Origin of the sequence: Polaromonas sp. (assembly GCF_012927455.1) — a bacterium.
Lineage (GTDB): Bacteria > Pseudomonadota > Gammaproteobacteria > Burkholderiales > Burkholderiaceae_C > Polaromonas.
Window position 1 is genome coordinate 285,975 of the sequence record NZ_JABBPE010000002.1, and the last position, 57,671, is coordinate 343,645.

Annotated in this window: 56 protein-coding genes (2 of these 56 cut by a window edge); 32 read left to right on the plus strand and 24 right to left on the minus strand. The window is 57.5% G+C overall.

The features are described from left to right. The 14 genes from HHJ18_RS01905 to HHJ18_RS01970 form a co-directional block, all read right to left on the minus strand. On the minus strand, positions 1–703 hold the 5' portion of the coding sequence (locus HHJ18_RS01905; RefSeq protein ID WP_296910978.1) for a cytochrome c biogenesis protein ResB. 266 nt of this gene lie to the left of the window's left edge; only the first 703 of its 969 coding nucleotides appear in the window; its start codon is at positions 701–703; its stop codon lies off the left edge, out of view. Then, positions 703–3,300: a cytochrome c3 family protein gene (locus HHJ18_RS01910; RefSeq protein ID WP_296910980.1), complete on the minus strand. Its 2,598-nt coding sequence runs from the start codon at positions 3,298–3,300 to the stop codon at positions 703–705. The genes HHJ18_RS01905 and HHJ18_RS01910 overlap by 1 nt, the downstream gene beginning before the upstream one ends. Then, the gene (locus tag HHJ18_RS01915; RefSeq protein WP_296910982.1) at positions 3,300–4,376 is read right to left on the minus strand and encodes a 6-bladed beta-propeller; all 1,077 of its coding nucleotides are present in this window, start codon (positions 4,374–4,376) and stop codon (positions 3,300–3,302) included. Before HHJ18_RS01915 ends, HHJ18_RS01910 begins: the two co-directional genes overlap by 1 nt. After that, positions 4,369–5,373 (minus strand): hypothetical protein, encoded by a 1,005-nt coding sequence (locus HHJ18_RS01920; RefSeq protein ID WP_296910984.1) that lies wholly within the window; start codon positions 5,371–5,373, stop codon positions 4,369–4,371. Before HHJ18_RS01920 ends, HHJ18_RS01915 begins: the two co-directional genes overlap by 8 nt. A 33-nt stretch (positions 5,374–5,406) precedes the next feature. Then, complete coding sequence (locus tag HHJ18_RS01925) at positions 5,407–5,841, minus strand: c(7)-type cytochrome triheme domain-containing protein (RefSeq protein WP_296910986.1); 435 nt, start codon at positions 5,839–5,841, stop codon at positions 5,407–5,409. Continuing rightward, positions 5,838–6,266 (minus strand): c(7)-type cytochrome triheme domain-containing protein, encoded by a 429-nt coding sequence (locus HHJ18_RS01930; RefSeq protein WP_296910988.1) that lies wholly within the window; start codon positions 6,264–6,266, stop codon positions 5,838–5,840. Before HHJ18_RS01930 ends, HHJ18_RS01925 begins: the two co-directional genes overlap by 4 nt. Before the next feature lie 121 nt (positions 6,267–6,387). Further along, positions 6,388–7,320 (minus strand): hypothetical protein, encoded by a 933-nt coding sequence (locus HHJ18_RS01935; protein ID WP_296910990.1) that lies wholly within the window; start codon positions 7,318–7,320, stop codon positions 6,388–6,390. A gap of 8 nt (positions 7,321–7,328) precedes the next feature. Continuing rightward, complete coding sequence (locus HHJ18_RS01940; protein ID WP_296910992.1) at positions 7,329–8,345, minus strand: hypothetical protein; 1,017 nt, start codon at positions 8,343–8,345, stop codon at positions 7,329–7,331. Beyond that, positions 8,294–9,889 (minus strand): c-type cytochrome, encoded by a 1,596-nt coding sequence (locus tag HHJ18_RS01945; RefSeq protein ID WP_296910994.1) that lies wholly within the window; start codon positions 9,887–9,889, stop codon positions 8,294–8,296. The genes HHJ18_RS01940 and HHJ18_RS01945 overlap by 52 nt, the downstream gene beginning before the upstream one ends. 8 nt (positions 9,890–9,897) lie before the next feature. After that, positions 9,898–10,395, minus strand: a complete 498-nt coding sequence (locus HHJ18_RS01950; protein ID WP_296910996.1) for a c(7)-type cytochrome triheme domain-containing protein — start codon at positions 10,393–10,395, stop codon at positions 9,898–9,900. Further along, positions 10,392–12,422, minus strand: a complete 2,031-nt coding sequence (locus HHJ18_RS01955) for a hypothetical protein (protein ID WP_296910998.1) — start codon at positions 12,420–12,422, stop codon at positions 10,392–10,394. Before HHJ18_RS01955 ends, HHJ18_RS01950 begins: the two co-directional genes overlap by 4 nt. A gap of 75 nt (positions 12,423–12,497) precedes the next feature. Then, complete coding sequence (locus HHJ18_RS01960) at positions 12,498–13,547, minus strand: peptidylprolyl isomerase (RefSeq protein WP_296911000.1); 1,050 nt, start codon at positions 13,545–13,547, stop codon at positions 12,498–12,500. A gap of 95 nt (positions 13,548–13,642) precedes the next feature. Further along, positions 13,643–14,515 carry a cytochrome c3 family protein gene (locus tag HHJ18_RS01965; protein ID WP_296911002.1) on the minus strand — a complete coding sequence of 291 codons (873 nt, stop codon included), beginning with the start codon at positions 14,513–14,515 and terminating at the stop codon, positions 13,643–13,645. 243 nt (positions 14,516–14,758) lie between these two features. Next, entirely contained in the window at positions 14,759–15,997 is a 1,239-nt protein-coding gene (locus HHJ18_RS01970; RefSeq protein WP_296911004.1) for a 6-bladed beta-propeller, read from the minus strand. Positions 15,998–16,113: 116 nt separating this feature from the next. On the opposite strand from HHJ18_RS01970, the gene HHJ18_RS01975 reads away from it, so the two are divergent. The 15 genes from HHJ18_RS01975 (at position 16,114) to HHJ18_RS02045 (ending at position 29,986) form a co-directional block, all read left to right on the plus strand. Then, a complete protein-coding gene (locus HHJ18_RS01975) occupies positions 16,114–17,235 on the plus strand; it encodes a c-type cytochrome (RefSeq protein WP_296911006.1) in 1,122 nt (373 codons plus the stop codon). Further along, complete coding sequence (locus HHJ18_RS01980; protein ID WP_296911008.1) at positions 17,235–18,314, plus strand: c-type cytochrome; 1,080 nt, start codon at positions 17,235–17,237, stop codon at positions 18,312–18,314. Before HHJ18_RS01975 ends, HHJ18_RS01980 begins: the two co-directional genes overlap by 1 nt. Before the next feature lie 85 nt (positions 18,315–18,399). Then, complete coding sequence (locus HHJ18_RS20920) at positions 18,400–18,819, plus strand: c-type cytochrome (RefSeq protein WP_366558792.1); 420 nt, start codon at positions 18,400–18,402, stop codon at positions 18,817–18,819. Positions 18,820–19,708: 889 nt separating this feature from the next. Continuing rightward, a complete protein-coding gene (locus HHJ18_RS01990) occupies positions 19,709–20,362 on the plus strand; it encodes a Crp/Fnr family transcriptional regulator (protein WP_296911010.1) in 654 nt (217 codons plus the stop codon). 92 nt (positions 20,363–20,454) lie between these two features. Beyond that, on the plus strand, positions 20,455–21,090 hold the full coding sequence (gene ccmA, locus HHJ18_RS01995; protein WP_296911012.1) for a cytochrome c biogenesis heme-transporting ATPase CcmA: 636 nt from the start codon (positions 20,455–20,457) through the stop codon (positions 21,088–21,090). Continuing rightward, positions 21,084–21,752, plus strand: a complete 669-nt coding sequence (ccmB, locus tag HHJ18_RS02000; protein WP_296911015.1) for a heme exporter protein CcmB — start codon at positions 21,084–21,086, stop codon at positions 21,750–21,752. The genes ccmA and ccmB overlap by 7 nt, the downstream gene beginning before the upstream one ends. Before the next feature lie 267 nt (positions 21,753–22,019). Next, positions 22,020–22,772 (plus strand): heme ABC transporter permease CcmC, encoded by a 753-nt coding sequence (gene ccmC / locus HHJ18_RS02005; RefSeq protein ID WP_296911017.1) that lies wholly within the window; start codon positions 22,020–22,022, stop codon positions 22,770–22,772. Next, the gene (gene ccmD / locus HHJ18_RS02010; RefSeq protein ID WP_296911019.1) at positions 22,769–22,945 is read left to right on the plus strand and encodes a heme exporter protein CcmD; all 177 of its coding nucleotides are present in this window, start codon (positions 22,769–22,771) and stop codon (positions 22,943–22,945) included. The genes ccmC and ccmD overlap by 4 nt, the downstream gene beginning before the upstream one ends. Next, entirely contained in the window at positions 22,942–23,436 is a 495-nt protein-coding gene (ccmE, locus tag HHJ18_RS02015; protein WP_296911021.1) for a cytochrome c maturation protein CcmE, read from the plus strand. The genes ccmD and ccmE overlap by 4 nt, the downstream gene beginning before the upstream one ends. Then, positions 23,433–25,427, plus strand: coding sequence for a heme lyase CcmF/NrfE family subunit (locus HHJ18_RS02020; RefSeq protein ID WP_296911023.1), 1,995 nt, complete (start codon positions 23,433–23,435; stop codon positions 25,425–25,427). The genes ccmE and HHJ18_RS02020 overlap by 4 nt, the downstream gene beginning before the upstream one ends. Before the next feature lie 3 nt (positions 25,428–25,430). Then, the gene (locus HHJ18_RS02025) at positions 25,431–25,958 is read left to right on the plus strand and encodes a DsbE family thiol:disulfide interchange protein (protein ID WP_296911025.1); all 528 of its coding nucleotides are present in this window, start codon (positions 25,431–25,433) and stop codon (positions 25,956–25,958) included. Between the two features lie 25 nt (positions 25,959–25,983). Beyond that, complete coding sequence (locus HHJ18_RS02030) at positions 25,984–26,430, plus strand: cytochrome c-type biogenesis protein (RefSeq protein ID WP_296911886.1); 447 nt, start codon at positions 25,984–25,986, stop codon at positions 26,428–26,430. Next, a complete protein-coding gene (ccmI, locus tag HHJ18_RS02035; RefSeq protein ID WP_296911027.1) occupies positions 26,427–27,710 on the plus strand; it encodes a c-type cytochrome biogenesis protein CcmI in 1,284 nt (427 codons plus the stop codon). The genes HHJ18_RS02030 and ccmI overlap by 4 nt, the downstream gene beginning before the upstream one ends. Positions 27,711–27,884: 174 nt before the next feature. Continuing rightward, complete coding sequence (locus HHJ18_RS02040; protein WP_296911030.1) at positions 27,885–28,988, plus strand: 6-bladed beta-propeller; 1,104 nt, start codon at positions 27,885–27,887, stop codon at positions 28,986–28,988. 8 nt (positions 28,989–28,996) lie between these two features. Further along, positions 28,997–29,986, plus strand: a complete 990-nt coding sequence (locus HHJ18_RS02045) for a cytochrome c3 family protein (protein WP_296911031.1) — start codon at positions 28,997–28,999, stop codon at positions 29,984–29,986. A gap of 379 nt (positions 29,987–30,365) precedes the next feature. On the opposite strand, the gene HHJ18_RS02050 is transcribed toward HHJ18_RS02045, so the two are convergent. After that, on the minus strand, positions 30,366–30,797 hold the full coding sequence (locus tag HHJ18_RS02050; RefSeq protein ID WP_296911033.1) for an Lrp/AsnC family transcriptional regulator: 432 nt from the start codon (positions 30,795–30,797) through the stop codon (positions 30,366–30,368). Positions 30,798–30,953: 156 nt separating this feature from the next. Here HHJ18_RS02050 and HHJ18_RS02055 point away from each other — a divergent pair, with 156 nt between their 5' ends. Next, the gene (locus tag HHJ18_RS02055; RefSeq protein WP_296911035.1) at positions 30,954–32,054 is read left to right on the plus strand and encodes a saccharopine dehydrogenase family protein; all 1,101 of its coding nucleotides are present in this window, start codon (positions 30,954–30,956) and stop codon (positions 32,052–32,054) included. Positions 32,055–32,183: 129 nt separating this feature from the next. Here HHJ18_RS02055 and sbcB read toward each other — a convergent pair whose 3' ends face one another. From sbcB to icd, 4 genes are all read right to left on the minus strand, one after another. Then, entirely contained in the window at positions 32,184–33,638 is a 1,455-nt protein-coding gene (gene sbcB, locus HHJ18_RS02060; protein WP_296911037.1) for an exodeoxyribonuclease I, read from the minus strand. Between the two features lie 178 nt (positions 33,639–33,816). After that, positions 33,817–36,156 (minus strand): ATP-dependent Clp protease ATP-binding subunit ClpA, encoded by a 2,340-nt coding sequence (gene clpA / locus HHJ18_RS02065; RefSeq protein WP_296911038.1) that lies wholly within the window; start codon positions 36,154–36,156, stop codon positions 33,817–33,819. Positions 36,157–36,221: 65 nt separating this feature from the next. Beyond that, positions 36,222–36,593, minus strand: a complete 372-nt coding sequence (gene clpS / locus HHJ18_RS02070) for an ATP-dependent Clp protease adapter ClpS (protein WP_296911888.1) — start codon at positions 36,591–36,593, stop codon at positions 36,222–36,224. A 172-nt stretch (positions 36,594–36,765) separates the two neighbouring features. After that, positions 36,766–38,025 carry an NADP-dependent isocitrate dehydrogenase gene (icd, locus tag HHJ18_RS02075; RefSeq protein ID WP_296911040.1) on the minus strand — a complete coding sequence of 420 codons (1,260 nt, stop codon included), beginning with the start codon at positions 38,023–38,025 and terminating at the stop codon, positions 36,766–36,768. 201 nt (positions 38,026–38,226) lie between these two features. Between icd and HHJ18_RS02080 the strand changes: the two genes are divergently transcribed. Beyond that, complete coding sequence (locus HHJ18_RS02080; RefSeq protein WP_296911042.1) at positions 38,227–38,514, plus strand: cell envelope biogenesis protein TolA; 288 nt, start codon at positions 38,227–38,229, stop codon at positions 38,512–38,514. Between the two features lie 93 nt (positions 38,515–38,607). After that, a complete protein-coding gene (locus HHJ18_RS02085) occupies positions 38,608–39,102 on the plus strand; it encodes a DUF192 domain-containing protein (RefSeq protein ID WP_296911045.1) in 495 nt (164 codons plus the stop codon). 72 nt (positions 39,103–39,174) lie between these two features. Here HHJ18_RS02085 and HHJ18_RS02090 read toward each other — a convergent pair whose 3' ends face one another. Next, positions 39,175–39,756: a Fe-Mn family superoxide dismutase gene (locus HHJ18_RS02090; protein ID WP_296911047.1), complete on the minus strand. Its 582-nt coding sequence runs from the start codon at positions 39,754–39,756 to the stop codon at positions 39,175–39,177. A gap of 59 nt (positions 39,757–39,815) precedes the next feature. Continuing rightward, the gene (xseA, locus tag HHJ18_RS02095) at positions 39,816–41,135 is read right to left on the minus strand and encodes an exodeoxyribonuclease VII large subunit (protein WP_296911049.1); all 1,320 of its coding nucleotides are present in this window, start codon (positions 41,133–41,135) and stop codon (positions 39,816–39,818) included. Positions 41,136–41,472: 337 nt separating this feature from the next. Here xseA and HHJ18_RS02100 point away from each other — a divergent pair, with 337 nt between their 5' ends. From HHJ18_RS02100 to adk, 6 genes are all read left to right on the plus strand, one after another. Next, complete coding sequence (locus HHJ18_RS02100; RefSeq protein ID WP_296911051.1) at positions 41,473–42,111, plus strand: MotA/TolQ/ExbB proton channel family protein; 639 nt, start codon at positions 41,473–41,475, stop codon at positions 42,109–42,111. A 139-nt stretch (positions 42,112–42,250) separates the two neighbouring features. Continuing rightward, positions 42,251–42,679 carry a biopolymer transporter ExbD gene (locus HHJ18_RS02105; protein WP_296911053.1) on the plus strand — a complete coding sequence of 143 codons (429 nt, stop codon included), beginning with the start codon at positions 42,251–42,253 and terminating at the stop codon, positions 42,677–42,679. A 47-nt stretch (positions 42,680–42,726) separates the two neighbouring features. Next, positions 42,727–43,770 carry a tetraacyldisaccharide 4'-kinase gene (lpxK, locus tag HHJ18_RS02110; RefSeq protein WP_296911055.1) on the plus strand — a complete coding sequence of 348 codons (1,044 nt, stop codon included), beginning with the start codon at positions 42,727–42,729 and terminating at the stop codon, positions 43,768–43,770. Beyond that, the gene (locus tag HHJ18_RS02115; RefSeq protein ID WP_296911057.1) at positions 43,751–43,933 is read left to right on the plus strand and encodes a Trm112 family protein; all 183 of its coding nucleotides are present in this window, start codon (positions 43,751–43,753) and stop codon (positions 43,931–43,933) included. Before lpxK ends, HHJ18_RS02115 begins: the two co-directional genes overlap by 20 nt. Positions 43,934–43,955: 22 nt before the next feature. After that, complete coding sequence (gene kdsB / locus HHJ18_RS02120) at positions 43,956–44,714, plus strand: 3-deoxy-manno-octulosonate cytidylyltransferase (RefSeq protein ID WP_296911890.1); 759 nt, start codon at positions 43,956–43,958, stop codon at positions 44,712–44,714. Positions 44,715–44,899: 185 nt separating this feature from the next. Beyond that, the gene (adk, locus tag HHJ18_RS02125; RefSeq protein WP_296911059.1) at positions 44,900–45,556 is read left to right on the plus strand and encodes an adenylate kinase; all 657 of its coding nucleotides are present in this window, start codon (positions 44,900–44,902) and stop codon (positions 45,554–45,556) included. Positions 45,557–45,651: 95 nt separating this feature from the next. Here the strand turns inward: adk and HHJ18_RS02130 are convergent, their stop codons facing one another. Next, a complete protein-coding gene (locus tag HHJ18_RS02130; protein WP_296911061.1) occupies positions 45,652–46,614 on the minus strand; it encodes an asparaginase in 963 nt (320 codons plus the stop codon). Between the two features lie 154 nt (positions 46,615–46,768). Here HHJ18_RS02130 and lexA point away from each other — a divergent pair, with 154 nt between their 5' ends. From lexA to HHJ18_RS02145, 3 genes are all read left to right on the plus strand, one after another. Beyond that, positions 46,769–47,473 carry a transcriptional repressor LexA gene (lexA, locus tag HHJ18_RS02135; protein ID WP_296911893.1) on the plus strand — a complete coding sequence of 235 codons (705 nt, stop codon included), beginning with the start codon at positions 46,769–46,771 and terminating at the stop codon, positions 47,471–47,473. 132 nt (positions 47,474–47,605) lie between these two features. After that, on the plus strand, positions 47,606–48,010 hold the full coding sequence (locus HHJ18_RS02140; protein ID WP_296911062.1) for a hypothetical protein: 405 nt from the start codon (positions 47,606–47,608) through the stop codon (positions 48,008–48,010). Between the two features lie 117 nt (positions 48,011–48,127). After that, on the plus strand, positions 48,128–49,135 hold the full coding sequence (locus tag HHJ18_RS02145; RefSeq protein WP_296911064.1) for a D-2-hydroxyacid dehydrogenase family protein: 1,008 nt from the start codon (positions 48,128–48,130) through the stop codon (positions 49,133–49,135). A gap of 261 nt (positions 49,136–49,396) precedes the next feature. On the opposite strand, the gene HHJ18_RS02150 is transcribed toward HHJ18_RS02145, so the two are convergent. Further along, complete coding sequence (locus tag HHJ18_RS02150) at positions 49,397–51,475, minus strand: hypothetical protein (protein WP_296911066.1); 2,079 nt, start codon at positions 51,473–51,475, stop codon at positions 49,397–49,399. 59 nt (positions 51,476–51,534) lie between these two features. On the opposite strand from HHJ18_RS02150, the gene HHJ18_RS02155 reads away from it, so the two are divergent. The 5 genes from HHJ18_RS02155 to HHJ18_RS02175 all read left to right on the plus strand — a co-directional run bounded on the left by HHJ18_RS02155 (position 51,535) and on the right by HHJ18_RS02175 (position 57,092). After that, on the plus strand, positions 51,535–53,055 hold the full coding sequence (locus HHJ18_RS02155) for a 3-hydroxyacyl-CoA dehydrogenase (RefSeq protein WP_296911068.1): 1,521 nt from the start codon (positions 51,535–51,537) through the stop codon (positions 53,053–53,055). A gap of 1 nt (position 53,056) precedes the next feature. Beyond that, positions 53,057–53,836, plus strand: a complete 780-nt coding sequence (locus HHJ18_RS02160; RefSeq protein ID WP_296911070.1) for an oxepin-CoA hydrolase, alternative type — start codon at positions 53,057–53,059, stop codon at positions 53,834–53,836. Between the two features lie 139 nt (positions 53,837–53,975). Next, complete coding sequence (locus HHJ18_RS02165; protein WP_296911072.1) at positions 53,976–54,701, plus strand: Crp/Fnr family transcriptional regulator; 726 nt, start codon at positions 53,976–53,978, stop codon at positions 54,699–54,701. A gap of 13 nt (positions 54,702–54,714) precedes the next feature. Further along, positions 54,715–55,806 (plus strand): phosphotransferase family protein, encoded by a 1,092-nt coding sequence (locus tag HHJ18_RS02170; protein ID WP_296911074.1) that lies wholly within the window; start codon positions 54,715–54,717, stop codon positions 55,804–55,806. A gap of 50 nt (positions 55,807–55,856) precedes the next feature. After that, positions 55,857–57,092: an acyl-CoA dehydrogenase family protein gene (locus tag HHJ18_RS02175; protein WP_296911076.1), complete on the plus strand. Its 1,236-nt coding sequence runs from the start codon at positions 55,857–55,859 to the stop codon at positions 57,090–57,092. A 112-nt stretch (positions 57,093–57,204) separates the two neighbouring features. Here the strand turns inward: HHJ18_RS02175 and HHJ18_RS02180 are convergent, their stop codons facing one another. After that, positions 57,205–57,671: the 3' portion of a hypothetical protein gene (locus HHJ18_RS02180; protein ID WP_296911077.1), read on the minus strand. 220 nt of this gene lie beyond the right edge of the window; 467 of the gene's 687 nt are visible here — the last part of the coding sequence; its start codon lies off the right edge, out of view — the gene reads right to left on this strand; its stop codon occupies positions 57,205–57,207.

The following is a 57,671-nucleotide window of genomic DNA, read 5'->3' on the forward strand; positions in this document are numbered from 1 at the left end:
GGTCCGACGGAATCAGGTTCTCTTCGACGTTGAGCATTACCCAGATATCTTCTTTGCTGCCGGCCGGTCGCCAACTCTGCGCCTGTCCGGTGGCATTGGCCGGGTAGCTCGGCAAGTGGACCGCCGCCAGCAACGCCTCGCCGTTCACCGGACGCCACAAAAACAAAGGAGCAAAGCCCTTGTTGGAAGTGGGATAGATGCGGTATCCGAGCAGCACCAGCGGTTTATTGATCTCTATCTCGCCAAAACGTTCCTCGCCATTGCTATCGTGCCAGCGCAGCCGGTTGATCAGCCGATCCAATATCGGGCCGGCCATGTAGGCGATCTCAAAGCCGTCGTTAACAAAATCAACTTCATCAATCCGCCCCATATGCAAAGGCCCTGCGTCCCGCGACTTCAAACCGGTAAAAGCCGCACCATCGGTGACCTCGGCGGTCCCTTTCAAGTACATCAATTGGCCAGCAGCCGCCAGCAGCACCAGCGCGATCAGCGCCAGATGAAAAACCAACAGTGGCATTTGCCTGCGAAACACACCATTGGTAACGACCGCAGCGATCAGATTAATGGCCAGTAACAGCAGCGGCGCAGCCAGCCAGGGCGCGGCAGCCTGATCGAGCTTATAAACAGCGACAGAGGCGATACCAAGCAGCAGCAGTCCAACCGGTGTGAATTTGAGTGATGCCAGCGCCAGAATCAGTCGCATCAGGGCGGCGAGTCGCAGGTGTTTCTCATGCCGTCTCTACCACCGTTGCAATTGTTCTCCGTCCAGTTGCTACCGCTTGGGAAGGAAGTGACCTTAATGAAGGCCTTACGGTAATACGGCCCGTTGGTGTAGCCGACGTTCTGGGCGGGAGTCACCGAGGTGCCCGCCGCAAGCCCGGCTTCAGGTCCAACGTCGTTGAGGTTGGCCAGCAAACCGCGGTTCTTCCAGCCATGGGGGACCGCCACATGGCAATAATTGCACTTGATGCCGCCACCGATTTTGTCCGAATGTATCCCATGGCCGTCGCCCTTGTCGGTGCTGAATCCGGTTCCACCGCCGTCCCTTGTCGCGTAATTAGTGGCATTGTGGCACTTGAAGCACAGAGCATCCGCTTGGCCTGTGCCGGTGGCGGCGTCATATTTTCCTTTAAGCAAAAAGTTGTTTTCCGAACCGTGCGGCCCCCAGGGTTTGCCGTTCTCGCTGGTGTTGGTGTTGCCCGCAGGCATAACAGTCCCCTGGCCCGTGGCCGAACCATGGCAGTCGGAGCAATACATGGTCTGAGTGCCGAGCGCCCCTGAATTGTTCCACGGCGGAAGCCACCTGCCTAAGCGGTTAACACCACGGCCGGTGGGCGCCATAACCGGGTGCCACGACCGGTGGTTGTTGTTGTTGGTCGTCGTAGCCACTGCAGAGGCGCCCGCGCCGCCATCGAAGCCGTTGCTGACCGTGCCGACTGGAACAGCATGCGTTAAAGGCGCCTGGAACTCCTTGGCCTGATTGGTGTAACGCGTGAAGTTGTTATGACCGTTTGAATTTGGTGGCGTCAACCCCAAACCGCCGAGCAGCGGGCGCGTTGCACCGTTCGGATAGATGTTGTCATCCGCGTATGCGTAGTTGGAATGGCACTTCAGGCAGATCTGGTATTCGCGCGTGACGTACTTTTCGCCCACCAGGTTGCTGGCACTTGCGCCAGGGTCCCCACGTTTGGCGTTAAAGCTCAGCGGCATTGACTGGAACGAATTTCCCCCGTAGACCGGCTCGACCCCAAACGATCCGCGCAGCACGCCGGAGATGACGTTGGTGTGCACATAGCCAGCGGCATCTTCATGGCGGTGAGTACCCGCCTTTTCGTTCGTATTGCCAGCGGAAAGAGGGCCCGGCAGCCCGTTTTGCGTCTTGATCACACGATGCGGATTGTGGCAATCGGAGCATTCAGCATGGCGGTTATTGGGATTATCCAGGCCGAGGCCGCTACGTGACTCCAGCAAGTCCTTGCCGCATTTGCCGGTAAGCTTGCTGCAATTGGTGTCGGGTCCATCGTTGAAAACACCACCGACGTTGTGCGTTTCGGTTCCTGCGGCCTGCTCGCTTGACTTGATAGGCATGTGTCGGCCGAGCGCGAAATCCGACTTGATATCCGGAATTGCGTTCGAGGATTGCGTGATGTAGCTCACCGCTGAATCGGCGCTGGTGGTGTGGCATTGGTAGCAGGTTTCTTCGAGCGCGGCGGCGCCACCGATCTTTGGTTTAGCGGCACTGTCGGTGCCTTCGCGCAGCAAACGGCGTGCGCCCTGCACAGTGTGCGTGTCGTGGCAATTCAGACAGCCGACCTGCCAGACTGGCGGATTGGCATTGGCAGGAATTCCAATTGACGAAGGAAATTCACGCTGCTTTGCCGCCTCAGGCGTATAGGTCTGCGTTGCAACCAGACTGTTGGCGTGCGCCGAAAAGGCCCAGGCACTGCCGCCCTTGTCATGGCAAGCCAGGCAGATGATGTCATTGGTCGCACTGAAGGCGCCGCCGACAGGCTGGGTTACCTGAAAGCGATTCATGCGCAAAAATTTGGCGTTGCCGTTGGTGGTGGTCTTGTCGCGTAAATGCGGATCATGGCAAGTCGAGCACTGCATCTGGTTGTTTTCCAGCGGCAGTTGAGGTTTCGCGGCCCCGGTGACGCGATTCCCGACGAGTGAACCATCGGGACTACGCAACTCGCCGTCCAGATTGGCAAGTGCAGCGTTATACGTGAATGAAATCGGATGATCGGCACTCAGATCAGTCCCCAGATTGCGGGTAAAGCCAGTCGCCGCGTTGCCCGGCACCTTGACGGGTGTGGGTGTGTTCATTGCAATCGTGGCGTTCTTCGCGCCATTGAGCGCATTGACTTTGTCGATGGCCATAGTGCCGTCATGGCAGGACAGGCAGAGCTTGGAACTGCCACCGGGCTGCGTAGCCAGTTCCGCCGCGTCGGCTTCCATTGAGGTGGAGGAGTAAAGCGTATAGGTCTGGCCGGACAATTTTCGGTTCCAGAGCGGCGCTCCTAGCGCAGTCGAGCCACCGCCAAAACTGATGGTTTCGGCTTCATGCGGTGTGTGGCAGAACACACAAACCTGCGTTTCCGAAGTCGCCTTTACGCTACGCGCCGGCACTGTGCCCCCAGATGGCGTAGCCGATCCGTCCGGCACGGCAGAGAAATTGTGTTTGGTTCCCCGCACGTCCGGAATTTTGTTAGTAGGAGCGATTTGGGCGTGCGTAAAGTTACCCACCAGCAGAAGAGCCAACATAAGCAAGGCCGCTGCAGGATATTTGGGTAACTGCATCAGGTACCTCCTAAAAGCTGAAAAATAGCAATCCGTCCATTGAACATATCGGCCACATAAATTCGTCCACGCGGGTCACTCCAGACGCCGGCCGGCAAGTAGAACTGGCCCACTTCTTTTCCGGTTCCACCGAGAGGCATCAAAAAGCTTCCTTCGCTGTTGAACACCAGTAAATTGTCGTAAAAAGATTCCACCACGTAAATGTTGCCTGAAGCATCCACCGTCACGCCCTTGGGCCGGGTGAAATTGCCAATAAACAGCCCGCGCTGCCCAAGCGTTCCTGTCACCTGACCCCGTGTGTCGTAGATTTGAACGCGAGCATTCATGCCGTCGGTCACGTACAGCTTGTCGGCGGCAAAAGCCAGATGGGTCGGAAAGTTCAGTTCACCTTCGCCCTCCCCGCGATGGCCTATGGTTTCCAGCAAAATACCGTTGTCATCAAAGACCTTGACGTCATGCGCGTGGGTATCAGACACGTAGATCCGGCCGCGTTGCGCATCGCGCGCCAAACCAGTGGGCCGCGTCAATACACCCTGGCCAAAACTTCCGATCGGCTTGCCTTCCCGGTCCAGGCGAAACACACCACCCAATTCGGCATCGGCGACCAGAATCTGCCCGCCCGCACCCATGGCGATCCCTATGGGCGTGACGAATCGTTTGTTTGGCATAGCCCGGTTCCACACCAGCAACTTGCCAGCCGCCTGGTCAAACACAAACACCGCATGGTTGCTGACGTCGGTGACGTAGATGCGGCCGTCGGCATCAACCGTCCCGCTTTGTGGCCGCTTTAATGCGGTACGGTCCTCGTCACCATCGAACAGCCCGACCAGCCAGGCCAGCACTTTCATGCCCTTGCTGCGTGTATCACCTGTTTCGGGGACGAAATTCTGTTCACCGACCAATTCGCCAACATAACCGTAGCGAGGCGTTTCCGGAGCTGCCGGCCAGGTTGCCGTCGTACCGCCAGCCCGCTGCTCCGGGTCGAAGCGCATGACGTATTTGGTCTCGGCACAGCCGGACAGCGCCAGCCACGACGCGAGCAATAGCAAAAATGGACCGAAAATCAGCCTATTCACTTGAGGAAGCCTTCTTTTGGGGAGGTGCGATGCGAAATATTTGGATGCGCGCATGCACACTGTCCGCAACATGAAGCATGTTTTGTTCCACCCACAAGCCAGTGATGCGGTTGAAACTGGGCGGTACCGCACCACCGCCGACAAAGCTTGTCAGCAATTCCCCATTTTCAAAGACTTTGATCGTATTGTCGAAACTGTCACTTACAAAAACGCGGTTAAAGCGGTCAACTGCAATAACGCCAGGCATTTTCAATAAACCGGAACCAAGCGTATATCGATCCCGCCCGTCTCGACCGATGACCACAATTTTGCGGCCAACACGGTCGACAAGGTACAGGCCATCAGGTCCGCTCGCCAGCGCTTCGATACTTCGGCTCTCATCAGAGCGAAGGACCGACAAGACGCGGCCCAGGCTATTAAAAACGACGACATGATTGCGCAAACTATCGGCGACCAGCACCTCCCCATTGGACGCGTCCACCAGAACCCCAACGGGACGAGCGATCTCAAGCGCATTGTCAAAGCTGCGCAGCAGTCTGCCATCTACAGAGTAGTGCAACACCTTTTGCGACCCAATGTCGGCCACATAAAGTGACAGGTCCGACGCGACCGCGATGTTGCCCATTGCCCCGCCAGCATAGTCAGCAAACGAGGTCATGCTCTGCTGGGCGGTGTCATAGCGATAGATCTTTCGGCGACCGGCATCGGCCACAAAGACGTAATTGCCACGCGCTGCCACCGCAGCAAGAGATATCCACTGAAGATTTCCGGAAAAGTCGGGCTTGCGTGCAAAGGGGCTCAGCGGATCGGGAAGCGCACTGACGCGCGCACCTGTCAACGTTGACCAATGCGTCAACAACGATTGCTTACCCGCTTCGCCACTGGAACGCGGCGCTGATGGCGATGCGGCGCAGCCCAGCGTCAACGCACCGGCCCCAAACAGCATACCGAGGCACCATGCGCGGCGAGGGTGAAGAAGCTCGGATTTTTTCATCATGAACGCTCAGTTTCTTTCTAATGGCAATTTACGCTACCACTTCCCCGGGCCCGTTGTGGAGTCGCCGCCATAGATGCCACTGGGCAGGCCAGGTTTTCCTGAATGGCACAAGTCGCAATTCGCCGCCCCCCATGCGACCTGGTCGTTATGGCACATGCCGCAAAACTTGCCATTGATGATGTCGGACATCAACACATCGTTGCTCCCAGCGCGCATCTTGAAGCCAAGTTCGGAATGACAGACTTTGCAGCGAAAGCGGATGCGATGAAACCAATGCGGAAAAACCACCGGTCGAACACCCTCTTTTTCTGCGCGCTTGTTTAGCACCACATCTCCATATTCGGCATGCACCGGAATAGAGACGGCAGCCAGCCAGAGCGCAAGCGCACTGCCCAGCGCGCACTTGACCAAGTGTGTGCACCTTGTCGCGCCCCTGCTGTATTTGCGCCAGAGACAGACGGCTTTCATTTCCGCTCCACGCTATGGCAACGCTTGCACTCGGTCAGCGGAAAAGAAACCGCTCCGTGACACACGCCGCAATATTCGCCTTGCAGTATCTGAAACATGTTCATCTGCTTGGTGCCACCGGCCTTGGACTTGAACAGCTGCTCATGGCAATTGCTACAGTCCAGCCATTCGGTATGCTGCTTGTGGGGGAAGCGCACCATAGGCATTTCGCCGGTGCGCGGCATGATCACATCCTGATCCAACACCTTGATCTTGGTATCCGGCAAGATATTGGTTCGCGGAGCGATCAGGCCCTGCTCAAGCGCCTGAACCCAACGGACGCGATTGCCCACCGCATCGGGAGGCAGTTTTGCCAGCGCCTCTGCAGGTTCCTGCAGTAGCTTGATAGCAGGATTGGCGGGATCATGCACGCCGTCTTTGGCCAAGGGAAGGCGGTCAGCAGCCAAGGCGGCGCCTGCAAACAAACACGCGGTCACGACCCAAAGCCGGATTGATATGCTGCGAAGGATGTGCCCTGAAAGCATCGACATGACCGCCTCTATTTTTCTATCCTGGAATATAGACACCAGCACTGCGGATGGCGCGCACCAACTCTTTGGTCGAGTCCTCCAACAGCTTGACCCCCGACTCGTAATCTTTCTTGGCCGCCATCCCTTCGGCATTTCCGCGTAAAACCGCCGCCTGTTCAAGGGACTTCTGCACCATCCCATCGAGTCCCGCATTACTGGCACGCTTCTCATCAAGCAAGACCTTGACCAGCATCTTGTGCGTATCGTTGCGATCAACCTCGTAGCGATACTCTTCTTCCTTGCTCGCAAAATTAAGCGAACGCACAAGGGTATCGCCTTCGCGCAAACCTTCTATTGCCTTTCTGGCCGTTACATAAACTTTATCAAGCAAGACGCGGCCCTGGTCGATTTTTCCGGCGGCGGCAAGCGCGGCGGCTTCGCGTGCCTGCGCTTCCATCGCGCTTGTGTTTTCCGCGCCCTTTGAGCCCTGATTCTTTTCCGTATTTATGCGCTTCAATGCTGCCAGCAAGGCCTTTACACTCTCCATACGCCCGTCAAAGTCGCTTTTATCTTTCGCCCCGGTGACCTGTCCCGGAGAAGCCAGATGAACACCCTCAAACATCAGTTTTGCTGCCTGATCCAGCATGCGGGACGCTTCAACAGCGTTGCCCGCCTTGTACGCATCTTCTGCCTGCTTACGCAATTCACGCGCTTTAACGCGCAAAGCAAGAGCCTCAGGGACCGCACTACTTTCAATCTGCTTCGCAGCCGACGATTTTTCAATCAATGTTGAAACCGATGCCAAACGGCGCTCTAACTGCTCCTTGTCCTCCGGCGTGCGGGCAGGACGTGCTGCGGGTACGGCAGGCGGATTGACAACCTGCGCCGGTTCGGCGGCGCCCGCTGATGCCATGGGTAGACTGGCACTCCACAGCATCAGCATCATGCTTTTTTTGAGATTTTTTTTCATAATAGACTTCACGGAGGGACCTCGGATGAATGCGGTACGACCACTCCAGCAATGCGCAATGAGCGCTGCAAATGGCTGGTCGCGCCTTCTATCGTTTTCACGGCAGCGATGTAGTCTTGACCGCTTGCCTGCTTCTGCGCAATAACGCGAAGGTCGCGGCTCTGCTGCGCGTAGTGCTCGGCAACTACAGCCGTTTCACGCACCGTATTGAGCTGTGCGATGGCGATCGGAATCAATTCTTCGTAACTGCGGTTGCGAGCCAATTCGTGTCTAAACTCCTCAGCCGGCAAATCGAACTTCAGCCCGTACACAATTGTTTCTGCCGCAAGTATCTTATTCAATGTCGCGACGACGCTCTGGTAGGCGCTATTCAATACCACGTTAGCTTCGTCCTGATTGCCACCCAGAATCAGCGCGTCGGCCTTGTCCACCATGCCGTCAATTCGGTCGACATCGGCAACGACCGTGGAGGCCTGCAGTTTTTTGGGGGACATGCGGCTTGAAAGGCCCTTTTGCTGCATTTGAAACGTACGTATCGCTTCGCGCAATTGCGTATTGCGGCTGCGTTTTTGCGCAAGCTGTTGCACAGGATCAGGTACCAGAGATGATGCTGCAGCGATTTGCCGCAACGACTCATCGAGTAGCAGCATCGCAGCTTCCCCGCGACTGGCATTGAACTCGGTTTCCGCCTTTGCATACCGAGCCTGTGCCTCAGCCAGTTTCCTTTTCGCTTGAGCGTTGTTGCTCTGGGGTATGCGCAGGACTGCCGGTGATAGCGACAGCAATTGCTTGACCAATCGCAGTTTGCGCTCCAGCGTCGCACGGAAAGAATTGGCGCGGACCTCGACGCCGCCTGTCGCATCGGGTTTGGCAAGTACAACAGAAACCGGTTCGGCAGCCGCGGCCGCATCCGCAGCCGCACCAGCCAGCATCAGACCGAACCATGCAAAAGACGCGGTTATCCGAAAATTTCTCATGGCTTGGCTGCCGCCTTCACAACTGGCGTTTTGGTCTTCGAATGGCAACGACGGCAGTCCGATACTGGAAAAGCAACTTTGCCGTGGCAAACGCCACATTTCTGACCGAGCAGAATGGCCGCCATGCTGATCTGGTTAGCGCCCTTTTGCGGGATAAAAATTGCAGGATGACAGTTCGAGCAATCCAGCCACTGCGTGTGCTCTTTGTGGGGATAGACCACATCTGGCATCGAGCCTTTGACTTCACGCACGATGTTCATGTCCATCACCATCGGCTTGGCATTCGGGTCGATGCGGTCAAAGCGCGGATTGATCTTGTTTTCATTGAGAGACTTGACCCAGTCCACCCGATTCCCATCATTGCTCTTGGTCAGCGCCCCGAACGCGGCCAGCGGCGGCTGCAGCGACAGCGTGCCGTCGTTCGCGGGGTCGTGAATGCCATCTTCAGCCGGTGGCAGGTTTCGCTTTGCTGCCGGCTGCATGAGTCGATTAAAGGTATTCACACCGCCTGCGGCTGCAACCGTTGGTGGACCTGCAGGGGCTGCGGCCGCGGGTGGTGCTTCAGCTGGGGCCGCAACCGGCGCTGCAGCTGCGATTTTGGTCGAAGCATCTGCCGGTGGCGCGGCGGCCTCGACGCTCTTCGCGCCAGAACCCGATTGACTGACGATGTATTTGACCGCAGACTGCATTTCGGCATCGGTCAGCTTGGCGTTTCCGCCTTTTGCTGGCATCGCGCCCTTGCCCTTGGTTGCATTGGCGACCATAGCAGCCTGACCGGCTTTGATGCGTGGCGCCCATGCAGCAGCGTCGCCAAGTTTGGGCGCACCCGCCGCGCCAGTTGCATGACAAGCTCCGCAGGTGCTGTCGTAAACAGCCTTGCCGTTAGCATCTCCACCGGCCGCAGCCACCACCGCTGGCGCCGCAGGGGCTGACGGAGCAGCCGCCTCGGCATTCTTCGTACCAGAACCCGATTGACTGACGATGTATTTGACCGCAGACTGCATTTCGGCATCGGTCAGCTTGGCGTTTCCGCCTTTTGCTGGCATCGCGCCCTTGCCCTTGGTTGCATTGGCGACCATAGCAGCCTGACCGGCTTTGATGCGCGGCGCCCATGCGGCAGCGTCGCCGAGTTTGGGCGCACCCGCCGCGCCGGTCGCATGACAAGCACCGCAGGTACTGTCGTAGACAGTCTTGCCGTTGGCATCGCCACCGACCGCAGCTACAACCGCGGGCGCACCAGCTGCTGCTGGGGCGGCCGCCTCGGCACTCTTCGCGCCCGAACCCGATTGACTGACGATGTAATTTACCGCAGCCTGCACCTCGGCATTGGACAAGCTGGCGTTTCCGCCTTTTGCCGGCATCACGCCCTTGCCTTTGATGGCGCTGGCAACCAGAGCTTTTGAACCGGCCTTGATACGCGGCGCCCACGCAGCAGCATCACCCAGCTTGGGCGCGCCCGTAGCGCCCGTGCCATGACAGGCGACACAGGTGCGGTCGTAAATGGCTTTTCCGTCTGGCGGGCTCGCTGCATTGACCTGCACACAGAGCAGCGACAACAAAACTGCCCCAAGCCGCACAATTAATTTATTCATGATGCGTCCTATTTCTTCTGCTGGGTTTGCGGCTTCGCAGGCGCAGCTGCGGCAGCCGGCGCCACCAGCGAATTGATGGTGCTTTGGTGCACCTGGGTCGGCGTGCGGGGTTTGCCGGAGTGGCACAGGTCGCAATTTTCTACCGACCACGCTATGCTGCCGTTGTGACAAGCGCCACAATACTGGCCATCAATAATCTTGACCATGTCAATTTCATTGCCGCCCGCTTTGAACTTGAAGCCCAGGTCGGCGTGACATACTTTGCAGCGAAATCGGATACGGTGAAACCAATGAGGAAATACGGCAGGTCGCATGCCAGCAGCATCGGAATAGTTGTTGATGACAATGTCACCATACTCGGCGTTAGCCGTCTGCATGGTGAACAGGCCGCCCACCAAGATCATAAGTATTAGCAGCCCCCTTTTGATGGCTGAGCCGTATATCTTCAACGTTATCATTCCAATAATCCTCTCATAGATACCAAAAGCAAAAATCAAAAGACTCAAAACGTGCGAGTCACGGAAAATAATATGGACCGGTTCAGGGTCGTGGCGCGCTGCACGGCTGCTGTAGTGGCCCTGGGGACGGAGTTTCTCGCTATCAGCATGTTCAACCTCAACTGGGTGCGCCCAATTGAGTAGTCAAAACGGTTTTCCCATGCCGCGGTTTCCTGGTCTTGCGGGCCGCCCAGCAGCGGCAGCAATGCCTGACTGTTCAGCCGCAGGTCCGATACGAAGCGCAGACGCCGGACGCCGAATACGCGTTGGTGTTGATAGGTCAATGAACCGCCGGAGGTCGTTACAAAACCATGCTGCTCGCTGGAGTTCTGTTGCAGGATTCCCAGCTCGGTCGTGTTACCAAGGATCGCGAATTCTTGACGCACCCCTTGAATAGTAAGATTTCCGGTCCACGAGCTGTACTCGCCAGTCGGCAGATTGCTTGACGCCTGCAAATTGATAAGCTGGAAAAACTCCTTCCGGCCGCTTACGGTGCGCGAATCACTCGCACTGAGCCGTATCATCGCGTCCCCTGGCTCCTTGCTAATGTTCCATGACAAGGAACCGCTGTGGGTCAATCGCAAGGTCGATCCGGAATCCTCGCTGAAAGTACCGTCACTCAAAGTAGTGCGATTTGAATTTCCGCTGCTCGCCACAGCTGCAACGCTTTGCGACAAGTCCATAGAAACCGTCGATATCGGGCTGACAGTGAAACTGCGACTCAGGCCGTGGCTCAATTGCAGGGAGACCTGACGGCTTGCCTCTTCGCTGCCCGTGGTGTTGGTAAAGCTGCTCCCGGCGGACCAGTTGTAGCGGAACTTGCCCAGCTCGGTGAAATCGGGTTGATAGGTTGCACCGATGGTTTGATTCGTGTTGTTGCTTCGCAGTCCGTTAGTTGTAATCAGATTTACATTGGCGCCCGCATTGAGTCGGGTAAATCTGCTGAGTTCGTAGTTGATGCCCAGATTGACGTTCGCGTTGCTGTTGCGGGCTCCAGCAGAGTTGCCGTCAAATCCAAAACTGGTATCGCGAAAGCCAGTGCTGTCAGATGCCAGCGTGAACAGCCGGGCACCGCCAGTAACCGTCAACGGCTGATCGTCCGGGCGCCAGAAAGCCAGAGTACTCAGTTGCGTAATGCGGGTGTTATTGTCCCCACTTACAAGGTGATAGTTGGACCGACTGATGTTGCTCATGCTCTCCACCGAAAGTGACGAGCTCGGTGTGTAGCTGTGCTGTAAGGTCAAATTGTTTTGAACCGCAGACTCATCAGTATCCTCATGCGTGTTGACCGAGCGGTTGCCAATCAACTGCATGCGCTGATTTTGCAGCGCGTGCGAAATACTCAGTTGCCAACTGTCTTGCTGGTCGCGACCATTCAGGTCGCTGTCTTGCGTGCTACGGTCCCAGCCAAACATCGAGTCGCCCTGCGACTGTGTGTAATGCTGAGAAAAGCCGTAGCGTTGACTGGCGTACCCATTGCCGATAGCCAGTTGGCTGGAGATACGGCTGTCATTGCGATTGAAATGCGCTTCGAACGGAAATCGGCTTTGCGGCAGTATCGACAATTGTCCGCCGCCGGTCAGAATGACGTTGCGGCTTTTGTTGCTATTGCTGTTGCCGAACTCCGTCGCATTGCTGTCGCTGCTGGACTTTGCAAACGTCAGTCCGACGTTGCCGGTCAGTTGCGAAAACCACGGCTGCCAAATAAAAGTTTGGGTACTGGCGTTCAGCGTCGTGCTGAATCCATGCTGCGTCCTGGTTTGATCTCCAACGGTATCGCGCCTAAGGTCGTAGGACACCGCGCCGCCAATGCGCACCGGGGGCAAGGCCCAAACGTTTCCCTGTGTCGTTTCTCCATCAGCAGTGCCGCCACTCTGCAAAGGCCCCGGTTGCTCGATAGGACCGGAATCTCTATTTTGTGAAGCCCCATCCGCTGAAGGCAAGGCCGAGCGACCTACACCCGGCCACAGCAAAGCCACCACTGCCATCAACAAAGTCGGCGAGAAGACCCCATGCTTTACCAGTCGATCAGACACACTACACCTTGCTTGTTTAAGCAGGCACAACCACGCGCCTGCCGGCATGACCTAACGGTGCCCCGTGCCCTCCAATTACTTTGACTTTGCCTTTGCCTTTGCCAGCGGCAGAAAACCCGACTGATCAACCTCCGCCGGGGTTTTTTTCTTCAGATCTGCCACGAAGGTGTTCCATGCCGCCTCGCTCTGATCTCTTTGCGCCAATTCCTGCGCACGCACCTTGACCTCGTCAAACGGGTGTGCCTGTGCTGGTTTGCGATCAACCATTCGAAACACGGCGATTCCCTCCAGCAAGCGCAACGTCTCCGTGGTCTCGCCGGCCTTTAGTTTACTAAGCACCTCCTGAGTACCGTCGGGCAGCATGCCTTCGTGCAGGTAACCCATGTCGCCGCCCTGCTTGGCAGAGGGGTCCGCCGAATGCTTGCGCGCCAGCTCTGCAAAATCGGCACCGCCGCGCAATAGCTTGACTAGACTTTTCGCTTCTTCATCGGTCTTGACCCATGTCTCTTTTGGCGACGATGGATCGACCTTCAACAATATTGCTGAAACACGAAGCTTCTCAGGCTCGGTGAATTTTTCGGGATGCTTGAGAAAATACGTTTTCGCATCCTTCACGTCAGCCTTGACATTGGCGCGCGTTGCGGCCTCAAGCTGACCCAGAATGTTGTCTTCTTCCAGACGCGCTGTGAGGCCCGGCAGCACTTGCGCACGGTTCTTTTTCCACTGCTCGCTGTTGGCATAACGCTGCTCATAAGTCTGCATAGTCTTCTGAATTTCGGCAGCATCCGGGCGCAGGCCGCGCCGTTTGGCTTCGCGCAGCAGCAGCACGCGCGCAACCAGCTTGTCGCCTACTTCACGTTGCAGCACTGCGATTTCGTTCTCAGGCGGTTTGCCGTGATAGAACTTGCCGCGCGAGGCGGTACCGAAAGCTTCGTCGTATTCTTTGCGGGTAATGACCGTGTCGCCTACCTTGGCGAACACACTGTTCGGCCCGGCTGTGCTGCCGGCTTTGGCCGGAGTTGCAGAAGCTGCTGGAGCTGCTGGAGCTGCAACAATATTGCTGGTGCCCAGCATAGCGAACGACAGCATAGCTGCGTTGCATAGATATTTTTTCGCTATTCTCATATTCAAGAAACCTTTCGTTCTCGGGCAAAACCTGCCCCAAACAAGAGGGAGACAAGATGCTTGTCTCCCTCTTAGGTGCCTTAGCAATCCACTATTTATTTAATGTGGCAAGCCAGGCAAACTGCGCTGTTGGTATTGGCAACACGCAGGAAAGTCGGGTTCTCGCTATGGGGGTCATGGCAGCTCGCGCATTCAACCAGAGCCTGGTTGCCAGTAGCCCCGGGGACCGGGCTGGTACCAGTTGCAAGACGGGTGTAAAGCTGCATGTCGGTCTTCTCACGAGTGCCGGCAGCTCCGGTCCCTGGAGTATCAACCCACCAGACGTCATTACCGTTCAGGTTTGACCACTGGACGCCACGGAAATCTTTATCCCTGAATCCGCCGTCTGCGACTGCGGCTGCAGGATACGCAATGTTTCCGGGCATACCGCCACCATACTGAATACCGATCGGATGATCGTTCCTCAGATCCGTTCCAATATTGGTAATAACCCCTGCACCAATTTTGCCGTCGGCGGTCAGGTTTCCTTGACCAGTCACGGGAGTGATGTTGAGGCCAGCAACTGTAGTGCCTGATCCAGGCTGATTGATCATCACGTTCATGGCCTGCCCGCCATCATGACAGGACAGACAAGCCAGCGAAACCGAACCTACCGGAGCCGTCGCTCCGTCTAAGCTGGAAGTGCCCAGACTGTTGTAGGTCTGATATGTAGTCGGCGCCGCCAGAACACGATTCCACAAAGGCACAGCGGCGGAGATATCCGCGCCGTGCGGCGTATGGCAGAACACGCAGATTTCCTGGGTACCGGTAAACTTGTTAGCACCAGTACCGAGGGCTCCAAGGTTGTGCTTGGTATTAGCAATACCCGCCAACGCCGGCGCACTGCCCAGCACTCCCAGCGCCAGCAACGCAGTGGCTACGCCACCTGCCCAGCGCGCTCGCCCATCTTTAAATAAACTCATTTTCATGATTTCCTAACCTACCTTTCTTGGTAACCACGTTTTCAAGACCACTCTCTCCAACCCGGATTGTTTAAGTACACCTTAAAGCATGCAAATAACAGGCCAAGTGCCTACTTGATCCACATCAAGGAATTTCTGTGACACACTGATTTTTCTACGCATCGGCACCTCCCTAATTCCTGAAAACGAGAATCACATCCCAAAGACTGGAAACTTCTCCGGGCAGAGGAGGGGCTTTAAACCACACAGCTACTTTTTCGCCGCGGCTTGCTTCTTCACTGCGAAGCCGGCATCGGCCGCGAGTTTGGCGGGCCGGTAAATGTCTACCTTGCGATAGAACTGGTCGACCACATAGACTCGGCCGTCACCATCAATCGCGATGCCTGAGGGAAGCAGGTATTTCGCCATACCGTCCTTTTCCGCACGGTTACCCACTGACAGCAACAACTTGCCATCGGGTGTAAAAATCTGAAAGTTACCGAATGCGCTGTCGACGATATAGACATTGCCGTCCGGGTCAGTGGCAACTTCCTTGGGTCGGGAAAATTGCCCGCCCTGCCTTCCTATGCCACCAAACACCCGGACAAACGTACCGTCTGACTTAAACACTTGCACACGGAAATTGGCGCCATCAACGACGTACAGCAAGCCGTCTTTTCCAATTGTCACGTCTCTCGGCAAATTGAACTCTCCCGGGGCCGAACCGCGCTTACCGATGTCGAGCAAGTGCTTGCCGCTTTGCGCGTCGAACACACGCACCCGATGGTTTTCGCTGTCGATGCCGCCGGCATCTACTACGTAAATCCGGCTTCCCTCTGCGTCCACCGCAATGCCCACCGGCCGGGAGAACATTTTCGCCTCGCCTACAGTACGCAGGAATTTACCGTCCTTGTCGTACACCTGAACATGTTTGGCGGAACTGTCGACCACATACAGATTGCCCTGACCATCGACGTCAAGACCCAACGGCGTCTCCAGTCGGCCCAACTCGTCCTCGCCGATCTTGAAATAGCGCTGATTCGGGATATCGAATACCGAGACATAGCGAAGGGCCGTGTCACTGACAAAAACACGACCATGGAAGACCGCAACACCATACGGCTTACCCATGCCTTCGCCAATCCTGGGTTCGCCGGTAAACAGCCGCCTTAAATTGGCATTCTTGTCTTCAGCAACGACATCAGCGCTGGTGTAAATGGAGCGTTCAAAAAAGAACCGCGCTTCGTCGGGCGGCGGCGGAAACACCGGAATTTCCTGCTCTTTGAGAGACTGCTGTGGCAGCGCGCAACCCGCAACGAGCACTACGAAAATCAGTTGAAGGATGCCCAGGGAGGTTTTGCTGGAAGTTGGAATTCTCATTTTCGTCTTTCCTTCGTCAGGTTGTGGCGGACACAACCGCAAAACGGTTGTGAGAGGGCACTTGCAAGCAAACACCGTACCACCTGACAACACTCTCTTGGATTGTGCGAGATCCCATGAGCTGGTCATTTCAGTGTGAGACCTTTCCCGTTAGGCATTGTTCTTGCGTGCGCCATCAATCAATATCAAACAGCTGCAGAAGGTCACGTCGTCCAGCCCGTGATCGCCACCTCGCTTTTATAAAAATGACCAAAACTAACACCCTGTTTCTAACCAACTGCTGGCGACTCGTTTTATTACTCATAGTCTGGTTTGCCTCCGGCTCGACGCCAGCCATGGCGGGCGAAAAAAGTGCTCCCTCCTCCTCAAAAGGCGAGATCCGTCCGGCCGTGCTTTACCATGACTACTGCTCTGTTTGTCACGGTGACAAAGGCGACGGCCGCAGCCGAGCCCAGAACAGCCTGGTGCCGCCGCCGCGCGACTTCACGACAACTGACTCAACCTCACAACTGACACGTGCCCGCATGATCGAGTCGATAACCAACGGTCGTGCCGGCACCGCCATGACTGCCTACAAAACGCAGCTCAATCCGAAAGAAATCGAAGCGCTCACTGACTATGTACGCAGTTCTTTCATGCAAGGCTCGGCTGCGCCAGACAACAGCCGTGGTCGCATGGTGTTTTCCAAGAACTGCTCGGTTTGCCACGGCGAGAAAGGTGACGGACGCAGCCGCGCACAAGCTAGCCTAATGCCCCCGCCGCGCGACTTCACATCCCCTGCGTCCAAATCAGACCTGACACAACAACGCATGATCGCCTCAGTGACCTACGGTCGCCCTGACACCGCGATGGCCGGATTCAAAGGCCAGCTAAGTGCGAGTGATATAAATGCTGTCGTCGACTACATTCGCACCGGCTTTATGGCAGCCCCTTACACAGAGGGCATTTCGGGTATCAAGAACGGCCGGCGCGCGGCACCACCGGAGGCGACCGCACCGCCCGACAAGCCCGTCGCTGTCAACATGTCACTGCCGATGCCGAGCGCCTTGAAAGGCGATGCAGTCAAGGGCGCGGCCTTCTACATGAGCAACTGTGCGACCTGCCACGGCACCACCGGCGACGGCCGCGGCCCTCGCGCCTATTTTATCAATCCGAAACCGCGCAACTTCCTGCATCCTGCATCACGCCAGCAATTCAATCGGGTCGCAATATTTGATGCAGTTTCAGCCGGCAAGCAAGGCACCGAAATGCCGGCGTGGCGCCAGGTACTGAACCAGCAAGAGATGGCCGATGTTTCCGAATTTGTGTTCAAGCGCTTCATTCAGCCGGTACCAGGAAACTCTAAACCAGCAAAAACATCGAAGTAATGAGAATCGCGCTTTTTATGGCACTGCTGGTGTCGCTAACAGCCTGTTTCGATTCAACAGCGCCTGCCAACGTTGCACTCAAGACATCAAGCGTTGCCCAGCCGGCGGCGACGCCAAACGATCATGAGCTGGGGCGCAGCATTTATAACTTTCGCTGCTATTTCTGCCACGGTTATTCTGGCGATGCGCAGACATTGGCCAGCAGCTACCTTGAACCTCGCCCGCGCGACTTTAACGCAACATCTGCCGATAAGCTGAGCCGGGATAGCATGCTTGACGCCGTGAAGAACGGACGTTCCGGCACGGCAATGAAAGGTTTTGAAGGCATATTGAAGCCGGCTGAGATCGCTTTAGTTACGGATTTCGTTCGCCGTGAGTTCATGATCGACAAATCACCAAATACCCGTTATCACACGACAGAAAACGGCTGGCCTAATCATGAGCGGTATGCTGCAGCATTTCCATTTGCCACCGGCACAATCATGCTCGACGCTCCGGTCGAATCAATGACACCCGAACAACGCGCGGGCCGCCGATTGTTCATGTCAAGCTGCGTTAGTTGTCACGACCGCGCAAAAGTCAGCGAGCCTGGCGCGCCCTGGGAATCGCGTCCGCTGTCTTATCCGCGAAATGGATTTTCGCCCGGCGACAATTACGCTTCGCCTGGCCGAACCGGGCCCGGCGCGACACCTGGAGTGGACGCCGTCACCAGTGCCACGCCCTACCATTTGCATGACAAAGTGCCGCAACTTGCAGGCTTGTCGGCGCAACAGCGAATGGGCGAATCCCTGTACCAAGAGAATTGTGCGTTCTGCCATGCAGCCGACGGCACCGGTCGCAACTGGATTGGCAGTTTTCTGGAGCCGCATCCACGAGACCTGACTTCGAAAGTAGTCATGTCTGCCATGACGCCTGAGCGTCTGTCGGGCGTGATTCGCGATGGCCTGCCCGAAACGTCCATGCCCGCATGGAAATCCGTCCTCAAGGAGGACGAAATTGAGGCCGTCGTCGCTTACGTTGGCAGAGCCTTTCACCCCTTGTCGCAAAGCCCATCGGTCGCTGCCAGCGGCGCCCGCTGACAACGCCACGTCCTGTTGCTTAACTCAGGTCCACGCGTCGGACCAAGCGCGATCGAAAAGGCAACTGAATTTATAAAGAGAGAACTTGCCACCAGCTGCGGCGCATGCATTAATTGGTGGCACATTTATTGCTGATCATTTCTGCAGCAGTTCAACACTACCTGTTGGCATTATTTGTTCACTTCAAAGAAAGCATATGAAAACCTATCTCCTGAGCAGCATCGTTGTAGCTGGATCATTGTTAGTAGCCACTCAAGCCTATGCCGCCAGCGGCAAGGATGTTTACGAAGCCAGCTGCGTCGCTTGCCACGCCAGCGGCGCTGCCGGTGCCCCCAAGCTTGAGGACAAGGCTGCCTGGGCACCGCGCCTTACAACAGGTGCCGCCGCCCTTCACACATCCGCACTTAAAGGCAAGGGTGCCATGCCGGCCAAAGGTGGCAATGCCGCGCTTTCCGATGCAGATGTCATTTCGGCCGTGGACTTCATGATGAGCAAAGCCAAATAAGCCGTTTTTTTCTTTAACTGACGTTGAAAGGCATGCGTAAAAGCTCGGGCCTTTCAACCTTTCCTACTCTCTTTCTCTTTCGAAATATTTCTCTGCGCTGATATATCGCAGTTTGTGCGCTTTTACCCTGCGCTGTTAAACACTCGCCATCGCACGACACCTGATTCGCCCGCGACAGGATGGACGCCATCTGGGCGAAGAGTTCGCAATCTATGGCGAAGGCCATCCGACCAAAGCGCCTGGTCCGCTTGAAAAATCGGGCTACTCTACAGTGCAACGAAATTCCGCATTCGATTGAGTACCCGCAAGCCAACTAACGCCTGCAGTAATGAAGCCCAACGCTGTCCCACCAGTTTCTGTGATCAGGCGCATCAGCGCAAAATTCTGTTCTCCAGAATCGACGTCATCGCGCTTGCAACGCTGGGTGTGGTGAGAGTGGACAGCAACGCTTCTCGCTATAACGCTACGGGTTCGCGTAGCGCCTAAAAACGGTAGTGCTAAATTCAACGCCATCATGTTTGAGGTGGAAGCTCATGATGGCAGCAAGCCATCAATCACGATGCAGTTTTTGTGATGCCACTAGATACTTTTTGACAAACTTACCCACTCAGGGGTTGGCCGGCATAGCGACCCCTGCGCCCATTGCGACCCATTTCGCCTCATATCCTGAAATTTTGCTTTTAAATGATTATGGATGGACGTTGATTGGCCAAAAATTGATTTGCATCAACAAGCACAATAGCCATGCCGCTACTATGCAAGCTCATTCCATCAATCAAGGGAATCTACGTTTTCGGTGGTTTTTAAGCTCTTGAGTCGCCGGGTAAATGTTTGAAATTATCAAAATGTAATGCCTGAGTTAACGCCGATGAATAACTCCACGCACACCTTGAAAAAAACTCTTGCGGACTCCTGGTTGTTCCGGATGCTCGATGACGAGCAACTTGACCAGATGGTTTCCCACACCTGTGTTTTGCCGGTCAGCCAGAACATGTGCGTGGTCAAGCAAGGCGATGCGCCAGAGGGTACCTATTGGATAGTCTCCGGGCAGGTAAAAATCGTTTTGCAGAGCAAAAAAGGCGGTGAAAAAACACTGGAGATATTAGGACCGAACACGTGTTTCGGATTAGGTGAGATGCTTCTGAATCGGCCGCATCTGGCTTTCGCGAAGACCACGACAGACTCACTGATACTGCACATTGATCGCGATGCGATGCTCCAGGCCGCAAAAATGAATTTTGGCTTCGCCCGTGAACTGATGACCTGTGTTGGACGCCAATTCTATGGGCTGGTGCGCGACATCAAAAGCTATTCTCAAACCGCCAAACAGCGACTGGCCGGCTATTTGCTGCGACAAAGCCTACGCGAGGCCAGCGACGATATCGAATTGGTGGCAAACAAATCATTGATCGCCTCGCGCCTCAGCCTGACACCCGAGACCTTATCCCGCCTGTTTCATGACCTTGCGCAAGAAGGCATGATTTCCATTTCCGGGCGCCAGATCAGGATACTCGACATCGAGAAGATGTCATTGATCGCGTAGCCTCACATGGGCAATAGCCTGACGCACAAAGCGTCCTTCGCTGCTGCGTGTTCGAACCTGCTGTACCATCCGTTTCCCAAGAGAGGACACCCATGACTTTGCAGGCGTTCGAGCTGATTTGCACACGTGGCGACCGGCAACTGTTTAACAATGTAAATTTTGAGATTCATCCAGGTGAAGCGCTGCGCGTGGCTGGCACCAATGGTAGCGGCAAGACCAGCTTGCTACGCATGCTGTGTGGCCTTGCATCGCCTGCTGCCGGAGAAGTCCGGTGGAGCGGCCGCAATATCCGGTCTGTGCGCGAAGAGTTCGCCAGCCAGCTCCTTTATATGGGACACGCCAACGGTGTAAAAGATGACTTGACTGCTTGGGAGAATGTAGTGGTTGCTGCAACCTTGTCCGGCAACAGCGTGACGCGCACCGATGCGTATCAGGCGTTAGACCAACTCGGTTTGGGCAAAGCTGCCGATTTACCCACCAGGGCACTGTCGCAAGGCCAGCGCAAACGCGTGGCGCTAGCGCGGCTCCCGCTTGGCATGGCGACCCCTCTGTGGATTCTCGATGAGCCATTTACCGCCCTAGACCAGAAAGCAGTGACTGAGCTATGCGGCACACTCAACCACCACCTCGCCCACGGCGGCATGGTGATTTACACCACACATCAGGAAATTGAGCTCACCGCGCAGCGCACGCAGCTTCTGGACCTCAATCTGGCCAGCGCATGTTGAAGGCCCTGCGATGCGTGATACAGCGGGACCTGCTGCTAGCCTTCCGGCGCCGCTCGGATGTGTTGACCACCTTATTCTTCTTTGTCATTGTCGCCACCCTGTTTCCCCTGGGCGTAGGACCAGAGCAGGCGCTGTTACGCACGATGGCGCCTGGCATTCTTTGGGTGGCAGCTTTGTTGGCCTCGATGCTGGCGCTGGGCAGGCTGTTTGCACTTGACTATGCGGACGGTACGCTGGAACAAATGGCTTTGTCATCCGAACCGCTGACGGTCATCGTAATCGGCAAGGTGATCGCGCATTGGCTGGTTTCGGGCTTCCCTCTGGTTTTGCTGGCGCCACTGCTCGCAGTGCAGTTCGACCTGCCGCGCGGATCGGTCGGCGTACTATTTTTGAGTTTGTTAATCGGAACGCCGGTGTTGAGCCTTATCGGCTCGATCGGGGCAGCGCTGACACTGGGCGTGCGCGGCGGCGGGGTGCTGGTTTCACTCTTGGTGCTGCCTCTTTATATTCCCGTGCTGATCTTTGGCGCTGGTGCGGTTGGCGCCGAAGCCAGCGGGCTTGGCAGCAGCGCCCATTTGTTGTTGCTGGGCGGTCTATTGGCGGGCGCTGCGGCTTTGGCACCCTGGGCAACCGCTGCGGCGGTACGCATCGCTCTGGAATAACCTATGGCACGAAAATTGCGGAAATTAAAGAACTTTTACCCAGGTTGCGTATCTACGCTTATGACCAACTCTATGGCATTGAATGCCACGAAGAATGGCGTTAATTAGGCATTAAGCTCTTTTTACGGGTTTTTGGGATCGGTAACGCAGAGCTCGTCTCAATTTCGGGAATGCTGATGTACTGCAATGTCGCCTCACCGGGTAACCGCAGAAACTTTTTTTTGGATCATTACTACAGTGTCAATCTCCAACAACGCGCCCTCCAGCTTGCGTCCTTCGAATGGCTTTCACTGGTTCAAGTACGCGTCGCCGCAGACGTTTTTCCCACTTGCAGGAAAACTGATTCCCTGGTTTGTGTCCATCGCGGTGGTTCTGTCCGTAGTTGGACTGTATGTCGGGTTTTTCGTCGCGCCTACCGATCACCAACAGGGCGATGCCTATCGCATCATCTTCCTGCATGTGCCGGCCGCCTGGATGTCGATGTTCATCTACCTCGTGATGGCTTTCTGGGCGGGTATTGGGCTGGCTTTCAACACCAGGATGTCGTCGATGATGGCAAGCGCCCTGGCACCGACAGGTGCCATATTCACCTTTCTCGCGCTGTGGACGGGTGCTCTGTGGGGCAAGCCGACCTGGGGAGCTTGGTGGGTCTGGGACGCACGGCTGACGTCTGAACTGATCCTGTTGTTTTTGTATGTCGGCTTCATGGCTCTGCAGGCATCGATAGATGAGCCTCGGCGTGCCGACAAGGCCGGTGCGGTGCTCGCGCTGGTCGGTGTGGTCAACGTTCCCGTGATCTACTTCTCAGTTCAGTGGTGGAACACTCTGCACCAAGGTTCATCCATCAATCTGCGCAGCGCGCCGTCCATGGCCATGACCATGCTGCTGGGAATGTTGATCATGGCGCTCGCATTTTGGGCGTACACGATTGCGGTATCACTGACTCGCGCGCGCTGCATTCTTCTTGAGCGCGAACGGCACACCGATTGGGTCAAGCACTACATGGAGAGCAACAAATGATTTGGAACAGCTGGAGCGATTTTTTCGCCATGGGCGGATACGCCCTTTACGTATGGGGTTCGTTTGTCGTGGTTTTCGGTTCGATGCTGTGGGAAGTCGCCGCGCTAAAACTGCGCGGCAAGTCCATCCGCAAAGAACTCGCGCGCACAAGTTACATGGGAGGCCGCCCATGAAACCCAGACACAAACGCATGGTTCTGATTTCCGCCGGTCTGGCAACACTGGGCGTAGCGGCCTGGCTGGTCCTGTCAGCGGCGCAAAAAAACCTCGTTTTCTTCTTTACACCGACTCAGATCATGGCGGGTGAGGCGCCGCAAGGCCGCAGTTTTCGTGTGGGTGGCATGGTCGAAAACGGCAGCCTGAAACGGCAGGCCGATGGCATGACAGTCAGCTTCCTGGTGACCGACAACGCACAGACCATTCGCGTTAACTACCGCGGCATGCTGCCCGATTTGTTCAAAGAAGGTAAAGGCGTGGTCGCCCAAGGAAAACTTGGCGACGACAAGCTCTTTGTTGCGGATGAAGTATTGGCCAAGCATGATGAAAATTACATGCCGCCGGATGCCGCCTATGCGCTCAAAAAGGGCAGCGAAGGCAAAGCACCGAATCAAAATAACGGTGCTTCGGTGATCACCGGCGGCGACAAGACAAAGGAAAGCAAATGATTCCGGAACTCGGTAATTTTTCATTGATGCTGGGGCTATTCCTGGCGCTGGTTCAAGGCATTCTTCCTATTGCCGGTTCGTTTCGCGGCAATGCCCGCTGGATGTCAGTGGCTCGACCGGCTGCCGCCGGCCAGTTCGTATTTGTCACGCTGGCTTTCGTCTGCCTGGTCTATGCGTTCGTCAGCAACGATTTTTCAGTGACCTACGTCGCGTCCAATTCGAACTCGATGTTGCCTGTCTATTACCGGATCGCGGGTACATGGGGCGGCCATGAGGGATCTCTGCTGCTGTGGAGCTGGATGCTGGTGGTATGGACCTTTGCCGTTGCCACATTCAGCCGCCAGTTGCCTGACGAAACCGTGGCGCGCGTACTCGGCGTAATGGGTCTGGTGAGCGTCGGCTTTCTGAGCTTCATGCTGTTCACCTCCAACCCATTTGACCGCCTTCTGCCCGCCGCCATTGACGGACGCGACCTGAACCCGCTGTTGCAGGATTTCGGCATGATCATTCATCCACCGTTGCTCTACATGGGTTACGTCGGCTTTTCGGTGGCGTTTTCTTTCGCCTTGGCCGCTCTGATGGGCGGGCAACTTGACGCCGCCTGGGCGCGTTGGTCACGGCCGTGGACGCTGGTAGCGTGGTCGTTCCTGACGCTCGGCATTTTTATGGGCAGCTTCTGGGCCTACTATGAACTGGGCTGGGGCGGCTGGTGGTTTTGGGATGCGGTAGAAAACGCTTCTTTCATGCCGTGGCTGGTGGGCACTGCGTTGGTCCATTCATTGGCAGTTACTGAAAAGCGTGGTTCCTTCAAGAACTGGACGGTGCTGCTTGCCATCATCGCGTTCTCCTTGTCATTGCTTGGCACCTTCCTAGTTCGTTCTGGCGTGTTGACTTCGGTCCATTCCTTTGCCACCGACCCACGCCGCGGTTTGTTCATTCTGGTGTTTCTGGCGATCGTCATTGGCGGCTCCCTGCTGCTGTACGCATGGCGCGCACCCAAGGTCGGTCTGGGCGGAAAGTTCAGCCTGTTTTCCCGCGAATCCATGCTGCTGATGAATAATGTCTTGTTGCTTGTGGCGGCGGGAACCGTCTTGCTGGGAACACTTTATCCGCTGTTCCTAGACGCCCTCAACCTCGGGAAAATTTCAGTCGGCCCTCCGTATTTTGAAACGGTATTCGTGCCTTTGATGATCCCCGTCCTGCTGCTGATGGCCATCGCCCCGTTCGTACGCTGGAAGGAAGCTTCATTGCCTGAAGTGCTGCGTCGTATGCGCTGGATTGCGCTTGTGACACTCTTGCTGGGAGGTGCGGTCGCACTGTTGCTGGCAGCATCGCCCATGGTGATGCTCGGGATTACTTTTGCATTTTGGATATTGCTTGCGACCGCCTTTCAGCTGGTGCAGCGCTTGCGCCATGCAGCCGCAGGGACCTCGCTCTGGAAGCGGGTTTCCAGTCAGCCGCGCAGTTTCTGGGGCATGGTGGTGGCACACGCCGGCATTGCCATCTTTGTGATTGGCGTTACGCTGGTCAAGGGCTTGGAGGCCGCCAATGATCTCACCATGCGAGTGGGTGACACCACCAGCGTCGCCGGCTACACCTTCCGCTTTGCCGATCTGAAGGAAATCAAGGGCCCGAACTACATCTCAGCGCAAGGCACCTTCGAGGTTACACGCGGCCAGACAAAAATCGCGACCCTGATGCCGGAAAAACGGCTATACACCGTGCAGCAAATGCCGCAGACGGAAGCGGGCATTGATCGAGGCTTTACGCGCGACCTGTATGTGTCCATGGGTGAATCCATCGGCAAGGATTTATGGGTCGTGCGGGTTCAGCACAAACCCTTCATTGGTTGGATCTGGGGGGGGTGCCTGATCATTGCATTCGGCGGTTTCCTGGCCGCATCTGATCGTCGCTACCGCGTGGCGTCGCGCAAGCGGCAAGTCGAGGCGCAAGAGGCGCTCGGCACACCACCCCTCAATGTTGCCACTTAAGTCATGAAACGCTTTCTTCTACCTTTTGCCGTCTTCCTCACGTTGGTGTTGTTTCTGGGTATCGGGCTGCGCTTGAACCCGCGCGAAATACCCTCGCCTTTTATTGGCAAGCCCGCTCCGGCCTTCAAGTTGGCACAACTGCACGAACCCGGCAAGACCATTTCGCCGCAGGACATGGTGGGCCAGGTCTGGCTTCTCAATGTGTGGGCATCGTGGTGTGTCGCGTGCCGCCAGGAGCACCCGGTGCTGATGGATTTCGCCAAGCAGGGCGCGGTGCCGCTGCTCGGACTCAACTACAAGGATGGCACTGAAAACGGTGCCATCTGGCTGCGTCAGTTCGGCAATCCTTACTCGATTTCTGGCGTCGATGCCGACGGCAGAGTAGGCATTGACTACGGCGTCTACGGCGTACCAGAAACGTTTGTCATCGATAAAAAAGGCGTGATTCGCATGAAGCATATCGGACCCGTTACACCGGAAGTCATCACGGAAAAACTTCTGCCTTTGATCAAAGAGTTGAACCGTGCGTAAGTTATTTCTTGCCTGCCTGCTGGTATTGACGACAGCAACGGCCGCAACGGCCTATGCGAGAGAAGCGCCTACCCTGGCGGCCGACCCGGTTCTTGAAAAGCGCGTCATGGCGCTCTCCGCAGAATTGCGCTGCCTGGTATGCCAAAACCAGACCATTGCTGACTCCAATGCAGAACTTGCTATCGATCTGAAAAACCAGGTGCGGGAAAAGCTCGGGCAAGGCATGTCCGACCAGGACATCATCGATTACATGGTGGAGCGTTATGGAGATTTCGTGCTGTACCGGCCACCGGTCAGGGGCACGACGTGGTTGCTGTGGTTTGGACCGTTTCTTCTGCTGGTCGTTGGCATCTTTCTTCTCGGCTTGAAGTTAAGCCGCCGTCGCACCCAGGTTGATGCCTTGCCGGAAGCCGAAATGCGCCGCGCAGCCCAGTTGCTGCGCCCTGCCCCCGATATGAAAGATAAGAAATGATTGCTTTTTGGATTGTTGCGGTGTTGTTGATGGCCGGCGCCTTGCTGTTTATCTTGACACCGCTGTTGCGCAAGGATGAAGTCGCGCATCTGCATGCCTTGCGCGATGAAGTCAACCTGATGGTGCTGCGCGATCAACTGCACGAACTCGATGCCGACCGGGCGGCAGGCACCATTGATGCCGCAGCCTATGAAAGCTCCAGGCAGGAACTCGAAAGACGGGTCGCCGAAGATGTACAGCCTGGGACAAAGCTCGCCAAAACCGTACCGCGCAAGAACGCGGTGGGTTTACTGGTTGGTCTGTCGCTGCCTGTCGTCGCCGTTTCCTTGTATTTTTTGTTGGGCAACCCTGGCGGGCTGGATCCGGCACAAACGTCTGCCCCCAAGGAGGCTGCGCATGAAGTGACCGAGGAGCAGATTCAAGCCATGATCACGGGATTGGCCCAGCGGCTCAAGGATTCGCCTGATGACGTCCAGGGCTGGAGCATGCTGGCGCGTTCTTACAACGCGCTGGGCCGCTTCGGCGAAGCCGCTGATGCCTATGCGCGCCTGGTGAAACTCGCCCCTGGCAATGCCGACATGCTGGCCGACTACGCCGACACCCTGGCGATGTCGCTTAACAAGAGCCTGCAAGGCGAGCCCGAAAAACTGATTGCGCGCGCCCTGGAAGTCGATCCAAAGAACATCAAGGCGCTGGCTTTGGCCGGCAGTGCCGCATTTGAGCGGCGTGACTACCCGGTGGCAATCACGCAGTGGAAGAAAATTCTGGCGATAGTGCCGGCTGATTCGGATATTGCACGCTCGACCGGCGACAGCATTGGCGAGGCGCAAACGCTGGCGGCAGGCAAACCGGCGACCGCACCGGCGCCGTTAGCGGTGGCACCTGCACCTACCAATCCCCCCACGGCAACGGCACCCTCAGCGCCAGCCGCAGCGGCGGCCGAAGTGGCTGGAACCGTTGAACTTGATGCGGCGCTGCGAGCCCAGGTAGCCGACACCGACACCGTGTTCATTTTTGCGCGCGCAGCGCAAGGGCCACGTTTTCCGCTGGCTGTGCTGCGCAAGCAGGTGAAGGATTTGCCAACAGCCTTTGTCCTCGATGACAGCATGAGCATGGTTCCCGATGCCAAGCTGTCGAGTTTTCCTATGGTGGTGGTGGGCGCCCGCGTCTCAAAATCGGGAAGCGCAACACCAACAGCAGGCGACCTTGAAGGTTTGACCGAACCAGTTCGCCCAGGCGCCAAAAACCTGAAAATCCGGATTGACGCGCAACGCAAATAATCCGGAATGCCAAGCCCGCTTGCTAGTCAAGCGGTGTTGGGCGGCTTCAGCCTCATTAGCCAAGTCAAACCACAGCGCCCCGGCTGGCGCTTGACGAAGGCGCGCACCCCAGCTGACGAGCTACATCCACGGCGATGCCTCTGCGCGACATTGCTTTTGATAAGGTAAATATTCATGGCAACTGCCTTGCTTCGAATGGCCCGCTTTGCTGGCGTGACTTGCGCCGTGGTGCTTGCGGCCTGTTCCGTAACGCCCGATAAATCGGCCAAAGTTTTCAAGGGCCCCCTGGTCTGGCCCCAGCCGCCTGACCGGCCGCGTTTTGCCTACCAGACGGTGTTGCGTGCGCCGTCCGATATTGCGGTTGTAGAACTGCCCAAAGAAAAATTATTGCGGGAGCTGACGGGCGCCCCAGCCACCTCCACCAGCCCGGTTTTCAAAAAGCCGGCGGCCACGGTGGCACGCCAAGGCCGCATTTATGTGACCGACACCAGCACCGCATCGATTGTGGTGTTCGACGTGCCCAGGCGCAAAGTGTTCCGCTTTGGTCAGCGCCTGCCCGCTGTACTGGCAAAACCGTCTGGTTTGGCGCTGGATGCGGAAATGAATGTGTATGTCGCCGACTCCAAGCGGCGCGAGGTGCTGGTATTTGACAGCCTGGGCCTGTTCAAGCGCGCCATAGGCGGCCCCGATGACCTGGAAAGGCCGACCGGCGTGGCAGTCAGTCGCGACGGGGAGCGTATTTACGCGGTTGATCGCTCTGACAACGAAAGCAATCAGCACAAGGTCGTCATTTATGACAAGGATGGAAAAAAAATCAAGGTGATCGGCACCCGGGGTGATGGCGATGGCCAGTTCAACGTGCCGTTGCAGGCCGCAGTCGCGCCCGATGGCACGCTGTACGTGCTTGATTCGGGTAATTTTCGCATTCAGGCCTTTAACAGGGATGGCAGCTTTCTGCGTGCTTTCGGCAAAGCCGGCGTCAATATTGGCAACTTCGCCCGTCCGCGCGGCATAGCGGTGGACGACGAAGGCAAGATTTATGTAACCGACGCGAGCTACAACAACTTTCAGATTTTTCAGCCGGATGGTCAGCTATTGCTGGCCGTTGGCGAGACCGGCGCTGAGAGCAATCCAGGGCGATTTGGCCTGCTGAACGGCATTGCCGTGGACGAGATTGGAAATGTTTACGTGGCCGATCAACTGTTCAACAAAGTCGAAGTTTTCCGACCTTTGGGCGAGCAAGAAGGCCAGAAGATGTTGCAGTCTGCGCAAAAATAGCTTTAGGTATGTTTTTTGCTCAACACGTTGTTCGTTTTCATAAAAAATCTTTAGGGATAACCATGGTAAATAACAGGTTAAAAAGGGGAGCGCAGATGAATAGTCAGAAAATTGTCGTCGCAATGGGTTTGCTGCTGTTTGGATCGGGCTTGGCTCAAGCGCAAACCCCAAGCACTGCAGGCACCAAATTCACCAATCAGGGCAGCATTGCCAATACCCGCCATAACCTGACGCAGCGCGCGCCTGCTGCCGGACCCAACGGCACATTTATGGATCTTGTGCGCAACGATTATGGTGAGGTTTGCGTTTATTGCCATACCCCGCACGGTGCGGATACCAACGTCAAGTTGCCTTTATGGAACCGAACAACGCAGGCAACAACGTACAAAACCTACAACGAATTAAAAACCTCGTCGCTTACGCAAACGGTCTCCCAACCGGGCGTCAATTCCTTATCCTGCCTTTCCTGCCACGACGGGCAGACGGCGGTGGACTCCATCATCAACATGCCTGGATCCGGCCGTTATAACGCAAATCAAGCAACAGCTACTTTTGCGGCTAGCCAAACGTTCCTTAATTCATGGCCAGGGACTGGCCCAAAGACAGGGGCGGATCATCAAGCCCTGAACTCTGCGGGATGTCTATCTTGCCATGGTGGAGTCGCCATTCCAGGCGCACCTGATTTCAGGATTGCCGCCATCGGCACCGACCTGACCAATGACCACCCGGTGGGCATCACCTTTCCCACCACCAATGGCCCCGGCACCGACTTTAAAACGCCCACGGGTACCAAGGGAAACGCCACCTTCTTTGACTCCAATAGCAACGGCAACATGGACACTGGCGATGTGCGGCTGTATGACGCAAAAGTCGAATGCGCGTCTTGCCACGACCCACACGGCGTGCCGTCAGGTGCTGCGGGAAGCACCTTCAATCTGACCTTCATGCGCGTAGCCAATACGAACAGTGCGGTCTGCCTGACCTGCCACGCCAAGTAAGGTTTTTCGGGTAAATCAAAGAGCGTGTTGCGCCCAGCCCATGGCTGCAGCGCGAACGTTCGGTTTACAGGTCGTACCCTCTTGCTTGGGGCGCCCCAGCGACTGTGATACTGCGTCGACAAGTCCCGGCAAGCCGTTGTGCAGACAAGCTGGGACCGAGGAAGTCGAGCCAACCATCCGTCGACCAGCACCCCGTCATTCCCACTCTTGAGAGAGTGCTATTCCCATAGTCAAGATTTTCATCCCAACTGCGACCGCCGTTTTGCTATTTATTGCATAGCAGCTTGCGCCCGCCCTGCTTGGGCTGTAGGCCTTATTTGATCTGAACCCGGGTCTAAAGCCGGTTCGCCAGGCGTCCCGTCCGGTAACCGCCGACTTTTTAGCGGCTAAAACGCGTCGACAGTACCACCGACGTATGCGTGCGCTCCACCCCGTCGAGCAGGCCAATGCTATCGATCAACGCATCAAGCCGCTCAATCGAGCCTGCCTGCACGATGGCGATCATGTCAAAGGTCCCGCTAATTGATAGCAGTGAGCCAACTTCGGGGATCTTGCGCAGCGCCGCTTCGACTGGGCCGGACAGCTTGGGGCCGACGGTAAGCATTACATGGGCGCGGACCAGCGACTGCTCGTAGACATCGCCGGTGCGCGCACCGTAACCGGTAATGACCTTGTCGCGCTCCAGCCGGGCCATGCGCGCCTGCACCGCCGTGCGCGATAGCCCCACCTTGCGCGCCAGCAAGGCCACCGGGCAGCGCGCGTTTTCACGCAGCTCGTTAAGCAGGGTTCGGTCAATAAGGTCAAGATTCATGCGGCAAGGTCAAAATTAGATGAACTGTTGGGTTACGAACTTCTATCTGTCTAAATTATGACTACTATTTGTATGAATTGACACTACCAACCGTCAGCACTCCCGCCCACAATAAGCCAGCTACCGCCACGTCGGCAGGGCAAGCAAGGAGTTCATATGAAAAAAATTATGGTGATAGGCGCCGGCAAGATCGGCTCGACCATAGCCGCCCTGCTGGACTCTGCCGGAGATTACGCAGTGACACTGGCCGACGCCTCCCAAGCCACACTGGCCAGCGTAAAAGCCGGCCCCAGGGTGAAGTTGCAAACACTGGACGTCACAGACCCGCTCGCCCTGCGCGCCGCCTTGGCGGGGCATTTCGCCGTGCTCAGCGCCGCGCCGTTTCACCTCACCGCCTCCATTGCCGAGGCTGCCGTGGCCACCCAGGTGCATTACCTGGACCTGACCGAAGACGTCGCCAGCACGCGACGCGTCAGGGAACTGGCCGGCAACGCGCAATCGGCATTGATTCCGCAATGCGGCCTGGCGCCCGGCTTCATCTCCATCGTGGCGGCCGACCTGTGCCGACGTTTTGACAGCCTGCACAGCGTGCGCATGCGCGTCGGCGCCCTGCCGCAATTCCCGTCCAACGCGCTCAACTACAACCTGACCTGGAGCACCGACGGCGTCATCAACGAATATTGCGAGCCCTGCGAGGCGATTGTTGAAGGCGTGCTGCGCCAGGTGCCGCCGCTGGCCGAGCATGAAGAATTTTCTCTCGACGGCGTGACCTACGAGGCCTTCAATACCTCGGGTGGCCTGGGCACGCTGTGCGAGACGCTGCTCGGCAAGGTCACCAACCTCAACTACAAAACCATTCGCTACCCCGGCCACGCGGCCATCATGAAGGCGCTCATCAACGACCTGCGCCTGCGCGACCGCCGCGATGTGCTCAAGGACATTTTGGAAAACGCTTTGCCAACGACGCTGCAGGACGTGGTCATCGTCTTTGTCACCGTCAGCGGCCTGCGCGAAGGCCGGTTGATGCAGGAGACCTATGCGCACAAGGTCTACAGCCATGTGGTCGGCGGCGCGCTGCGCAGCGCCATCCAGATCACCACAGCGGCCGGCATTTGTACCGTGCTGGATCTGCTAGCCAGCGAACGGCTGCCAGCGCGGGGCTTCATCCGGCAGGAAGAGATTGCGCTGGCAGATTTTCTGGCGAATCGCTTTGGCATGGCCTATGCCGAGCGCCCAGCCGAACGCGCTGCGGCCTGAGACATCTTGGAAAGCCGGAACCATTGAAAACACGGTTATTAAGGATGTTTTATGCCTCTAGCCCATACAGGACGGGCGCGAGCAGCTATCAATTAAATAGCAATCTCGTTTCAGATCACCTTGCCGCGCTCACGCCTCGGGAGCAATTGACTCGACGTAGTCGTAGAGCGCGCCCAAAATGGCTTCGCCGCGTTCGTCAGCGCTCTCCGACAGGGTGTCGATTTCGGCAAACAGCGCATCGACATTGCGCGCGCCGCCCGCGCCTTCCAGCAACCTGGCAGCGCGATGGGCTTCCCAGCGCTGGGTTTCTTCCGGGTTCAAGGTTTCGGCGAAGTTGCGCGCGCGGTAGCGAAACAGCAGCTCTTCGAGCCGCTCGTCGTCGAAACCGCTGCGGCTGTGCGCCAGCTCGGCGGGCGACAGTGCGCGCAGCTGATTCAGCCGCCGGCGGTCGGCATTGCCGATGAAGCCGCCGTAGAGGTCTTCGTCCACATCGGGTGCGGCATCCTTGGGGCGCTGGAAAACTGCGGGCCAGATCTCGCTCATGTCGGGCAAGGCGGCGGCTTTTTCAGCGTGGCGCAGTGCCGTGTCCATGTCGATGCCCCAACGCGCTGCCATCTCGGGCGTGAGGGTTTGCAGCTTGCGCACCACCATCGGTGACTTGTTGAGATGAACCGATTTAAGCGGCAGGCGCAGCACGCCTTCAGGCAAATCAGCCGACTTGGTGAACAAGCGCAGGCGCAGCGTGGCCACGTCCAGCAGCGGCAACTCGCTCGGGTCGTGCGCCAGGTCCCAGGCCAGCACTTCGTTTTTGTTGCTCGGGTGCGTGGCCAGAGGCCACATCACGGCCAGACAGCCGCGCTCGGCCGGAAACATGCCCGACACATGCAAAAACGGTCTGGCGCTCTGGCTGCTGGCAGGCAGGCCAAGCTCGGATGCCACGCGGTCTTTCTTGTGCAAACTGAGACAAAAGTCGAACAGCTTGGGCTGCGCCGTGCGAATCAAGCGCGCCAGTGCTATGGTGGCGCGCACGTCTGACAGGGCATCGTGCGCCGCCTCGTGCAGCAGACCATTGGCGCGCGCCAGGTCTTCCAGCTTGAAGCTGGGCTTGCCGATGTAGGGGCCGTCCTGCTTGATCGGCCAGACGATGCCCTCAGGGCGCAGCGCATAGGCCATGCGCACCACATCCAGCAGATCCCAGCGGCCGCAGTCGTTTTGCCATTCACGCGCGTACGGGTCCATCAGGTTGCGCCAGAGCATGTGGCGCGTCACTTCATCGTCAAAACGGATGGTGTTGTAGCCCACGCCTATGGTGCCGGGCTGCGCCAGCAGCTGTTCGATCTGCGCGGCAAACGCATGTTCGGCAACGCCGTGTTGCAGGCAATGCTGCGGCGTGATGCCGGTGATCAGGCAGGACGCGGGATCAGGCAGGTAGTCGTTGGCGGGCTGGCAGTAAAGCATCAACGGCTCGCCCACCTCGTTCAGCTCGGCATCGGTACGAATTCCGGCGAACTGTGAGGGCCGGTCGCGACGGGTGTTGATGCCGAAAGTTTCGTAGTCGTGCCAGAAAAAGGTGTGCGGAGCCATAACGAGGTATTTCAGTAATTTATGGGTAAAAAGAGGCTCTAGCCCAGGTAGTACGGGCGCAGGCAGCTATCATTTTTATAGCGAAATTAAAAAAGGCCGATAGCGTGATGCTACCGGCCTTTTTGGCTGCTTTGCCGCTGCGCTGGGCAAACGGGGCGCGCCAGCGCGCTAGGGCTTGCTAGGAGTTGGTTTCAGCCGCCTCCGGCTCGGGTTTGGCGCGGCCTTCCCGCTTGATCAGCGGCTGGATGTCCAGCTCCACCTCGCCGGTCTCCACGCCTTTTTCATCCGTTGTCACCTTCATGTCGACGGTCAGACGACCCCCTTCAATCAGGCGTCCAAACAGCAACTCGTCAGCCAGCGCACGACGAATCGTGTCCTGGATCAGGCGCTGCATGGGGCGCGCGCCCATCAGCGGGTCAAAACCCTTCTTGGCCAGATATTTGCGCAGCACATCGGTGAAGGTGACCTCAACCTTCTTCTCTGCCAGCTGCGTCTCAAGCTGCAGCAGAAACTTGTCGACCACGCGCAAGATCACGATTTCGTCCAGCGCCTTGAAGCTCACTGTTGCATCGAGGCGGTTGCGGAACTCCGGCGTGAACAGGCGCTTGATGTCGGCCATCTCGTCGCCCGCCTCGCGCGGGTTGGTGAAGCCTATGGTCGCCTTGTTCATGGTCTCGGCGCCCGCATTGGTCGTCATGACAATGATCACGTTGCGGAAATCGGCCTTGCGCCCGTTGTTGTCGGTCAGCGTGCCATGGTCCATGACTTGCAGCAACACATTGAAAATGTCCGGATGGGCCTTCTCGATTTCGTCAAGCAGTAGCACGCAATGCGGCTTTTTGGTGACGGCCTCAGTCAGCAAACCACCTTGGTCAAAACCAACATAGCCCGGCGGCGCGCCAATCAGGCGGCTGACGGCATGGCGCTCCATGTATTCCGACATGTCAAAGCGGATCAGCTCGATGCCCATGATGTAGGCCAGCTGCTTGGCCGCCTCGGTCTTGCCAACACCCGTGGGGCCTGAGAACAGGAAGCAGCCAATTGGCTTGTCGTCCCGGCCCAAGCCCGAGCGCGCCATCTTGACGGCGGACGCCAGCACGTCGAGTGCCTTGTCCTGACCGAACACCACGCTTTTCAAGTCGCGTTCCAGCGTCTTGAGCTTGCCGCGGTCATCGTTGGACACATTGGCGGGCGGAATGCGGGCGATCTTGGCCACGATCTCTTCCACCTCAGTCTTGGTGATGGTTTTCTTGCGTTTGTTGGCCGGCAAAATGCGCTGAGCGGCTCCCGCCTCGTCGATCACGTCAATCGCCTTGTCGGGCAGATGGCGGTCGTTGATGTATTTGGCGCTCAGCTCGGCTGCTGCCTGCAGTGCAGCCAGGGCGTACTTGACGCTGTGGTGCTCTTCAAAGCGCGACTTCAACCCTTTCAGAATTTCGACAGTTTCCTGCACCGTAGGCTCCACCACATCGACCTTTTGGAAGCGCCGCGACAGCGCCGCGTCTTTTTCGAAGATGCCGCGGTATTCGGTGAAGGTGGTGGCGCCAATGCACTTGAGCTGCCCCGTGCTAAGTGCCGGCTTGAGCAGATTGGACGCGTCCAACGTGCCGCCGGACGCCGCACCGGCACCGATCAGGGTGTGAATTTCATCGATGAACAAAATGCCGTCGGGCTTGTCCTTCAAGGCTTTCAGCACGCCTTTGAGTCGCTGCTCAAAGTCTCCGCGGTACTTGGTGCCAGCGAGCAAGGCGCCCATGTCGAGCGAAAACACCTGCGCATCGGCCAGAATTTCGGGCACGTCTTTTTGCGTGATGCGCCAGGCCAGGCCCTCGGCGATCGCCGTTTTACCCACGCCAGCTTCACCAACCAGCAGCGGGTTGTTTTTGCGGCGGCGGCAGAGAATTTGAATGACGCGCTCGACTTCATAGTGGCGGCCAATCAGCGGGTCAATCTTTCCGTCTTTAGCGAGTTGGTTAAGGTTAACCGTGTATTGCTCGAGCGGCGAGGCTTTCTCATTTTTCTCGCCCCCCTCTTCGTTCTCGGGGGCGGACTCGCCCGACTTGGTCGGCTCGGGGGGGTCGCTTTTCTTGATGCCGTGGGCAATGAAATTGACCACGTCCAGACGCGTCACGCCCTGCTGGTGCAGGTAATACACCGCGTGGGAGTCCTTTTCGCCAAAAATGGCGACCAGCACGTTGGCGCCCGTCACTTCCTTTTTACCGTTACCGGTGGACTGTACATGCATGATGGCGCGCTGAATCACGCGCTGAAAACCCAGCGTGGGTTGAGTATCCACGTCGTCGGCCCCGGCCACTTGGGGCGTGTTGTCCTTGATGAAATTGGCAAGCGATTTGCGCAAATCATCGACATTGGCGGAACAAGCGCGCAACACTTCAGCGGCACTGGGATTGTCGAGTAAGGCGAGCAGCAAGTGTTCCACGGTGATGAACTCGTGACGTTGCTGGCGCGCCTCGACAAAGGCCATGTGCAAGCTGACTTCTAATTCTTGGGCAATCATTGCTCTTCCTTTCGGCTTGCTGATGTTCTACTGTACTGACTTCAAGACAATATTGGCAGCATTTCTCATATTTCAATGGGCTCACTGACACATTGCAAAGGGTGGCCGTTTTTTCGGGCGGCTTCGGTTACCTGATCGACTTTGGTCGCTGCCACGTCCTTGGAAAATACGCCACAAATGCCTTTGCCGTCCAAGTGAATTTTGAGCATGATCTGCGTGGCGGTTTCCCGGTCTTTGTTGAAAAACTCCTGAATAACCACGACGACAAACTCCATTGGCGTGTAATCATCGTTAAGCAAAACCACTTGGAACATCTGCGGCGGCTTGGTTTTTTGCGGTCTGCGCTCCAGTACGACCGAATCCCCGCCATTGCCGTCGTCGGGCTTGACGGCAGGCGCCGGAGGGAGCGCTGGAGGCTTGGGAGATTTGGTTGCCATGGAATTCATTCTAGCCACCCTGCCGATCAATGGCCAGACAGCGGGAATTGGTGGCAGGAAGGCGACATTCAAGTGTGACTTTTTTCATATTTCGGGGCCCATAATCCGCAGCCATGAAAAAACCGCCTCGGGATCGCTCCCGGGCGGTTTTGCAGGGCCGATAAAGGCGGTTTTACATGTGCTCGATCATGACCTGACCAAACCCGGAGCAGCTGACCTGGGTAGCACCTTCCATGAGTCGAGCAAAGTCGTAGGTGACTTTTTTGGAATCAATGGATTTTTCCATTGAACTGATGATGAGGTCGGCAGCCTCAACCCAGCCCATGTGCCGCAGCATCATTTCCGCAGAAAGGATCAGGGAACCTGGGTTCACGTAATCTTTACCCGCGTATTTGGGAGCTGTGCCGTGCGTTGCCTCAAACATGGCGATGGTGTCGCTCAAGTTGGCACCGGGGGCAATGCCAATACCGCCGACCTGTGCGGCGAGCGCGTCGGAAATATAGTCACCATTCAGATTCAGCGTGGCAATCACGCTGTATTCGGCCGGGCGCAACAAAATCTGCTGAAGGAAGGCATCCGCGATGACATCCTTGATGATGATGTCTTTGCCGGTTTTCGGGTTTTTGAGCTTGCACCACGGGCCACCGTCGATCATTTCAGCGCCAAATTCGTTCTGCGCCAGAGCGTACGCCCAATCACGGAATCCACCCTCAGTGAACTTCATGATGTTGCCCTTGTGCACGATGGTCACACTGGACTTGTCATTGTCAATGGCGTACTGAATAGCCTTGCGCACCAGGCGCTCGGTGCCTTCGCTGGACACTGGCTTGATGCCGATGCCGGAAGTGTTGGGAAAACGGATTTTCTTCACGCCCAGCTCGTCCTGCAGAAACTTGATGAGCTTTTTGGCCTTGTCGCTGCCGGATTCGAATTCGATCCCGGCGTAGATGTCTTCAGAGTTTTCGCGGAAGATCACCATATGGGTCTTCTGCGGCTCTTTCACGGGCGAAGGAACGCCAGCAAAATACTGGATGGGGCGCAGGCAGACGTAGAGGTCGAGTTCCTGGCGCAAGGCCACATTCAAGCTGCGGATACCGCCGCCCACGGGGGTCGTCAGGGGGCCTTTGATAGACACTACAAAGTCGCGCACGGCATGCAAGGTTTCTTCGGGCAGCCAAACGTCCGGGCCATACACCTTGGTGGATTTTTCACCGGCAAACACTTCCATCCAGTGGATCTTTTTCTTGCCACCGTAGGCCTTGGCAACCGCAGCATCCACCACTTTTAGCATGACCGGCGTAATATCTACACCGGTGCCGTCACCTTCAATGAATGGCAGGATAGGCTCGTCCGGCACATTCAGTGAATTGTCAGCATTGACTGTGATTTTCTGGCCCTGGGCGGGCACCTTGATGTGCTTGTACATGTACAAAAGTCTCCGGTAGGCGCTGATGGCGTTGATAAAACACCACTTTGAGCAGTTTAGGTAAAAACCCCTAAATTCTAGCCCCAAAAAATTCTTGAAAAGAATTTACGGCCAGATGTCAACGAATTGTGAGTAGGCCTCGTTACGGTAAGGCCTCCGAGCAGTTCGGGGTATTTTTTCCAACAACGTTATCAAGGAAATTTCCAAATGAACAAGATCCTCGCTGTTTTGATCGCTGGCCTCTTCGCTACTGGCGCTTTCGCCGCTTCTCACGTCGGCGCTCCTATGGCTGGCGCTTCTGCCGCTGCTCCAGCGGCTCCAGCTGCCAAGACCGAAATGAAAGCTGATGAGGCCAAGCCTGCCGCCAAAGCTGCCATGACCAAAGAAGACAAAGCTGCCGCAAAAGCCGCCAAGAAAGAAAAAGCCGCTGCTGCAAAAAAAGCAAAAGCTGAAGCCGCTGCTGCAAAAAAAGCTGAAGCCGCTGCCAAGAAGTAATTCCTGGTGACTTCGGTCGAAAAAGCCCGCCTTGTGCGGGCTTTTTTATGCGCGTCGTTTATGCTGATAGTTCAACTTCAACTGGGTAGGTCTATGTTTCCTCAATCCCGCGCCGCCTCCTTCAGCCTGGCATGCAAAGGTCTGGTTCAAGTGCTGGCCGCTACCGCCTTGCTTTATCCGCTGTGGACTTTGGCCGAAGAAGGCCCTCAAATGAATCTGCAGCGCGTCAAATTGTCTGCGGGCATGCACCTGATGGATGTTCAGGTGGCATCAACCCCCGAGCAACGCCAGACCGGCTTGATGTTTCGCAAGGAGATGCCGCCGCAAGAAGGCATGATATTTGTGTTCGAACAAGCAAGCCAGCAGTGCTTCTGGATGAAAAATACTCTGCTGCCCCTGACCGCAGCCTTCGTCGCCGATGACGGGACCATCGTGAACTTGACTGACATGAAGCCACAAACCACGGAACCTCACTGTTCTACCGAGCCGGTTCGCTACGTTCTGGAGATGAACAAGGGCTGGTTTTCCAAGAAGGGCATCAAGGCGGGCAGCAAACTGGGCGGCCCGCTGTTTGGGGTCAGGCGCTGAGTGCCTTTTATGCCCATAAGAAAGCCGACTTGAAGTCGGCTTTTTTTGTGACCTCGATTTGATGGACGCTGATCAGGAGAAATTCGCCTCTACGAAACGCCAGTTCACTAAATTGGACAAAAAGGTTTCGACAAACTTGGGACGTTGGTTGCGGTAGTCAATGTAGTAAGCGTGTTCCCACACATCCACCGTCAGCAGTGCCTTGTCGGCCGTAGTCAACGGGGTACCGGCAGGACCGGTGTTGACGATATCCACAGCGCCGTCGGCTTTTTTGACCAGCCATGTCCAGCCCGAGCCGAAATTACCCACGGCCGATTTGACAAAGGCTTCCTTGAAGGCCGCATAGGAGCCAAATTTGGCATTGATGGCCGCTACCAGCGCACCGCTGGGCTCACCGCCGCCTGCTGGTTTCATGCAACTCCAGAAAAAGGTGTGGTTCCAAATCTGGGCCGCGTTGTTGTATACGCCGCCGCTGGACTTTTTGACAATTTCTTCCAGCGTCAGGGACTCGAACTCAGTGCCTTTTTGCAGGTTGTTAAGGTTCACCACATAAGCACTGTGGTGCTTGCCATGATGGTACTCAAAAGCTTCCTGGCTGTAGTGCGGGGCCAGTGCGTCGATTGCGTAAGGTAGCGGGGGTAGCTTGTGTTCCATTACTTTTCCTCATAGTGGGTTGGTTGACTGCCGAAAAACTAGAAAAAGTATTGTAAAAACTAAATGAGCCGCGGCGCCGAGACTGTCAAATCGACCTCGCCATCGGCAAGGGTAGCGCGCAATGGCTGGCCAAGATGCGTCTTATTAACGCTGTTCACAGCTTGCCCTTGCAAGTCGGCCAGCCAGGCGTAGCCACGCTGCAAGATCAGTTTAGGGTCCAGCAGCTTGAGGCGCAATTGTGCTCGCTCAACCAGTTGCCGGCTACGCTGCAGATTGGAGGCCATTTCCCTGTGAAAATCGTTGCCGAGCGACTGAACCCTGCGCCCCTCATGCATCAACGTTGATTGCATTGCGTGCCGCAGCTCTTGCGCCAGTCTCGCCACGCGTGCCTGTTGCCGGGTCACCAGGTGCGAGGGCCGGCTGACGCGGGACGCCGCCCAGTCCAGGCGCTGGCTGTGCGCCTGCATTTGCCGATCTACGCCATTTTGCAGACGCGACAAGGCCAGGCCGAGGGCTCCCCGCCAGACACTTTGCGGCTGGGCGCACAGCTCTGCCGCCGCGGTGGGCGTGGGTGCGCGCAGGTCGGCACAAAAATCGGCAATGGTGAAGTCCGTTTCGTGCCCTACTCCGCTGACCACGGGCACGGGCGAGGCCACGATGGTGCGCGCCAGCTGTTCATCATTAAAGGCCCACAAATCTTCCATGGCACCACCTCCGCGGACCAGCAACAGCACGTCGACCCCATCCTCAGCGCGTCGCCGGTAAGCTGTGAGCAAGGCCTCGCGCAGTTCACCCGCTGCCTGGGCACCCTGCACACTGGAAGGGTAGATCACTACTGGAATGTGCGGGACACGCCGCTGCAGTGCAGTTACAACATCATGCAGGGCGGCAGCACCCAATGAGGTGACGACGCCGATCGCGCGGGGCAGCAAGGGTGGCTGCCGTTTACGCGCGGTCTCAAAAAGGCCCTCCGACTCGAGTTTGGCCTTGAGCGCCAGGAACTGCTCAAACAAGTTACCCTGGCCGGACTGCCGCATGGACTCCACCACCAGTTGCAATTCGCCGCGTGGCTCGTACACGCCCAAGCGACCCCGCAACTCAACCAGTTGCCCATCGCGCGGTGCAAAGTCCAGCAGCGCAGCGGCTCGGCGGAACATAGCACAGCGAATCTGGCCTTGCTCGTCCTTGAGGGAAAAATAGCAGTGCCCGCTGGATGCGCGCGAAAAACCTGTAAGTTCACCCTGCACGGCAACCGGATTAAACCGGGCATCCAAGCTGTCGGCGATGGCCCGTAGCAGTGAACCCACGGGCCAGACTCGCACGCCTGGCTCACGCGCCAATACGGGCATTTTGTCAGGCCGAGCCGATGCGTCAAACATCGTCAAACCTCTTGATCTGGCGAGGAGAATACTCCATAGGGCGTAGTCTATGGGAAGGAGCGGCAGTGCCCCCCGGAAATCTCGATAGATCGGCGTAACTCATTGATTTTTAAAAGCTTTATTGTGCTTAAATTTTCATCGTTTTGTCACAAGCACGAATTGGCGCGGCTTCGCGAGCTTCCAGCCAGGACTTGCTCACAAAGTTATCCACAGGTTCTGTGGGTTATGTGCTCTCAAAAACTTCCCCAAAACATGGCCAAGCTAGGGGCCAGCCCGGCTGAGTGCCTGGGTTCGGTAGGCCATAATCCAACACAATTTATCTGTCTGGAGACGTGCATTGTTTTCAATCATACAAGCCGCAGGCTGGCCGATCTGGCCCTTGGTTGCCTGTTCCATCTTGGCTCTTGCGCTGGTCATCGAGCGGTTTACCAGCCTCAAAACGCCCAAGGTCGCACCGCCGAAACTGCTTGACGAAGCGATTACGGTTTCGCGCGCCGCCGTTCCCTCGCCCGATGTGGTGTCGCAACTCGAACAAAACTCGTTGCTGGGCGAGGTGCTGGCAAGCGGCTTTCGTGCCCTCAATTCGAACCCGCGCATCAGCGAAGAAGATCTGCGCTCCACGCTGGAAGGCGCTGGCCGCCAGGCGGCGCACAAGCTGGAGCGCTATCTGGCGGCGCTGGCAACCATAGCCTCGGCCGCGCCCCTGCTGGGCCTGCTGGGCACCGTCATCGGCATGATCGAAATTTTTGGCTCCCAGGCTGGCGCAGGCGGCGCCAGCAATGCGCCCGGCGGCAACCCGGCGCAGTTGGCGCAGGGTATTTCGATTGCGCTGTATAACACCGCTTTCGGCTTGATGGTGGCCATTCCTTCACTGATTTTCTGGCGCTATTTCCGTGCCCGCGTTGACGGCTACCTGCTGACCATGGAACTGGCGGCTGAACGCTTTGTACGTCACCTCAACACCCTGCGAAAATGAGTATGGCCCCCACGCTTGTCACTTCGTGTACTGCACTGCCCCCGAGGGGGGCTCAACTTGCTCGGGGCGGCCCTGCGCGGCGTTCCCTGGCCCCCACGCTTGTCTCTTCGCGCCGCACTGTCGCCCAAAGGGACATGACATGAACTTTCGCCCTCACCCGCATGATGAACCGGAAATCAACTTGATTCCGTTTATCGACGTCTTGCTTGTTGTACTGATTTTTTTGATGCTGTCAACCACTTACAGCAAGTTCACCGAGCTTCAAGTCAAGTTGCCGACGGCAGATACCGAGCAGCAGCGAGATTACCCGAAAGAGGTGATCGTCGCGGTCAGCAGCGATGGCCGCTATATGGTCAACAAAACCCTGGTGGAAGGGCGCGGAATCGAGCGGCTGGGCGCGGCGCTGGTCGAGGCGGCCAAGGCCGGCAAAGACAGCGTCATCATCATCAGCGCCGACGCCAGCGCCACGCACCAAGCGGTGATTACAGTGATGGAGGCAGCGCGTCGCCATGGGCTGACGCAAATCACTTTTGCCACCCAAAGCACCGCGCAGGCTGGCGCCAGGTAGGGGTTGGCCCGCTCTGCCACTTTGCCTTGTGACATGGCCGGACACGCGTGAAACAACTTTTATTGAAGGTTTGGCTGTCTCGGGGCTGGCTGGCCCGCCTGCTCTGGCCGATAGCGCAACTTCATGGCTTGGCCGTGCGCCTGCGCTTGGCCTTGTACCGCAGTGGTTTCCTAAAATCAGAGCGCTTCGGCGTACCGGTGATCGTGGTTGGCAATGTGGTGGCCGGCGGTGCAGGCAAAACACCGCTGGTGATGGCGCTCGTCAAGCACTTGCAGGCGCAGGGTTTTGCGCCAGGCGTGATCTCGCGCGGATACGGACGTTCCGGCCAGGAGAGTCTTGAAGTCCGGCCGGTCACCCCTGTTGTGGCCTCTGGCGACGAGCCAGCGCTTATACAACGGGCGACTGGTGCTCCTGTTTTTGTAGCAACCCAGCGCACCGAGGCCCTGCGAGCGCTGCTGAAAGCGTACCCGGCCACCGACGTGGTGGTGTGCGACGACGGTTTGCAGCACTACGCCTTGCAACGCGACATTGAGATTGCCGTGTTTGACGACCGGGGCGTGGGCAACGGCTGGTTGCAACCGGCTGGCCCGCTTCGCGAGCCTTGGCCTGAGCGCAGAAGTCACGGCCTTGATCTGCTGCTGCACACCGGACAAAAACCCGCCTTTGAGGGCTTTAGCTCCAGCCGGGAACTGGTCGATTATGCGGTAGCCGCAGACGGCAGCCAGATCGCATTGGCCGCCCTGCACGGTCGTGGGCTTGTGGCACTGGCGGGCATCGCGAATCCTGAAGCATTTTTTGACATGCTCAGGGCACGTGGCCTGACGCTGCAAAAGACCATTGCTTTGCCGGATCACCATGATTTCGACAGTTTCGACTTCAGTGCATACGCAGGCCAAACCCTTCTTTGCACTGAAAAAGACGCGGTGAAGCTGTTTGGCACGCTGCAACCGGGCGGGCTACAGTTGCTAGCCGTGCCTTTAGCGTTTTCGCCTGAGCCGGCTTTTTTTGCAGCGCTTGATGCACTTCTGACGCGCAGGCTTTCTGCCAGAATTTCTCCATTACCATCACAGCATGGAAACCAAACTACTTGAACTTCTGGTCTGCCCCGTCACCAAAGGGCCGCTAACGTATGACCGAGAGAAACAGGAACTGGTCTCGCGCACCGCCCGCCTCGCCTACCCAGTTCGCGACGGAATTCCTGTGCTGCTGGAAAACGAGGCACGAACCCTCACAGATGAAGAGCTCGGACTTTGATGCCTGCTGCAACTTTGACAGCATGAGCTTTACCGTACTCATACCGGCTCGGCTGGCCTCCACCCGCCTGCCCAACAAGCCGCTGGCCGACATCGGTGGCGCGCCCATGGTCGTGCGCGTGGCGCAACGGGCCATGTCCAGTGCTGCCACCCGCACGGTAGTCGCCACCGACAGCAGCGAGGTGGTAGAGAAATGCGCGGCATTCGGCGTTTCAGCGGTACTGACGCGCGCTGACCACCCCAGCGGCAGCGACCGGCTTGCGGAAGCCTGCAGCCGCCTCGGCCTCGCTGATGATGCCATCGTGGTGAATGTGCAGGGCGACGAACCGCTGATAGACCCGGCGCTGATCAACGCTGTGGCAAACCTGCTCGGCGAGCGCCCGGACTGCGCCATGAGCACAGCCGCCCACTCGATTGACCAGCAGGCCGATTTTTTAAACCCAAATGTAGTCAAGGTGGTGCTCGATGCGCGCCATACGGCGTTGTATTTCAGCCGCGCCCCTATTCCCGCTGCCCGCGACTTTGCAGGCCAGGCTTGGTGGGAGGCCGGCAGCATGCTACCCAAACCGCTCCGTCACGTTGGAATTTATGGCTATCGGGTTGGGTTTTTGCGGCAGTTTCCAAGCCTGCCGAAAGCACCCATGGAACAACTCGAGTCGCTGGAACAATTGCGCGCCCTCTGGCATGGCCACCGCATAGCGGTGCACATCACCGGCGATGCGCCGGGCCTGGGCGTCGACACGCCGGAAGATCTGGAACGGGCACGCGAGTTATTTAGATAGCGCGCAACAGTGGGGCCGACATGCGCTTCTAACCCTTGTAGCCCCTGTAAGCTGCTGGCAAAGGTGCCCATGCTATCCTCTGCAAAAAACAAGTCTAAGACTTCCATGGAGATCGGCAGCCAGCATTACCAGCCCTTGTACCTGCCTAGTTGACTTCCTGAATTCATAAAAATACGAGGACATTCATGAGACTGATTTTGTTGGGTGCGCCCGGCGCGGGCAAGGGAACACAAGCAACCTTTATTTGCCAGAAATACGGCATCCCGCAGATTTCAACCGGTGACATGCTGCGTGCAGCCGTCAAGGCCGGTACACCGTTGGGCATTGAAGCCAAAAAAATCATGGATTCCGGCGCGCTGGTAAGTGACGACCTGATCATCAACCTGGTGAAGGAGCGCATTGCCCATCCCGACTGCGCCAAAGGCTTTTTATTCGACGGTTTTCCGCGCACCCTCCCCCAAGCCGATGCCATGAAGGCGGCAAGGGTGAAGATTGACTTCGTGTTGGAGATCGATGTGCCGTTCGAAGCCATCATCGAGCGCATGAGCGGACGCCGCTCGCACAGCACTTCAGGTCGAACTTACCATGTGAAGTACAACCCGCCCAAGGTCGAAGGCCTGGACGATGTGACCGGCGAGCCTTTGATTCAGCGCGAGGACGATAAGGAAGATACCGTGCGCAAGCGGCTGGAAGTTTACAGCGCCCAAACCCGCCCTTTGGTGGATTACTACTCACGTTGGGCTAAAGCTGAACCAGAAGCTGCGCCCAAATACCGCGCCATCAGCGGCATGGGCGGCGTGGATGAAATCACCGAAAAAGTATTCGCCGCATTGTCAAACTGAGTCGGCAAGACATCGCTCACCTAAAAAAGGCCGTCTAGCAGACGGCCTTTTTCGTGGGCCCATGGGTAAAGATATTCCGAACCCCGCAAATCAAATCAGCCCTGACCTGCACTTAGCAAACGAAGAATCAGCGCCACCCTGGCCTTCACCGGAGTCAATCCTTTGGAATCCGGGATGCCGTCGCCTGGCTTGGGCAATACTCGGCCATTGAGGCAGCGTGTCGAGCGAAGCACTGGTACGCCAGCGACCTGCGCCTTGAGCAAAGCGGCCTCGAGCGCATGGTGCAGCGAACCATTGCCCGTACCCGCAACCACCAGGCCCTGCACGCCCTGCGCCAGCAAGGCCTCCACAACGGTACCGCTGGCGCCCGCATAGTTCATGACGATTTCCACGCGTGGCCATTCGGCAAGACTGGCCAGTTCTACTATGTTTTTTATAGCTGATGACGCCCGTCCCTCATTGGCTAGCGGCCAATTTTTTACCAATCTGACAATGCCCTCCTCAACGTAGCCAAGCGGACCAGCGTCTCCCGAACTGAAGGCGTCCAGCTGGTAGGTGTGTACTTTCTGAATGTCCAATGCGCTGTGGATAGTGCCCGCACAGACAGCCACCACGCCCTTGGCATCCGCGTGGCGGGCAACCGCCATCGCATCGAGCAAGTTTTGCGGCCCGTCGGGAGCCAACGCTGTAGCTGGGCGCATGGCGCAGGTCACCACCACCGGCTTGGCCGGGTTGCACGCTAGCTGCAAAAAGTACGCAGTCTCCTCCAACGTGTCGGTGCCGTGCGTAATCACGATACCCTGTACATCGGGCTGCGCTAAAAAATGACTAACTCGCCCGGCCAGCGTTGCCCAGACCGCAAAGCTCATGTCCTTGCTGTCAATTTGCGCGACCTGCTCAGAGATGACGGGCTCCGCACCGGGCGGAACTGGAAGCGTTGCCAGAAGTTCCGAGATGCCCACCTGGCCCGCGGTGTAGCCAAGGTTGTCAGAGGCATTGGCCGCGCGGCCAGCAATCGTGCCGCCGGTACCCAGAATCACAAGATGTTGATGTTTCATAAATAGGAAATTTGCAAAAGACTTGCATTATTCTAGAGACTGTATAAAAATACAGTTACTGGCTATTAAAACAGCTTACAAGATAAATTTTCGCATGCGAGGGTCTGACCTGCATAACTTGTCAATCGATCTACCAAGCCAAGGAGTTTCGGCCATGAGCACTCTCAACGATTTCCCGCATCCCTCTTTTGAAAATCCTAAGCTCACCGCGCGCCAGCAACAAATCCTGGAGCTGATCCAGACAGCCATCTCTCGCACCGGTGCGCCGCCTACCCGCGCCGAGATTGCCACCGAGCTGGGTTTTCGCTCAGCAAATGCAGCCGAAGAGCACTTGCAGGCACTGGCCCGCAAAGGTGTGATTGAACTGGTTAGCGGCACCTCGCGCGGCATACGCCTGCGCAGTGACACCCTGAGGAGCCTGAACGAATCGCGTATCAAACAGTTTTCCCTGCCGTTGCAAAGCTTGGCCCAACTCGCACTGCCTCTGGTGGGGCGGGTTGCTGCTGGCAGCCCGATTCTCGCGCAGGAACATATCGACAAGACCTATTATCTTGAAAGCAGCCTGTTTCAACAGCAGCCAGACTACCTACTAAAGGTTCGTGGCATGAGTATGCGCGATGTCGGAATCATGGACGGCGATTTGCTCGCCGTCAAACAGACCAAGGAAGCGAAAAATGGCCAGATTGTCGTCGCCAGGCTTGGCGATGAAGTGACCGTCAAACGCTTTCGTCGCACCAGCGGCCTGATCGAACTGCTGCCCGAAAATCCTGAGTTCAAAACCATCACCGTTAAGCCCGGCGAGCCTTTCGAACTCGAAGGTCTGGCTGTCGGATTGATCCGCAACACCATGCTGATGTAGCACTCTGTTGGCTACGCAACAGGTGGCGGGCGTTTGGTCATTGGTGACCAACACCCTGATGCGTGACCCCTCTGGCACCCCAGCCAGTCAGAAATCCTGCCTGTGTAAACCTCTCTCAAACAGGAGTTCATCATGGGAATCGTCAGTTTTTTACATCCACCGATGCGGTCAATTTTTCTAGCCCCGGCTCAGGCTGTAGCTGCATGGTTTGTGCCGGCACAGAACACGACAAACCTGTTGGCTGTTCCTGCGCAGACCCGGCGAGTCCCCCAGCAGTTACCGTTGCCTTTTGCGCAGGCGGGCAGCGCCGGGCGGCAGCGAGCGGCCTATAAACATTCTGTCGGCACCGAAATAGGCAGAAACGCCTCTAAATTCCCCGCCGTCAGCCACCTCAAGGTTGTTCGGGAATTCGACGGTGCTGCAAGCCTCACTTGCGCTGGCCGCATGGTCATCTCAGGTCGCATGGCCGATGTCTGCGCAGAACTTGAGCGCATGGTTCAGCATGAACGGACGCATGCGGGATTGCTCCAGCCTTGAATCGTGAGCCGAACCGTCACGGGCAAAAACAGCAGCGCGTTGCCTTCCTATACAAATTGACGGTGTGCAGGCAACCCCGCAGGGAGGAATGAAAAATCTTGCAGGCACAATATCGTTATGAATATTGTGATTCTCGATGACTACCAGGACGCGGTGCGCAAATTGAATTGCGCTGCCAGGCTTGATGCCTACCCTGCCAAGGTTTACACCAATACCGTCAAGGGTATCGGCCAGTTGTCTGTCCGCCTCAAAGACGCCGATGTCATCGTGCTGATTCGCGAACGAACCCAGCTCAATCGTCAAGTCATTGAAAAACTCCCCAAACTCAAACTGATTGTTCAGACCGGTCGTGTGGGCAGCCATGTGGACGTTGCGGCCTGCACCGAACGCGGAATCGCTGTTGCAGAAGGCATGGGGTCCCCCACGGCGCCTGCTGAACTGACATGGGCACTGGTAATGGCGGCCATGCGTCGAATCCCTCACTACGTTGCGCACTTGAAGCACGGCGCTTGGCAGCAAGCGGGCCTCAAATCAGCCTCAGTGCCGACTAATTTCGGCATCGGTTCCGTTCTCAAAGGCAAGACACTGGGTATCTGGAGCTACGGAAAAATCGGTCAGATCGTTGCTGGCTATGGCCGTGCATTCGGCATGCGGGTGGTGGTGTGGGGTCGCGAAGCCTCACGCGAGCGTGCCCAGGCTGACGGTTTTGAAACCGCGACCAACAAAGCTGAGTTCTTTGATCAAAGCGATGTTCTCAGCCTGCATCTGCGCTTGAATGATGAAACCCGCGGTATTGTGACGTCGGAAGATCTCTCCCGCATGAAACCCACTGCCCTGCTGGTAAACACCTCGCGGGCAGAATTGATCGAGCCCGAGGCTTTGATTGCAGCGCTCAACCGGGGGCGCCCCGGGCTTGCGGCTGTGGATGTCTTTGAGTCAGAGCCCATTTTGCAAGGCCATGCGTTGCTTCGTCTTGAGAACTGCATCTGCACGCCGCATATCGGCTATGTCGAGCAGGACAGCTACGAGATGTATTTTGGGGCGGCGTTTGATAACGTTGTCAACTTCATCAAGGGCACACCCACCAATATTGTCAATCCTGGTGCGCTGCAGGTGCGGCGTTAGTTTGGCGTGGCTTATTTAACTTGGTGACAGACAAAGACAGCGTTTCGATCAGAAGCTCGGCATGTGGGCATTGGCCTCCAAGCATATTTCCCTTCATCGCAAAGTCATGCTTCACCCTTTGTATGAAGCAGCGACCGCCATCAGGCTCTCAGCGAGAGCAAAAGTCCTTTTCTGGTCTTGCCCTGGATCGGGACGAAAGTCTCAAACGCCAGAGACTTTCCACCTCTTTGCCAGCGCCCGACATCAAGCAATTCCCAGCAACTATTTGTCTTTAACGCCGTGCAGATAGGATGGATCGATGTCGAACTCCAGCAGTTCACCGATCTCAACGCACTGCGATGCAGGGCTGTCATCAAAATCGCGACTCACGTCTATGTCCAGGGCAAGCCAGCGTGAGGCAGTAAACCGGGTCAAGTCAGTCTCGTGTTTTGACAGAGACGACAGCTCAGGCATGTCCTTTAATCGAGCCGACAAGGGTTGGGAACTGGTACTTGAAAACCCGCTATCGGAGGGACTCGACGATCCTGCGGGCTCAGTCACCTCAGCAGGTTGCTCGACGATTTCCTTGGCAATCGCATACAGCAGCAACAATTCCCGGTACGCCGCAATATCGAAAACATCGCCGTTTGAACCGGGTTTTCGGAAAATGGTTTCCTCGATGACATCCAGAACCCTGGGCGTTGGCCAGAGCGACTCGATGCGCGAGAGCGCCGATGGATAAAACTCCAAACCGTTGCTCTCGGGACTGTACTGTTCAAACGCGGATACCTGGGCATTGAATATTTCGTTGAAATCCTTGCGCAGCAGTTCGTAGTCAACTTTCCGGTTGAGGTGATGGTAGAGGTCAAGCAGGTCGAGATATACCAGTGCGCTGGTCTCCTCGCTCTCCGTGATGTGATGGTGCAAGACATCTAATGCCTTGTCGAACTGCCCCAAGGACATAAAAAAATCTGCCTGGTGCTGCACGTCCGACAGCTCCTCGGCATTGACGAGGCGCGGCGCGCCCGGCAGGCTGGACGAAAATCCCGTATTGCTTTTGGTGTCCATAGGCTCCAAACGCCCTGCCAACTGGAGATCCTGAGATATTTTTGGCCTCGCGTGCGGAAACTCGTCCGCTTCGAAATCTACGTCCGGCGCAGCAACGGTAGGGCCGGTTGCCCGGCCTGGATGGGTGCTCAGATGTTGGCTCATGGACTCGCCGCCATAAGGCTCTGGGCCTGGAATCTCCATGTCTTCCTGCGTATCCAGCCTTCTGCGCCACCAAGGGCCACGGCTGAACTCGCTGATTTGCCTTCTGCTTTGGGTCCAGAGAAAAATTCCAAGCACTGACGCCAGCATCAACAGAACGCCCAAGCCGTAGACCAACCAATTACTGTAGCGCTCACTGCGCGCCTGCTCAAGTTCGACGCGCAGTTGCGTCACTGCGGCCTCAGTTTTACGACTTTGGACCAGCATGCTGGCCACATCGGTCTCCAGGGACTTGAGTCTCTGGGTGTCACGCAGTATGTCTTGGGGCTGAGCGTTGAGCGCCTGCCAAAGCGCAATAGCGGTGGCCCGCTGCAGCGCATTGGTTGAAGGCATGGTCAGCAGTTCCGATGTAGAACGCAGTACCGGGTCCCGCTCGGCGGCGAGATCCAGAACATCGAGTTTCAAGCGGGCGCGTGAGGACTTTCGGGCCGGTTCAGCCGCAACCCGTGCCGTCATACGCGTTGAAGGAAGGATCAACTGAGGGGTTGTGGCTCCAGCCGGACGCTCATCTGCAGCCGTTGCCGGGCTTGCCACGACCTTGGGTCTGAATGCTGGTTTGCGCGTCCCGCTGGTTGCCGATTCCGCTCGCTTCGTGCTTGCCAGCGCTCCGGCCACACTGCCTGCTTCACCCATGCCGGGCCGTTGCACCGCCGCTGCCGCTGACGTTATGGCCTCGCCCATGGTCACAGGCACCGGGCTGGCGCTGTCAGACAGAAACTCGGCAAGAATCACATACTTGCGCGCATTCTTTTGCGAACAACCTTCGCGGACGTACACCGTCACTACCGGTTCGTCCACCATAGAAGTGGTCTGTATACGTATCCGTGCGTCGCCTGCCTTGGCGCCCGCACTGGTCAGGATGCGAACCCGGTTTTCGGGCACTTGTGCGTCCCCAAAAAAAACATCGGCTGCCACGCAGACCCCCGAAAGCCCTTCAGCGCTGTCGAGTTGCGCAGTGAGTGTCACATCGAAAGGCCGTCCTACAAGCGTTGCTCCCTGCATCCGGCCCAAAGACACTGCCAAGCTGCAGCCAGTGGCACCCAGCAGCACTGCACCGAGGATGTATTTGAGGGTTGTCTCGGTGGCATTCATGTAATTTACAAATTTTGCCACAGCGGTGTGGCAAAACAGCAGTCAGCCATAATTCATAAATGCAATTAAGTTACAAAATCGTTGGAATAGTTGGCACCGGTGCCATGGGCCGCGGTATCTCACAGATTGCGGCGCAAGCGGGAAGCCTCGTCAAGCTCATGGATGCGAAAGCGGGCGCGGCGGAAAAAGCCCGTGATGCCATCTGTGCCCAATGGGACAAACTGGTTGAAAAAGATCGCCTGCAAGCCAGCGTGGCCAACGGCTACAAAGCCCGGCTAGTGCTGGCAAGCACGCTAACCGAACTGGCGGACTGCGATCTGATCATTGAGGCAATCGTCGAGCGGCTGGATGCCAAGCAAACCTTGTTCGTCGAATTGGAGGCACTTGTGCCCGCACACATGGTGCTGGCGAGCAATACGTCGTCGCTGTCCGTGACGGCGATCGCGGCGGCACTGAAGCATCCTGAGCGCCTGGCGGGCTATCACTTCTTCAACCCCGTTCCGCTGATGAAGGTGGTCGAAGTCATTGCTGGTCTAAAAACCAGTGCGGCCGTCTGCAGCACGCTGTCCAGCTACGCCCGGCAGATGGGCCACACGCCGGTGCAGGCGCAAGACACGCCCGGCTTCATCGTCAACCACGCCGGGCGCGGCTACGGCACCGAAGCGCTGCGCATCGTCAGCGAAGGCATCGCCGATTTCGCCACCATAGACCGTATCCTGCGCGATCAGGCCGGCTTCAAGCTCGGCCCTTTCGAATTGATGGATCTGACCGCTCTGGATGTTTCGCACCCGGTCATGGAGTCCATTTACCACCAGTATTACGAAGAGGCCCGCTACCGTCCGAGCGTGATTACCGCCCAGCGACTGGCAGGCGGCATGCTCGGACGTAAAACCGGTCAAGGTTTTTACCGCTATGAAGGCGGCGTAGCGCAAACGCCGCCAGAAGCCCTCGTTCCCGAGCTTGCCGAATTGCCCCCCGTTTGGGTCTCACCCCGAGCCTCCCGACGTCCGGAATTGCTGCAATTGCTGAAAGACCTGGGGGCAAAAATTGAATCCGGCCCATCGGCCTCACTGCTGGCTTTGCAGCTGGTGGCACCGCTGGGTTTTGACATCACGACAGTCGCCGTGGTGGAGCGGCTGGACCCGACGCGCACCGTGGGCATAGACATGCTAATTGATGACGCCGCCACCCGGCGACGGGTGCTGGCGACCAACCCGGCCACCCGCACCGACATGCGCGACGCTGCCCATGCGCTGTTCTCCCGCGACGGCAAAGCCGTCAGCGTGATCCGGGACAGCGGCGGCTTTGTCACGCAGCGCGTCGTCGCCTCCATCGTCAACATTGCCAGCGACATCTGCCAGCAAGGCATATGCAGCCCGAAAGACCTGGAAACCGCCGTCACGCTCGGGCTGGGTTATCCGATAGGTCCACTGGCCATGGGCGACCGCTACGGCCCCACCAACGTGCTGGAAGTTCTGTTCAACATGCAAACCGTATATGGCGACCAGCGCTACCGCCCTTCCCCCTGGCTGCGACGGCGCGGCGCCATTGGCCTGAGCTTGATGCACGAGGAGAACTGACATGATCGGCGCGCTGAAAAGTACCAGCGAGGGCGGTACCCTCATCCTCACGCTGAGCAATCCCGAGTTCAAAAATGCCCTGGGGCCCCAGATATACGCGGCAGGCGTTGAAGCGCTCAATGCTGCTGAAAACAATCCGGATATCCGCAGCGTCGTGATCACCGGTGAAGGCGCGCTTTTTTGCGCCGGCGGCAACTTGCAGCGCCTGCAAGCCAACCGGCGAGAGCCCCCCGAGGTACAAGCCGAAAGCATAGACGGCCTGCACAACTGGATAGACTCCATCCGCACTTACCCCAAGCCAGTGATAGCCGCAGTCGAAGGTGCGGCCGCCGGTGCCGGTTTTTCGCTGGCGCTGGCCTGTGATTTTGTAGTCGCCGCTGACAACGCCGTGTTTGTGATGTCTTACAGCACGGTGGCGCTGTCGCCAGACGGCGGCGCCAGCTGGAGCCTGACGCGTGCCTTGCCGCGGGCGCTGGCCAGCGAACTGCTCATGTGCGGCGAACGCATCAGCGCCCAGCGGCTGCATGAGCTGGGACTGGTCAACCGCGTGACGGCCGCCGGAGATGCGCTCGCCCAAGCCCTGCAATTGGCCGGGGAGCTCAACGCACGCGCGCCCAACGTGCTGGCCAGCCTGAAGGAGCTCATGAACGAGGCCTCAGTCAACACGCTAGGCCAGCAGCTTGCCAGTGAACGCGATCATTTTGTGCGCAATCTGCACCATTCCAATGCCGGCGAGGGCATTGACGCATTTTTGCAAAAGCGCACGCCGCAGTACCGCTAAGGTGCATCACCACCGAAGCCGTACAAGAGCTTCCCGCCGCCAAGCGACTCATGTGCAAAGCCTATGCGACAGCCCTATGGCGCGGGACCCGTCCCTCACGCGACAATCAAGACTTTGTTAGTCACTCAGAAGACAGCCCATGGACGATCCTATTCTTACGATAGATGAGCGAGAGGCCATCAACGGCGGCCGCTGGTTTTCATCCCTGTCACCATCCCTGAGACACGACATACTGCGATGCGCTTTCGTCAAACGCTGCAAAGACGGCCAACTCATTTCCGCGCGCGGCGATCCGCCGGAAGAATGGATTGCCTGCGCCAAGGGCGCGGTGCGCGTCAGTTCCACGTCGATTTCTGGCAAACAGATCACTCTGACGTACGTCGAGCCCGGGATCTGGTTTGGCGATGTGGCCATTTTCGATGGCGACCGGCGCACCCACGATGCCTATGCCCACGGCGAAACCACCATCCTGTGTGTTGCCAAAGCCGACTTCCGAAAGATCCTGGCGTCGCATGTCGAGCTGTACGAAGCCATGCTTCGCCTGCACGCACGCCGCATTCGTCAGCTTTATGGCCTGGTGGAAGACCTCAACACCTTGCCGCTGCGGGCCCGACTGGCCAAACAATTGCTGCACCTGGTGCGCAGCTACGGCGTGCCATGTCTGGCCGACGGACACGAGGTGCGGATCGGCCTGCAACTGGCGCAGGAAGAGCTGGCCCAGCTGCTGGGTGCCTCGCGCCAACGCGTCAACCAGGAACTCAAATCGATGGAGCGCGAGGGCGCCATCCGTATCGAGCCGGGTGGCCTGGTGGTGCGCAGCCGCGAAACCCTGATGCGCATTGCTGAAGCCGAAATCGACAAATAACCCCCCACAGATCATGAGCAACTTTGACCATTTTTTAGGAACGCAGTCCGTCCCCGGCGCGCAGGCGGTGGACATGCAAGCCCTCAGCGCCTACCTGAGCGAACATCTGGACGGCTTCAAAGGCCCGCTGACAGCCGAAATTTTCAAGGGCGGGCAGTCCAATCCCACCTACAAACTCCTCACCCCTAGCGCGTCTTACGTGATGCGCGCGAAACCCGGTCCGGTCGCCAGGCTGCTGCCGTCCGCCCATGCGGTGGAGCGTGAATTCAAGGTCATGCGGGGCCTGCAAGGCACCGATGTGCCGGTTCCCAAAATGCATTGCCTTTGCGAAGACGAGGCGGTGATTGGGCGGGCTTTTTATGTGATGGAGTTTGTTGAAGGCCGGGTGCTCTGGGACCAGTCCCTGCCCGGCATGACGAATGCCCAGCGTGGCGACATCTATGACGAGATGAATCGCGTGATCGCCGCCCTGCACAAGGTAAAGTTTGCCGAACGCGGCCTGGCCGACTACGGCAAGCCAGGCAACTACTTTGAGCGCCAGATTGGCCGCTGGAGCAAGCAGTACAACGCCTCCATCACCCAACCCATCCCCGAGATGGACAGCCTGATGCAATGGTTGCCCGCCAACATCCCGGCCAGTGCACGCGACGCCAGCCAGGTGTCCATCGTGCACGGCGACTTCCGGCTCGACAACCTGCTGTTTCACGCCAGCGAGCCGCGCGTGCTCGCTGTGCTGGACTGGGAGTTGTCCACGCTGGGCCATCCGCTGGCCGACTTCAGCTACCACTGCATGGCCTGGCATATTCCACCCGGAACGTTTCGCGGAATTGGCGGGCTCGATGTCGCCAGTCTGGGCATTCCCACCGAGGCCGAGTACATCCGCCGCTATTGCGAACGCACCGGCCTGACGACACCCGAAGCGCTGCGGGCCGACTGGAATTTTTACCTGGCCTACAACCTGTTTCGCCTCGCCGCAATTTTGCAAGGCATTGCCAAACGGGTAGAGGCCGGAACCGCATCGAGTGCCCAGGCCGTCAGTTCGGCCGCCGGCGCGCCGCTGCTGGCCAAAATGGCCTGGGACTTTGCGCTTAAACCCCCAGCCTGACCCCTCTTCTCTCGCCCCCTCTTCTTTTTTCACACACCCCAGGAGATTTCATGGATTTCGACTTCACCCCCAAAGTACAAGACTTGCAGGCGCGCCTGTTGAAGTTCATGGACCAGCACGTCTACCCGAACGAAGCGCGGTTTTTTCGCGAGATTGCTGAGAACCGGGCCAAGGGAAATGCCTGGATTCCCACCACCCTGATTGAAGAGCTGAAACCCAAGGCGCGCGCCGCCGGCCTGTGGAACCTGTTTTTGCCGCACTCCCCGCGTGCGCCCGAAGGCCTGTCCAACCTTGAATACGCACCCTTGTGCGAAATCATGGGCCGCGTGCCGTTTGCGGCCGAGGTCTTCAACTGCTCGGCGCCCGACACCGGCAACATGGAAACCATTGCCCGCTACGGTTCCGAAGCCAACAAGGACGAGTGGCTGATGCCCCTGCTTAAGGGCGACATCCGCTCAGCCTTTCTAATGACCGAGCCTGAAGTCGCCTCTTCCGACGCCACCAACATCGCGTGCCGCATTGAGCGCGACGGCGACGACTACGTGATCAACGGCCTCAAATGGTGGTCGTCCGGCGCTGGAGATCCGCGCTGCGCGATCTACATCGTCATGGGCAAAACCAATCCCGATGCCGGCCGCCACGAACAGCAATCGATGATTCTGGTGCCGGCCAATACCCCGGGCATCACCGTGCTGCGCCCGCTTAGCGTCTTTGGCTACGACGACGCGCCGCACGGCCACATGGAAGTACGGCTGACCAATGTGCGCGTGCCCGCCAGCAACCTGCTGCTGGGCGAAGGCCGCGGCTTTGAAATTGCCCAGGGCCGGCTTGGCCCCGGACGCATTCACCACTGCATGCGTAGCATCGGCATTGCCGAACGTGCCGTCGAACTCATGTGCAAACGCCTGAACAGCCGGATTGCATTTGGCAAGCCCATCGCCGCGCAGTCGGTTTGGCGCGAACGCATTGCCGAATCGCGCTGCATGATCGAGCAGGCACGCCTGCTGACACTCAAGGCCGCCTACATGATGGATACCGTGGGCAACAAGGTCGCCAAGGCCGAGATCGCCATGATCAAGGTAGTGGCGCCCAGCATGGCCTGCCAGATCATTGACTGGGCCATTCAGGCCCACGGCGGCGGCGGCGTGTCGGACGATTTCCCGCTGGCCTACGCCTACGCCAACCAGCGCACCTTGCGCCTGGCCGACGGCCCGGACGAAGTGCACCGCGCCTCGCTGGCCAAGCTGGAACTGGCCAAGCACCTAGTGGTTCCAGGCCAGGCTTAAAGGCTGCTGGCACAAGACTGCCGACGCGCCAGCTGAGATATCTCGGGCTGCTAGTGATATAAAATAGATAGCTGCTTGCGCCCGCCCTGTATGGGCTAGCGGCTTTTTTTTCTTAATCGCAGACAATATCGGTGGAACGATCGGCCAGCGCCAACTTGCAAGCGGCATGGAAGATCAGGGTCGCATGCTGCAGCATGGGCAAATCGCCCGGCGTATATTGCATGCGCAGGTAGGCCTTGCCGCGCAGCAGCATCAAGATAAAAGGCAGCTTTGCGTCTGCGCCCGGTTCCGGCCATGACAAAAGCAGGCCAGCCAGATCGAGGTCAAGCCAGCCCACGGCATGGCTGCGCTGATTAGCCAACACCGCATAGCGATCCCAGAAGGCCTCGGGCAGACCGTTCCAGCCCACTTCCGGGTACAAAGCGAGCCAGCGCATTTCCTCGGTAAGGCTTGGGTCGGCCGTGGTCTGAACGGTGTCGGTGTAGATACCGTAAGCCCGCTTTTCCAGCATTTCCTTCAGCGGACGGCTCATGATCAGCACCGATGCTCCGCGATCGAGCTTGAGTTCAGCTCGGGCTC

Coding starts and splice junctions, on each gene's coding strand:
- HHJ18_RS01910 (WP_296910980.1), bottom strand. CDS start 3,300: ATGCAGTTACCCAAATATCCTGCAGCGGCCTTGCTTATGTTGGCTCTT.
- HHJ18_RS01920 (WP_296910984.1), bottom strand. CDS start 5,373: ATGATGAAAAAATCCGAGCTTCTTCACCCTCGCCGCGCATGGTGCCTC.
- HHJ18_RS01925 (WP_296910986.1), bottom strand. CDS start 5,841: ATGAAAGCCGTCTGTCTCTGGCGCAAATACAGCAGGGGCGCGACAAGG.
- HHJ18_RS01935 (WP_296910990.1), bottom strand. CDS start 7,320: ATGAAAAAAAATCTCAAAAAAAGCATGATGCTGATGCTGTGGAGTGCC.
- HHJ18_RS01945 (WP_296910994.1), bottom strand. CDS start 9,889: ATGAATAAATTAATTGTGCGGCTTGGGGCAGTTTTGTTGTCGCTGCTC.
- HHJ18_RS01960 (WP_296911000.1), bottom strand. CDS start 13,547: ATGAGAATAGCGAAAAAATATCTATGCAACGCAGCTATGCTGTCGTTC.
- HHJ18_RS01965 (WP_296911002.1), bottom strand. CDS start 14,515: ATGAAAATGAGTTTATTTAAAGATGGGCGAGCGCGCTGGGCAGGTGGC.
- HHJ18_RS01970 (WP_296911004.1), bottom strand. CDS start 15,997: ATGACCAGCTCATGGGATCTCGCACAATCCAAGAGAGTGTTGTCAGGT.
- HHJ18_RS01975 (WP_296911006.1), top strand. CDS start 16,114: ATGACCAAAACTAACACCCTGTTTCTAACCAACTGCTGGCGACTCGTT.
- HHJ18_RS01980 (WP_296911008.1), top strand. CDS start 17,235: ATGAGAATCGCGCTTTTTATGGCACTGCTGGTGTCGCTAACAGCCTGT.
- ccmA (WP_296911012.1), top strand. CDS start 20,455: ATGACTTTGCAGGCGTTCGAGCTGATTTGCACACGTGGCGACCGGCAA.
- ccmB (WP_296911015.1), top strand. CDS start 21,084: ATGTTGAAGGCCCTGCGATGCGTGATACAGCGGGACCTGCTGCTAGCC.
- ccmD (WP_296911019.1), top strand. CDS start 22,769: ATGATTTGGAACAGCTGGAGCGATTTTTTCGCCATGGGCGGATACGCC.
- ccmE (WP_296911021.1), top strand. CDS start 22,942: ATGAAACCCAGACACAAACGCATGGTTCTGATTTCCGCCGGTCTGGCA.
- HHJ18_RS02020 (WP_296911023.1), top strand. CDS start 23,433: ATGATTCCGGAACTCGGTAATTTTTCATTGATGCTGGGGCTATTCCTG.
- HHJ18_RS02025 (WP_296911025.1), top strand. CDS start 25,431: ATGAAACGCTTTCTTCTACCTTTTGCCGTCTTCCTCACGTTGGTGTTG.
- ccmI (WP_296911027.1), top strand. CDS start 26,427: ATGATTGCTTTTTGGATTGTTGCGGTGTTGTTGATGGCCGGCGCCTTG.
- HHJ18_RS02040 (WP_296911030.1), top strand. CDS start 27,885: ATGGCAACTGCCTTGCTTCGAATGGCCCGCTTTGCTGGCGTGACTTGC.
- HHJ18_RS02045 (WP_296911031.1), top strand. CDS start 28,997: ATGTTTTTTGCTCAACACGTTGTTCGTTTTCATAAAAAATCTTTAGGG.
- HHJ18_RS02050 (WP_296911033.1), bottom strand. CDS start 30,797: ATGAATCTTGACCTTATTGACCGAACCCTGCTTAACGAGCTGCGTGAA.
- HHJ18_RS02055 (WP_296911035.1), top strand. CDS start 30,954: ATGAAAAAAATTATGGTGATAGGCGCCGGCAAGATCGGCTCGACCATA.
- sbcB (WP_296911037.1), bottom strand. CDS start 33,638: ATGGCTCCGCACACCTTTTTCTGGCACGACTACGAAACTTTCGGCATC.
- clpA (WP_296911038.1), bottom strand. CDS start 36,156: ATGATTGCCCAAGAATTAGAAGTCAGCTTGCACATGGCCTTTGTCGAG.
- clpS (WP_296911888.1), bottom strand. CDS start 36,593: ATGGCAACCAAATCTCCCAAGCCTCCAGCGCTCCCTCCGGCGCCTGCC.
- HHJ18_RS02080 (WP_296911042.1), top strand. CDS start 38,227: ATGAACAAGATCCTCGCTGTTTTGATCGCTGGCCTCTTCGCTACTGGC.
- HHJ18_RS02085 (WP_296911045.1), top strand. CDS start 38,608: ATGTTTCCTCAATCCCGCGCCGCCTCCTTCAGCCTGGCATGCAAAGGT.
- HHJ18_RS02090 (WP_296911047.1), bottom strand. CDS start 39,756: ATGGAACACAAGCTACCCCCGCTACCTTACGCAATCGACGCACTGGCC.
- xseA (WP_296911049.1), bottom strand. CDS start 41,135: ATGTTTGACGCATCGGCTCGGCCTGACAAAATGCCCGTATTGGCGCGT.
- HHJ18_RS02105 (WP_296911053.1), top strand. CDS start 42,251: ATGAACTTTCGCCCTCACCCGCATGATGAACCGGAAATCAACTTGATT.
- HHJ18_RS02115 (WP_296911057.1), top strand. CDS start 43,751: ATGGAAACCAAACTACTTGAACTTCTGGTCTGCCCCGTCACCAAAGGG.
- kdsB (WP_296911890.1), top strand. CDS start 43,956: ATGAGCTTTACCGTACTCATACCGGCTCGGCTGGCCTCCACCCGCCTG.
- adk (WP_296911059.1), top strand. CDS start 44,900: ATGAGACTGATTTTGTTGGGTGCGCCCGGCGCGGGCAAGGGAACACAA.
- HHJ18_RS02130 (WP_296911061.1), bottom strand. CDS start 46,614: ATGAAACATCAACATCTTGTGATTCTGGGTACCGGCGGCACGATTGCT.
- lexA (WP_296911893.1), top strand. CDS start 46,769: ATGAGCACTCTCAACGATTTCCCGCATCCCTCTTTTGAAAATCCTAAG.
- HHJ18_RS02140 (WP_296911062.1), top strand. CDS start 47,606: ATGGGAATCGTCAGTTTTTTACATCCACCGATGCGGTCAATTTTTCTA.
- HHJ18_RS02145 (WP_296911064.1), top strand. CDS start 48,128: ATGAATATTGTGATTCTCGATGACTACCAGGACGCGGTGCGCAAATTG.
- HHJ18_RS02150 (WP_296911066.1), bottom strand. CDS start 51,475: ATGAATGCCACCGAGACAACCCTCAAATACATCCTCGGTGCAGTGCTG.
- HHJ18_RS02155 (WP_296911068.1), top strand. CDS start 51,535: ATGCAATTAAGTTACAAAATCGTTGGAATAGTTGGCACCGGTGCCATG.
- HHJ18_RS02160 (WP_296911070.1), top strand. CDS start 53,057: ATGATCGGCGCGCTGAAAAGTACCAGCGAGGGCGGTACCCTCATCCTC.
- HHJ18_RS02165 (WP_296911072.1), top strand. CDS start 53,976: ATGGACGATCCTATTCTTACGATAGATGAGCGAGAGGCCATCAACGGC.
- HHJ18_RS02170 (WP_296911074.1), top strand. CDS start 54,715: ATGAGCAACTTTGACCATTTTTTAGGAACGCAGTCCGTCCCCGGCGCG.
- HHJ18_RS02175 (WP_296911076.1), top strand. CDS start 55,857: ATGGATTTCGACTTCACCCCCAAAGTACAAGACTTGCAGGCGCGCCTG.